The organism is Pseudomonas sp. DWP3-1-3b3 (genome assembly GCF_049896305.1).
Taxonomy (GTDB): Bacteria; Pseudomonadota; Gammaproteobacteria; order Pseudomonadales; family Pseudomonadaceae; genus Aquipseudomonas; species Aquipseudomonas azotoformans_A.
In genome coordinates this window covers 169,960-226,118 of record NZ_JAFCUA010000003.1, presented here as the reverse complement: position 1 = coordinate 226,118, position 56,159 = coordinate 169,960, and the positions used below count along the sequence as shown (strand labels likewise).

The following is a 56,159-nucleotide window of genomic DNA, read 5'->3' as shown; positions in this document are numbered from 1 at the left end:
CCATGGCCAGGGCGATCCCGGTGTTACCCGAGGTGGCTTCGATCAGGGTGTCGCCGGGCTTGATCTGCCCGCGCAGCTCGGCGCGGGTGATCATCGACAACGCCGGGCGGTCCTTCACGGAGCCGGCCGGATTGTTCCCTTCGAGCTTGAGCAACAGGGTATTGCTGGTTTCACCCGCCATGCGTTGCAAGCGGACCAGGGGCGTGTTGCCGACGCAATCGGCGATTGTAGGGTACTGCAAGGTCATGGCGTATTCGCAATCCAGACTGCGGGGGCGAACATCATACCGGGAAAGGCCGGCGGGCCATATCACGCAAAGTGCGGTGCTTATGGCTTAAAGGAATAAGACGCCGAATGTTTACCGTTCGCCATGGTTGCGGTTGAACACATCAAGCCCCATCGCCGCAATCTGGCCATCGATCAACGCATCGAAGGGTTTGAGCAAGGCTTCGAACGAAGCGGGCGACTCCAAGACCTCCAGCGCCTGCACAATCGCTTCCACTGTCGACAGCGCGCCGGGGCCAGGTGCCTTGCGCAGCCGATAGCGGGACACTGCGCCTTCGGCCAATGCCACCCTGGGTAGCGCTGCCAACAACGGATTGAGGTGCAAGAGTTTGCGCGCCTTGCGCCAAGTGCCGTCAGGGACCACCAGCAACAGCGGTTGATCTTCTGGCGCATAGGCTTTAAGTGGCTGGGTGTCGTCAGCCGGAAACAGCAGCCGTGCCTGGTAACCGGGCACGTTCAACAACGTCGGCAAGTCTTCAAACACCTCCCCTACTACCAACTGCGCATTGTTCAACCCCAACGCCGCCAACCGTGCGGTATTCAGCGCATGGTTGACCTCGCTCGGGTGCTGCAACAGCAACACGCGGGTCCGGCTGTCGAGGTTGGGGATCAGCGCGCACAGGCAGTGGGCGACAGGCCTGAGGCAACGGGAACATTGGGGTCTGGACATGATTTATCAGGCCTGGTTGAGCTGGGCTTTGAGCAAGTCGCGGAAGGTCTGGATCAGCGGTTCGCGGCTGCGACCTCGACGCATGATCATCGAGAAGGGTGCCTGGTAGCCGAAGGTCGCCGGCAGCAAGACGCGCAAATCGCCCTTGTCGGCCCAGGCCTGGGCGTAGTGTTCGGGCAAATAACCGATGTAGGCGCCGGACAGTACCAAGATCAACTGCGCCTCCATACTCTCCACGGTGGCTGCGCTGTGTTTGAAGCCGTGCCTTGCCAATTCGGCCTGGCTCCAGTAGCCGCGACCGACCATGCGTTGCTGCGTGATCACCTGCTCGGGAATGCGCCGTTCATTGAACAAAGGATGCCGCGTGCTGCAATACAACCAGTGCTGCTCGCGGTACAGCGGCATGTAGATCAGCCCGCTCATGCGGTTGGAAAACGCGCCGATGGCCAAGTCCAGGCGGTTGTCCTGCACGCCCAGTTGCAGTTCATAAGGGCTCATCACCGACAGATGCAAGTGCACCGCCGGGTGTTCCAGGCTGTAGGCGCCGATCACTTCGGCGAAGGGTAACGCTTTGTCGCTGACCGTGGAGTCCAGTACACCCAGCTTCAGCGTGCCGCGCAATTCGCCCTTCAACGCGGCGGCGTATTGCTCGAAGCCTTCCAGCTCGCCCAGCAGACGCAAGGTCTCTTGATGAAACAATTCGCCTTTGCTGGTGAGGCTGAAACCACCCCGCCCGCGATGACACAGCACCAGGCCCAACGCCGCTTCCAGCTGGCTCATGTACGTACTGATGGCCGAGGTGGACAGGTTGAGTTCGTGCTGGGCGTTGGCGAACCCCTGGTGCCGCACGACGCTGACGAAGATGCGCAGGAGTTTCAGGTCGGGCAAGGCGTTGGCCATGGTCGGCTCCGGGTGTGGGTCGTTGCAGTCTACCTGTGCGCATTAGTTTAGAAAAATCTGAACTAAGTATTTGCCCCTGCCGATTCTTTCGTTTCCACGTATTTCGCAGAATCGGCCCTTAACAAACAAAACAACGATGAGGCACTCCCGTGGACAAGATTTTCCACCAACCACTGGGCGGCAACGAAATGCCGCGCTTTGCCGGCATCGCCACCATGATGCGTCTTCCCCACCTGCAAACGGCCAAGGGCCTGGATGCCGCCTTTGTCGGCGTGCCGCTGGACATCGGCACATCGCTGCGCGCCGGCACCCGCTTCGGGCCGCGTGAAATCCGCGCCGAATCCGTGATGATCCGCCCGTACAACATGGCCACCGGCGCCGCACCGTTCGATTCGCTGTCGGTGGCCGACATCGGCGACGTGGCGATCAACACCTTCAACCTGCTCGACGCCGTGCGCATCATCGAAGAAGCCTACGACGAGATCCTCGAACACGACGTGATCCCGATGACCCTGGGCGGTGACCACACCATCACCCTGCCGATCCTGCGGGCGATCCATAAGAAACACGGCAAGGTCGGGCTGGTGCACATCGATGCCCACGCTGACGTCAACGACCATATGTTCGGCGAGAAAATCGCCCACGGCACCACCTTCCGCCGCGCGGTAGAAGAGGGTTTGCTCGATTGCGACCGCGTGGTGCAGATCGGCCTGCGCGCCCAGGGCTACACCGCCGAAGACTTCAACTGGAGCCGCAAACAGGGCTTCCGCGTGGTCCAGGCCGAAGAATGCTGGCACCACTCCCTCGCGCCCTTGATGGCCGAAGTGCGTGAAAAAGTCGGCGGCGGTCCGGTGTACCTGAGCTTTGACATCGACGGCATCGACCCGGCCTGGGCGCCGGGCACTGGCACCCCGGAAATCGGCGGGCTGACCACCATCCAGGCCATCGAGATCATCCGTGGCTGCCAGGGTCTCGACCTGATTGGTTGCGACCTGGTAGAAGTTTCGCCGCCCTACGACACTACCGGCAACACTTCGCTGCTGGGTGCCAACCTGCTGTACGAGATGCTCTGCGTACTGCCTGGCGTGGCACATCGCTGATGAGCGCCCAAAAAGTACAGCAAGCCGCCGCCGACCTGGTGGCGGCCTTCGCCCGCAATGACCGCGCCGCCTACTTCGGCGCGTTCACGGCGGACGCCAGCTTCGTGTTCTACACCCTGCCCCAGCCACTGCTCAGTCGCGATGCCTACCAGGCGTTGTGGGACAGCTGGCGCCGGGACGAGGGGTTCGAGGTGCTGTCCTGCGCCTCGAGCAACGCCTTTGTCAGCCTGCAAGGTGACGTGGCGATTTTCATGCATGACGTGGCCACCGAGCTGCGCATGAACGGGGAGCAATTTTTTAGCCAGGAACGCGAGACCATTGTCTTCAAACGGCAAGAATCTCGCACAGAACAAAAACAAGGCCTGTGGCTGGCCTGTCACGAACATTTGTCCGCTATGCCGGAAGGGCTGCCGCCCCCTTAGCCAATGTGATCGGAGCAGATCATGAATAATAAAAACAACGATAAAAGTATTCGCAAGATAGAAACCAGCGGGGTCGAGCAGATCCCGGACCACGAACGTACCGCTGGCCCCAAGGATCTGTTCCGACTGATCTTCGGCGGCGCCAATACCTTTGCCACCGCCGTGCTGGGTTCTTTTCCCGTGCTGTTCGGCCTGTCGTTCCAGGCCGGTGTCTGGGCGATTCTGCTGGGCGTGCTGGTGGGTGCGCTGATCCTGGCGCCCATGGGCCTGTTCGGGCCGATCAATGGCACCAACAACGCCGTGTCTTCCGGTGCGCACTTTGGCGTGCACGGGCGGATTGTCGGCTCGTTTCTATCGCTGCTGACGGCGATTGCCTTCTTCTCATTGTCGGTGTGGAGTTCAGGTGATGCGCTGGTGGGTGGTGCGAAACGTCTGATTGGCTTGCCGGAAACCGACCTGAGCCTGGGCCTGGCCTACGGCGTGTTCGCGATTCTGGTACTGACCGTGTGCATCTACGGCTTTCGCTTCATGCTGTGGGTCAATCGCATTGCGGTATGGGCGGCGAGCCTGCTGTTCCTGCTGGGGATCTTCGCGTTTGCGCCGGCCTTCGACAGCCACTTCGCCGGCACCGTGGCCCTGGGCCAGACCGGCTTCTGGGCGGCCTTTATCGGCGCCGCGCTGGTGGCCATGAGCAATCCGATTTCGTTCGGCGCGTTCCTGGGTGACTGGTCGCGTTACATCCCGCGTGAGACGCCGAAAATACGCATCATGCTGGCAGTGGTCGTGGCGCAAATCGCCACCTTGATCCCCTTCCTGTTCGGCCTGGCCACCGCGACCATCGTGGCGATCAAGGCACCGGACTATATTGCGGCCAACAACTATGTCGGCGGTTTGCTGGCCGTGGCGCCGAGCTGGTTCTTCCTGCCGGTGTGCCTGATCGCGGTGATCGGCGGCATGTCCACCGGCACGACGTCGCTGTACGGCACCGGGTTGGACATGTCCAGCGTATTCCCGCGCCTGCTGTCGCGGGTCAAGGCCACGTTGCTGATTGGGGTGATGTCGATTGCCTTCATCTTTATCGGACGTTTCGCCGCCAACCTGGTGCAAAGCGTGTCGACCTTCGCCGTGCTGATCATCACCTGCACCACGCCGTGGATGGTGATGATGATCATCGGCCTGATCGTGCGTCGCGGCTTCTATTGCCCGGATGACCTGCAGGTGTTCACGCGTGGTGAAACCGGCGGCCGCTACTGGTTCAGCCATGGCTGGAACTGGCGCGGGCTGGGGGCCTGGATCCCGAGTGCGCTGGTGGGCCTGTGCTTCGTCAACCTGCCGGGGCAGTTTGTCGGGCCGCTGGGCAATCTGGCGGATGGCATTGATATCAGCCTGCCGGTGACGCTGGGGCTGGCCTCGGTGGTGTACCTGACCTTGCTTCGTGTGTTCCCGGAACCGGCGGCTGTTTATGGGCCGGCCGTTGTGGCGAGGGAGCTTGCTCCCGCTGGGCTGCGTAGCGGCCCCAAAAAAGCCGGCTCCAGCTTCGCTGTCGAACGGGAGCAAGCTCCCTCGCCACAACAAGCGTCCTCACCACAGCAAGCCTCTTCATCACAATAAAAAGATAATCGGAGAATCGCCGTCATGGCTTTGGATTTATTCGTCGTACTCATCTACGCCGCCGGCATGCTCGTGCTCGGCTACTACGGCATGCGCCGCGCCAAGACCCACGAAGACTACCTGGTGGCCGGGCGCAACCTGGGCCCGTCGTTGTACATGGGCACCATGGCCGCCACGGTGTTGGGCGGGGCGTCCACCGTCGGCACCGTGCGCCTGGGCTACGTACACGGCATCTCCGGCTTCTGGCTGTGTGCCGCGCTGGGCATGGGCATCATTGCGCTGAACCTGTTCCTGGCCAAGCCGCTGTTGAAGCTGAAGATCTTCACCGTGACCCAGGTGCTGGAAAAACGCTACAACCCCATGGCCCGCCAGGCCAGCGCCGTGATCATGCTGGCCTACGCACTGATGATCGGCGTGACCTCGATCCTGGCCATCGGCACCGTGCTGCAAGTGCTGTTCGGCCTGCCGTTCTGGATCTCGGTGCTGCTTGGCGGTGGCGTGGTAGTGGTGTACTCGACCATCGGCGGCATGTGGTCGCTGACACTCACTGACATCGTGCAGTTCGTGATCAAGACCGTCGGCCTGATGTTCATCCTGCTGCCGATCTGCCTGTACCGCGTCGGCGGCTGGGACGAACTGGTGGCCAAGCTGCCCGCGTCGAGTTTCAGCTTCACCGCGATCGGTTGGGACACGATCATCACCTACTTCATGATCTACTTCTTCGGCATCCTGATCGGCCAGGACATCTGGCAGCGGGTGTTCACTGCCCGCGACGAAAAGGTCGCCAAGTACGCAGGCACGTTCGCCGGGTTCTACTGCATCCTCTATGGCCTGGCCTGTGCATTGATCGGCATGGCCGCGCATGTGCTGATCCCGGACCTGGATAACGTCAACAACGCCTTTGCCGCTATCGTGAAAGTGTCGCTGCCGGACGGCATCCGTGGCCTGGTGATTGCCGCAGCACTGGCGGCAATGATGTCCACCGCCAGCGCCGGCCTGCTCGCCGCCTCCACCGTCCTGACCGAAGACCTGCTGCCGCGCCTGCGTGGCGGCAAACAGTCGAGCCTGGCCATCAACCGCCTGTTCACGATGCTGACCGGCATTGCCGTGCTGGGTATCGCCCTGGTGGTGAGCGATGTGATCAGCGCACTGACCTTGGCCTACAACCTGTTGGTGGGCGGCATGTTGATCCCGCTGATCGGCGCGATCTTCTGGAAACGCGCCACCACCTCAGGCGCCATCACCTCCATGACCCTGGGCTTCGTGACGGCACTGGTGTTCATGATCAAGGACGGGTTGGATGCAAACACGCCGATCTACTACAGCCTGGCGATCGGGCTGGTGAGTTTTGTAGTGGTGAGTTTGCTGTCGCGCCGGCCAGCGGGTGTGGCGGCCAACGCGGTTTGAGATACAACTGGATTTAGAGCGGTTTCTTCAGCGGGCGCGACGTCGGATGTCGTGCCCGTTTTTTTCATTCAACAGCAAGATCTTGATTTGCCTGGATGATTTCCTGGACCAGGGAGGCCCATAGCAATCCCTGTGTGGTGCCGCCGGCGTAGGTTCCTCCTGCTGCAATTCGGTGGTAGGCGGACCAATGCACTATCGACAGCCCATCCGAGGTGCCGGGTCTGGCGCATTCGATAACTTGCAGTTCGCCACTTTCGATTGCCTTGCGATAGGACCTCGGAAAGTGCCGAGAGACAGCAGCCAGGCATGCCGCCAATATCTGCTCCTTGCGCTCTGCTGTCGAATCGGGCGGAACCTGTCCACCTGAAATGAGAATGCAGTCCCCGTCCAAACGGCAATTCATGACACCGATTGGCAAATCGTACTGCAACTTGAGTCCGCGCATTCCAGCACCTTCATTATCAGCAGCGCGCAGCTTGAAAAACCAACCAATGATCGAAACGACTTCAAACTCCTCTACTCCCATGGCAGTCACGACAAAGTGTTGTCTGCTTAACTCAGCAATTTGGTCCGGATTCAGATGCCCAGGCATGAACTGAACCCCGGCGTTCAGTAAAAGCGCCTCTATCTCATCCTTCAAATGGACAAACTCCAGATCGTAGCCCGACACTTCAATAGCCCGACCAATGCCTGGAACTCCATACCGCTCAAAAAACTGTCGTTGACTGATCTCTGTGAGTTCGCATCCCAATTTGCCACTCGGCCAAGGCCTGTTTTCGATATCGGACTGCTCTCTTATCGCTGCCTCTACTCCAAGGGCGCCGTCCCTGTAAGCACGTACGATCCGAGCCCGAGCGAATCGCGCCAACGCTGGATTATCAGCCAGTAGTTTTTCAAACAACTCAATGCCAGCACGATTGCATTCAACGGCCAAATGCTGATTGGCGGGAAGCAGATAATCGTTATGCAGTGGCTTTGCGCTCGTCTCCGTGGCAGACAGGTGGCGCATGTTCACAGGCTTGTGACTGGCGCCATCGCTCCTCTGGTTGCCTCCATATATCGTCACTTGATAATTCGCCAGGCGGAGCATTACCGCCTGGAACAGGCCATTGATCCCTCGACCAATGATCGACACACGCGCTGCACCAGCGCCTGCGGGCCGAGGAGGAATCGCCAAGGAGTGTGAAAGTTTGCGCCTGACCAGGCCGCGCACAGCCATCAGGCTCAACTGAACTGAAACAGCGTAGTCAAGGTCGCAGTGGCAGGACTCGCTGGTTGATGCTTGCGTTGTCAGCGTGGCAGGTCTGTACCAGGTGGAGACATCACAGCCGAGTGTTTGTGTACGTAGGCGGAACGCCTCCAATGTCGCAGGCCCATAGTCCACTACAAGCTGGATATCTTCAGCCGCTGCCAGGGCATGCAAAGCATCGTCACTCAACACATCCGGCTTGGCGACGCAGACCAGCCGAGCGTGTGTGTGCAGGGATCGGATGAGGGATGAATCAATGCGATGAGTGGACTCATCGTTCAGGGATAAGCACAGGGCGACAGCAGAAGCGCCGTCCAATATCTCGGACCAGTCCACGACAAATGACACTCGACTATCGGGAGATGCATGCCCGAAAGTGTCCAGTGCTCGATCCTGGCGGACTAATACCTTGATCCGAACATCGGGATCTCGATCAAGTAACAAATTGATCAGTTCCTTTCCCACATTGCCGTATCCCAGTACACGCACATCATGAGGGATGGAACCATCCGCCAGTGTCAGCCAACGTAGGAGATAGGCAGCCACATGCGGCGCGTTCACCCCGGACGTGTTGAATACTTGAATACCATTAGATTCACATAGGTCCAGTCGTATCTTATCCAGACTTGTACCTCTGCGGATCAAACAGAGTTCTCCAAAGGGGTGAGAGGCACGCCATTGATGGATGAGGTCCGCATCGATGGCTTGGTCGCCGACGATGATCGTAGTTGGCCGTAAGAGCCCGAGCTGTATGAGCAGAGCCTGCTTGGTCAATGCAGGGGGAAGAAACACGACGTTTCTGGGGGCGTCGGCCTTCCAGCTTTTCGACACTGGTGCAATATGTAGAACACTTTCGATTGTGGTGATGAGTGACGCGGCGACCGGAGGAACTGAAGAGAGCAACATAGCTTTGTCTCCAACAATTCTGGTTTATTGACCCCTTGAGAAGAGGAGCCCAACAACGTTGGGGCGCCACGAATGGGCGCTTGGGTTTCAACCTATGCGCCTCTTAAGAATTAAATAAGCCGGCCGTTTCTGACTGACTAGTAATCCAATTCTGACAATTGAACGCCAAAGCCTGACTGACAAGCTCCCTGCGTTTGCTTACTCAGAAAAGGACGAACCGGGAAAAGGTTACGGATGACAAAATAAGAAGAAGGCTCTGAGAATGAGGCATGCCTCGTCAGACAGTTGCGGACACTACGAAATGTACGGCGAATACAGCCTGATTACAGGGAACCGAACACGCCCTGAAGAACGACCCGAGGTGTCAGCGCCCGCGCGATTGGATCGCGTGAGCGCTTCCAGGACTTACCTGCGACGTGGGCGACGCTGCTCGTCATCGGTGCGAATCGGCACGGGTTGCAGCGGAGGCTCGATCAAGCCCAGTGCAACACCCAGATCATGGAGCCAGTTTTGAATTTTCTCTTTCATGGTTGCCCCCTTTGAGGGTAATGCTGGTAGGCGCAAGTTCTGTCGCCTTTTCCTACAGTGATAGTAGCCCTAAGTCCTACGTAATGCTTGAACGAAACCACAACGAACTATTACTGAATTCATCAAAATCCTGACGGATCGCTCAAGCAATGGCGCGCGTGTCGTGCAGGACCGCAGTCTTGCTGGCTTGCTGCAGATCGATCCATGCGTTGAGGTTAGCGCCGAGCATACCCTTTCGCCACATCAGCCAGGTGGTCGCAGTGGCAGAAGGCCCTTTCAACGGATGAACGGACACGCTGTCTTTGCCTGGCAGGCTCTCCAGCATGGATTCGGACATCAACGCCACCCCGGACCCGGCGATCACGCACGCCAGCATGCCCTGATAAGACTCAATCTCAATCGCCCGGCCCATGGCCACCCGCTCATGGGAAAACCAGGTTTCCAGGCGGGTGCGATAGGCGCAGCTGCGACGGAAGGTGAACACCGAACGCCCCGCCACATCCTGCGGCCCCTGTACCGGCGGATGGTCGGCCTCGCAGATCAGCACCAGGCGTTCTTCGCACAGAGGCACACCGTCCAGGGAAGCGATGGTGATGGGGCCGTCCACAAATGCCGCATCCAGCCGGCCGGTGATCAACCCTTCGAGCAGCTCTCCGCTGGGTGCCGATTGCACCTGAAGGTTCACCATCGGGTAGGCCTTGTGATAGCCCGCCAGCAGTTTCGGCAAGTGCACCGCCGCTGTGCTGTACATGCTGCCCACCACAAAATCGCCGGCCGGTTGCCCGCCTTGCACCGCGCCGTGGGCTTCGTCGTGCAGGGCCAGCAGTCGGGTGCTGTAGTCCAGCAACACCTTGCCGGCCGGTGACAGCTGCAAGCGCTGGCGCTCACGCACGAACAGCTCTACGCCGAGCTGCTCCTCCATTTGCTTGAGGCGCGTCGACAGGTTCGACGGCACCCGATGCAAGCGGTCCGCCGCGCGCGTGATGGAGCCCTCTTCCGCCACCGCCTGGAAAATGCGCAATTGACTGAACTCCATACCTTTCTCCAAAACTGAACAAGTTACTCACTATTATTCATTTTTGCAGAAAGTCAATCCACTTTAGCCTGAGGGTATTCGTTTACTCGCAGGAATACTGATCATGTCTCCTTTAGTCCGCTTACTCGCCAGCTTTGTCGCCCTGATGATGGCGATGGGGATTGGCCGTTTCGCCCTCACCCCACAAATGCCCCATCTGCTCAGTGAAGGGCAGATCGACCTGACCGGCGCCGGCCTGATTGCCGCCGCCAACTACCTGGGCTACTTCGTCGGCGCGGTGGACTCGATCTTCGCGCGCAGCCACCATCATGTCCGTGGGCGTTTACATGGCGGGTTGTGGCTGTGCGTGCTGTTGACCTTGGCGTCGTACTGGGCCCATGGGTTCTGGCCGCACCTGTTGCTGCGCTTTGGCACCGGTGTCGCGAGTGCCTGGGCCCTGGTGATGATCACCAGCCTGAGCCAGCCGCTGGCGATTGCCGCCGGGCGTCCGCGCCTGGGTGCCTTGGTTTTTGCCGGGCCGGGGCTGGGGATCTTGTTGACCGGTTTGTTGGCGCTGGGCTCCAACCTGATGGGGCAAAACTCGGGCACTTTGTGGCTGGTGTATGGCGTGGTGGCCCTGGTGATGTTGCTGGCCATCTTGCCTTTCCTGCCCAAGCCCTCCGCCAGCGGCGCGCCCGTCTCCGGGCACGTCGAAGCCGGCAGCAACGGCAGCATCGTGCATTTGTGCTGGATCTACGTGTTGTATGGCCTTGGCTACATCATCCCGGCAACGTTTTTGTCGCAGATGGCCAGCGCGCAATTCAAGGGCGCGTGGCAAGCCGATCTGTTCTGGCCATGCTTCGGCCTGGCCGCCGCCATTGGCGTAGTGGTGGCGACCCTGCGCCGCAAGGACCCAGACACCACTCGCCGCTGGCTGATGACCACATTGTGGCTGCAAGCGGCCGGGGTGTTTGCCTGCTTGCTGGGCAATGGCTGGGGCCTGGCACTGGGGGTGTTGCTGTGCGGCGGGCCATTCCTGGCTTGCATGCAGTTGGTGATGGCCCGCCTGCGGGACGTCGCGCCCCACGGCTACCAGCGCAGCACCGGACTGCTCACCGCCAGTTTCGCCATCGGCCAATTGAGCGGGCCGTTGCTGGCCTCGGTCAGCAGCCACCTGAGTGGTGGGCTGCAACCGGCATTGGTGGTGGCCGGCGCTGGCTTGCTGTTGGCAGGCTCGATCCTGGTCAACCGGCAACCAGCGGCGCAGGCACACGCCCCTGTTCACGCCGCGCCAACACCAGGAAAAACAGCCCACCCAGGAAGCAGCCGGTAAACCAGGCAAAGTTGGCCATGCCCTGCAACGCCGGGGTAAAGGTGATCGCGACGCCCACCAGCGTCGCGGGCACCAGCGCCTTGACTGCCGTCCAGTTCACACCGCCGTCGAAGTAGTAGCGCCCGCTCGGGCTGTCATCGAACAACGCGTCCACGTCGATCTGCTGTTTTTTGATCAGGTAGAAATCCACCAGCAGGATGCCAAACAGTGGCCCGATAAAGGCCGCGAGAATATCCAGGGTGTAGTGGATCATCAGCGGGTTATTGAACAGGTTCCACGGTGTGATGAAGATCGACGCCACGGCGGCGATCATCCCACCCGCGCGCCAGCTGATCTTGCTCGGCGCAACGTTGGCGAAGTCAAAGGCTGGGGACACGAAGTTGGCGACGATATTGATGCCGATGGTCGCGGTGACAAAAGCAAACGCCCCCAGCAACACCGCCATGCTGTTATCGATGCGCGAAACCGTGGCGATCGGGTCATGCAACATTTCGCCAAACACCGGCAAGGTACTCGAGACGATCACCACGGTGACCAGGGAAAACGCCAGGAAATTCACCGGCAGGCCCCAGAAGTTACCGCGTCGCACGTCCTGCATGCTGCGGCAGTAGCGGCTGAAATCACCGAAGTTCAGGGTCGGCCCGGAAAAGTACGACACCACCAACGCCGTCGCCACGATCACCTGGCCGAAGGCCTGCCAGCCCGACAGCGATTTTTCCGCCAGGGTGAAGCTAATGTTCGACCAGCCCGCCTTCCACACGATCCAACCCGCCAGGGCGAACATCACCGCGTAGACCACCGGCCCGGCCCAATCGATAAAACGCCGGATGGATTCCATGCCGGCCCAGAACACCGCCGCTTGCAACAGCCACAGACTGAGGAAACCAAACCAACCAAGGTAGGACAAGCCCGCAAAATGCGGCTCCGCGTACACCGCCATCTGTGGGAAGAAGCGCAGCACCACGATGATCAAGGCGCTCGACGCCAGGTATGTCTGAATCCCATACCAGGCCACCGCGATCAAGCCGCGAATCACCGCAGGAATGTTCGCGCCAAACACGCCAAATGCCAGGCGACAGATCACGGGGTAAGGCACCGCAGCCTGCTGGCTCGGTTTGGCTACCAGGTTGGCGATTACTTGCACGATGCAGATACCGGCGAGCAAGGCGATCAGCACCTGCCAACTGGCGAGGCCCAGGGCGAAGAGGCTGGCAGCGAACACATAACCGCCGACGCTGTGCACGTCGCTCATCCAGAAGGCAAAAATGTTGTACCAGTTCCACTTTTGCGGCAGCGGGCCCAGGTCCTGGTTATACAGGCGTGGGCTGTAGCCTTTGGGCAATTGTTCGGTCATCGCGGGGCTCCTCGAAATACCGGCCTGCACTTCCGTCACGGGGATGCATACGGGAGGCGGCATGGTTTGTATACGAGGCATTCAGCAGAATGCGTGCCAATTGAACCCAATCCCTCTGGAACGGCGTTCCAAAGGGAGGGGACCAGGCTTGGATGCAGGGCATGCGCTCAGCAACGGTGCACAAAAATCCTGTACACAATCAGCGCTGCACTCGATGTGCACACAGATAACCTGCCGTGCAGCAGACTGCAGTCAGGAAGGTGCCCCACGCCATGTCCATGACCGCCAACTGCGCAGACCAACCTTGCAGCGTGGCCCAATTGCTCAGGTCATAGGTGCCGTAGGCGACCAGGCCCAGCAAGGCACCCAGCCGTGCAGCGCGCTGCCAGCTTGCGCTGGGCAAGACCACGAACACCACGCAACCGAGCGCGTAAAGGAGATAGAAGAGTGTGGCGGGCAACAGGCGAGGTTGGTCCAGCATCAGTGGACCCAGCAGGGATTTGTAGGTGGGGCCCATGAGGACACCGAGCCAGAGGCCGTCCAGGATCAGGAAGGCGAGCAACGTGCCGAAGTAGGCGAACAGCGATTTCTTGCTCATTGATGCAACCTCTGTAGACGCCGACGGGCGTCTACAGAAGAGCAAAGCGGGGTCAGCTTAGTTCAATGCGATCCGCGTGGATCACGATCTGACCCTGCTTGTACAACGCACCAATGGCCTTCTTGAAGTTGCCCTTGCTCACACCGAACAAGTTGCTGATCACGGCCGGATCGCTCTTGTCGCTGACCGGCAAGCTGCCGTTGTTTTCACGCAACTTGGCGAGGATCTTCGAGTTGAGGCTGGAGGCCGCTTCCTGGCCAACCGGCTGCAGGCTCAGGCTGATGTTGCCATCGGCGCGGATCTCTTTGATAAAGCCTTTTTCTTCTTTACCGGGGCGCAGGAACTTGAACACTTCGTTCTTGTGGATCAGGCCCCAGTGTTTGTTGTTGATGATCGCCTTGAAGCCCATGTCAGTGGCTTCGGCCACCAGCAGGTCGACTTCCTGGCCCACCTGGTAGTTGGCCGGCGTCTTATCCAGGTAGCGATCCAGGCGCGCAGTGGCGGTGATGCGCTTGGTGTGCTTGTCGAGGTAGACGTGCACCACGCAATATTCGCCTGCGGTCATCTGGCGTTTTTCTTCCGAATACGGCAGCAACAGGTCCTTGGGCAGGCCCCAGTCGAGGAACACGCCAATGCTGTTGACTTCTACCACTTTCAAACTGGCGAACTCACCCACTTGAACTTTGGGCTTTTCAGTGGTGGCGATAAGTTTGTCATCGCTGTCCAGGTAAATGAAAACGTTAAGCCAGTCTTCATCTTCACTGGGAATATCTTTGGGGATATACCGATTAGGCAAGAGGATTTCGCCATCTTGCGCACCGTCCAGGTACAAACCAAAGTTAGTGTGTTTAACCACTTGCAAGCTGTTGTAGCGCCCGACCAAAGCCATTTTCAATACCCTCATTACGTGGGCGGCATTCTACCCGAGTTGCGCTCGCCACGCGCGCGTGCCTGAAAAATCGCGGGTTGCCGTGGCGCTGCCCCGCTCGTCTGATCAATCGGCCCATTTTTTCCAGGCAGCCGGTCGCGGACAGCTGCATGGTTTCGAGTTAAAACAGTAAGTTAGGGGATTATTTCAGCGATCAACTTCGGCTATTTCCCACCGCCCCACTTATTCCCGGGGGATATTTGCCAAGCAATTGTCAAGTATTTCCTGTACGATGCCTGGCCAAGTTAATTTTCTACAGGTTAGTGGCCGCCATGCGCGTAAAAGCATCCAACAGCAAAGCAAAGCCAGCTCCCGCCGTTGAAACCAGCGAATCGATCAACAGCCAGATTGCTGCCTTCCTCAAGTCCGGCGGCGAAATCCAGCAGATTGCCAAGGGCGTGAGCGGCCAGACTTTCGGCCCGTCCAAGCAGATCAGCCTGGGTAAGAAGTAATACCGCGCAACACACCTGGTCCCTAAGCGTCTTGCCATCAAGGCGCTAGGACTAGAGCCCGAAAGACCCTCTGCAATACCTTCAATAACACGCTAATCGACGAACGGGTCTCACCGCCTGGCATTCGCCGGTATGCTTGCACACGTCTAGCACGGGCATCTGCCCGATTTTCTCCGTCACTGCTCCTCGCTTTTCATGGAGTGAAGCATGTTCAAACCCTGCATATTCCTGGTCGGTGCCCTGATTGCCAGCCCTCTCGCCGAAGCCCAGATCTTCCAGCGTGAACTGGGTGACTTCGACTTGAAATTGGGCACGACGCCCAGTCGCAGCATGGCCCAGGGCCTGGTCAAGCCGACGTCTCCCGGCAGCGATTCGTTCCATGGCGGGCTGGACCTGAGCCACGACAGCGGCCTGTACTTCGGCCAGTTTTCCCCGAACATGGGCCTGTCCTCGTCCAGCACCCTCGAAGTCGATTCCTACATGGGCTTCAAGCATCCCTTCGACCAGACCCTGGGCTACGAAGTGGGCCTGATCCACTACAGCTACCCCAAGCTCAGCCCCCTCGACAGCCAGGAGTTCTACGGAGGCCTGAACCTATTGGGCAATCGCTTTGGCGCCTCTTTCAGCAACGACCCGGATCGCCAGGACAGCACCCTGTTTGCTGACCTCGGCGGCACCCAGCCGTTCGGCATTGGCGTCAGCATGAAGTACACCACTCATCAGTTGGGCACGCCGGTTTCAGTGGAGGGCGGCTCCATCCGTACCTTCAGCGACTGGTCGGTGCAATTCTCCCGGCAGTGGATGGGCGTGGACTTGAACCTGATCTACAGCGACTCCAGCCTCAGCGGCGGGGATTGCTCGGCCTATTCCGGACACAACTCGCAATGCGATGGGCTGTTGACGCTGAAGGCCGCACGGTCGTTTTATTGAGGGGCTGAACTGTCGCACCCGGCGCGGGTTCACATGTGATAACCCACTCTGCGAAGGACCCGCCCATGCTGCGTCGGCTCAAACTACTGGTGGTACTGCTGACCCTGAGCCTAGTGCTCGCCGGTTGCAATCGCGTGGGCCTGGCCTATCGCAACCTCGACGTGATCATCCCCTGGACCCTCAACGACTACCTGGACATGAATGCCGGGCAGAAGAGTTGGTTCAACGACAAGCTCAAGGAACACCTGGCCTGGCACTGCACCACCCAACTGCCGGGTTACCTAGATTGGCTGGACCGCCTGCAACGGATGGCCGACGACAACCAGGTCACCGACGCCGCGCTCCAGGCCCGGACCACCGAGGCCAAACAAGCCATCGACGACGTCGCCCGTGAGATCACGCCCTCCGCCATCGAACTGCTCCAAGGCCTGGACGATCAGCAGGTCAAGGAAATGAGCGACGCCCTGGCCAAGGACCTGCGCAAACGCCAGGACGAGTACCTCAAACCGCCCCTGGCCCAGCAGATCAAGGAGCGCGCCGAGCGCATGAACAAGCGCCTGGACGCCTGGATCGGCCCGCTCAGTGCCAGCCAGCAGAACCGCGTGACCGCCTGGTCCATTGCACTGGGCGAGCAGAACCAGGAATGGATCGGCAACCGCGCCCGCTGGCAGGCGCAGTTTATCGACGCCGTGCAACAGCGCAAAAACGCCGACTTCCCACAAAAAATGCAGCAGTTGCTAGTGGACCGCGAAAGCCTGTGGACCCCGCAATACCGCAGCGCCTACGCACAGACGGAAGCTGCGGCCCGCAGCCTGATTGTCGACGTAATGGCCGAAAGCACCGTGCAGCAACGGCAGAAGCTCACCCAGAAGATCGACAAGGTGCGTAGCGATTTCCAGGCGCTCAAATGCTTGAAAAGTGCGCAGTCCTAGCGGGGGGCCAAGGTTCCCAACCAGGCCACCAGCGCCAGGATCAGCACCACCGCCCCAAACTCCAGGGTGATGCTGCGACGCAAGGCTTTACGCGCTGCTCGGTGGTCACCTGCCGCCAGGGAGCGCTGCAACAACGGCGTCAGGTGTGAGCGATTAATCGCCGCCAGCCCCAACATCAATCCAAACAAGCCCAACTTCAAGCACAACAGGATCGCGTAGACGCCGCCCGTAATGCCATTCAGGTTCGGCCCGACCACAAACAGATAATTCGCCACGCCCGTGCCAATCAGCACCGCAACGAAGACCGCGCCGACACGCTCGAAGCCTGCCAAGGCATGTGCCAACACTGGCACCGCCTGCTCAGATGTACTCCTCAACATCAGCCCGAACGCCGCCAATGCCCCGACCCAGCCCGCCGCCGCCAGCAGATGCGCACTGTCGCTGAGAAGATGCCACAGCCCCAAAGAGCCTTCATGCATCACCCCATGCCCGGTCCAGGCCAGCGTCACCAACGCGATACCGCCGAACCAGGTGGCCAACCGGGTATTGAGTGCAACCAGAACCAGTGCCGCAATCCGCAGCCACCACGTACAGCCCAATTCGGTGTGCCAGAGCATCATCTGCAGGTGCGTCCACAGCGTTGGCCAATCCTCGGCACCGCTCATGGACTGAGTCATGGACAGCAACGACGCCACCGACAGCAGCAAACCCAGTGCCGCCAATGCCCGTAGCTGAGGCTTCAGATTCAGCAACCGACTATCTGCATACAGGCCGAACAGCCCCAGTCCAAACAGCAGCATCAAGTCCAGATACAGGGCGAAGCGCAGTAACACCGGGACCAGTTCACTCATGGCTGGACGATGAACACCACATTGCCAAGGATCGGGTGGGTATCGGAAGACACCGCACGCCAATCCACCCGATAGGTGCCCGCCGTCAGCGTGGAGGCCGGCTTGATCAGCATCACTTTGGGATCAGCACTGGCGGCGACACTGGCCTTTACCGGCATTGGCGAATTGGGCATGCCGGGCATATCGGTCATGGTCAGCTTGGCGCCGGAAAACTGCGTCAGCAGGTTTTCCGAGAAGCGCAGTTCAATCACTGCGGGTGCAGCACCCTGGGCACCGGATGCCGGGCTGGAAGACAGCAGCGTGGGATGGGCTGAAGCCGCCACGCTGGTGCACAACACAACGCCCGCCAGGGCGGTTTTCAACATCGACATGCAAGGCTCCAAGCCGCTCATGGCGGCGAGTTATAGGAAGAGTAAAAACATCAGAACCACAAGCGCAAACCCACGACCCAGCGCAGTTGCCGCGTGTCTTCGCCTTCATCCCTGGCGTATTGCGCGGTCTGGCCGTAGCTGCGATTCCAGGTCACGCCCACATAGGGCGCAAATTCGCGGCGCACTTCGTAACGCAGCCTCAGGCCCAACTCGCTGTCCGACAGGCCCGAACCGACGCCGCGCTGCGGATCGTTGCGCCCATAGAAGTTGAGTTCGGCGGTGGGCTGCAGGATCAGCCGGTTGGTCAGCAGGATGTCGTAGTCGCCCTCCAGCCGCGCAGCAGTGCGCCCGGCTTGACCGACAAACAACGTGGCTTCGGCTTCAAAGTTGTACAGCGCCATGCCCTGCGCGCCGAAGGCTGCCCAGGTCTGGCCGTTACCGGGTTTGAAGTCCTGGCGCACACCGCCGACAAAGTCCCACCAAGGACTGATGGCATGCCCCCACAACGCCTGGACTTCAGCGCTTTCGGTGCGACCGGCACTGCGCTCGCCTTCGCTGCGCAACCACAGGCGATCGATATCACCACCGACCCAGCCCTTGATATCCCAGTTCAACGCGCCGTCGCCCTCGCCGTCTTGCCATTCCAACTGGTTAATCAGCAGCAGGGAATGGATGCCACTGTCGTGAACCACATGCCCGCCGGGCGCGTTGTAGACCGCAGCGCGATCGGCGTCCGTCAATACGGGGATCGGTGTGCGGCTCTCAGTGAGCGCCGGTATCGCCGGGCTCATGCCCTGGAATTCATCGGCCTGTGCCAGCGGAACAAACGCCAACGCGATTAAGCCGGATAAGACACGACGGCTCATGCTCGTTTCCTTATTCATGCACGCGTACCTCACGGAACATGCCCATTTCCATGTGGTACAGCAGGTGGCAGTGATAGGCCCAACGCCCCAGCGCGTCGGCAGTCACCCGGTAGCTGCGCCGTGAGCCCGGCGGCATGTCGATGGTGTGCTTGCGCACCTGGAACTGGCCGTTTTCGTCCTCCAGGTCACTCCACAGGCCGTGCAGGTGAATGGGGTGACTCATCATCGTGTCGTTCACCAATACCAGCCGGACGCGCTCGCCGTAGGTCAGTTGCAAGGGTTCGGCATCGGAGAACTTCACGCCATTGAATGACCAGGCGAATTTCTCCATATGCCCAGTGAGGTGCAGTTCGATGGTGCGACTGGGATCGCGTCCGTCAGGGTCTTCGAAGGCGCTGCGCAGGTCGGCGTAAGTCAGGACACGCCGGCCGTTGTTGCGCAGGCCGATGCCGGGATCGGCGAGCTTGGGCATCGGGCTCATGGCTTGCATATCCACCAGCGGGTTGTTTTGCTCGCTGGCAGGATGGGCCTGCATCGACATGGCACTGTGATCCATGCCGGCCATGTCCGGCATGTCCTCCATGACGCCGTGGCCCATGCCACCCATGCCCATATCCTCCATGGTGATCCAGGGGCGCGGGTCCAGTGCCGGTACGGTGGCCATCGCCCCGGTGTGTCGGGCAAGCGTGCCGCGGGCATAACCACTGCGGTCCATCGACTGGGCAAACAGTGTGTAAGCCTCGGCCGTCGGCTCGACCAGCACATCGAAGGTCTCTGCCACGGCGATACGGAACTCGTCGACACTCACCGGCTGCACTGGCTGGCCATCGGCGGCAATCACGGTCATCTTCAGCCCCGGAATGCGCACATCGAAGTAGCTCATTGCCGAGCCGTTGATAAAGCGCAACCGGATCGTCTCGCCCGCCTTGAATACGCCGGTCCAGTTGCGCTCCGGCGGTTGGCCGTTGAGCAGGTAGGTGTAGGTTTCGCCGCTGACGTCGGCCAGGTCCGTGGGGTTCATCTTCATTCGCGCCCACATCAGGCGGTCGGCCACCGTGGCCGACCCGCCTTGCTTGCCCACATCCCGCACGAAGTCACCCACGGTCGGCTTGTGCAGGTTGTAGTAGTCGGACTGTTTCTTGAGGGTTTTCATCAAGGCGACAGGGTCTTCGTCGGTCCAGTCCGACAGCATCACCACGTAGTCGCGCTGATAGGTGTACGGCTCGGGCTCCCTCGGGTCGATCACCAGCGGGCCATACACGCCCTGCTGCTCCTGGAATCCGGAATGGCTGTGGTACCAGTACGTGCCGTGCTGCTTGACCGTGAATTGGTAGACAAACACGCCACCCGCCTCGATGCCCTTGAAGCTCAAGCCCGGAACGCCGTCCATGTTGGACGGCAGGAGAATGCCGTGCCAATGGATCGACGTCGGTTCGGCCAGGCGGTTGTTCACGCGCAAGGTCACGGTGTCGCCTTCACGCCAGCGCAGCAGCGGGCCGGGTAGGCTGCCATTGATGGCCAACGCCGTGCGTATACGGCCAGTGAGGTTGACCGGGCTCTGGTCGATGAACAGATCAAATTCGGTGCCGGCCAGCACCGTGGGCTGGCCGGGACTGGTCAAGGCCCAGACCGGGCTGCGCCAGAGACCGAGCCCGCCCAGCAAGCCGCCGGCAGCCAGGCCTTTGACGAAGGTACGTCGGGTAGTGTTGGAGTGCATGCCGATTCAAATCCATGAGTTGAATGGCAGCAGAGTAGGCAGGGCCGGCTGTCAGCCAGCTTAGCGACAGATTACCGATCTGACAGTTTCGCCCCGGCGTTGCGACAGCGCCGGGGCGTGAGAGGGATCAGGCGATCTGGGCCTTGGAGGCCACCTCGGCGAAGGTCGCCGGGTCCAGAGCGTCGGGCTGCTCATCCAGCACCTGACGCGGGTGATCATTGCCAGGGATCGAACTGTCGATCAGCGCCAGCAATTGCGCGCCCAACGGGGTCAGGATGAAATTCTCGCCATTGCCGCCCTCGTCTTCGGGGCGCGACTCGATAAAACCGCGCTTGAACAGCAGCGCTTCGTAGTCCGCGGCGGTCTTTTTGAGCGCGTCCAGATTGCCGGTGGACTCGCCCGCCGTGGCCTTCTCGGCCGCTTCCTGCTCGGCGTATTTGCGCGGGGCGAAGCTGCCCTCGCCGTTCTGCACTTCATGCAGCAGACGTTCGATCAGATCCCAGTTGTAAGTCGTCATCCTGATTCCTCCTGCGGGCGGGTGGAAAGTAGCCCGTTAAAGGTGTGACCGGCCACGTCACTGGCCGTTCAGCCCAGCAGACGAGCGTCATTGGCGTGAACTTTCCAGGTGCCCGCGACCTCCACTGAGTATCCCTGCCAAGGAGGTCCACCCATGAAAACCCTGATGAACCTGGCCATCGCCGCCACCTTGTTGACCGCCCTGCCCGCCTGGGCCTGTACCCCCGACGAGGCCACGGCCAAGCGCGAGCAACTGGCCCAGGAAGTGGCCAAGCTGACCGAGCAGAACCCGACCAAGGCCAAGGAGATGAACGACGAGCTGCAGAAGATGGACCTGGACACCGAAAGCGCGGAGTTCCCTGACAAGTGCCAGCTGATCGATGCTCGTCTGAAGGAACTCAAGGAAGCCTCCGCCAAGGCCAAAAATTGATGGCATAAAAAAACCGGACAATCGTCCGGTTTTTTTACATCACCCGCGCCTTATTCGGCAGCCGGGGCTTCAGGCTTGCGGCGTTTGAGCGGCGCCATACCGTCCTTGCTGACGAGCGACAGGTTGTCGGTCTTCGGCCGGTTGGCGATCTTGCGCTTGGTCGGCGACTTGGCACCGGTTTTCTTCTTGTCGCCCTTGGCGTCGGTCTTTTTCTTCTTCACGCCAACGGCCTTGCCCGACGCCTTGACCTTCTTCGGCCCGGTGTAGGTGCCTTTGACTTCCTTGATAGTGCGGCGCTCGAACGACTGCTTGAGGTAGCGCTCGATGCTCGACATCAGGTTCCAGTCGCCGTGGCAGATCAGCGAGATGGCCAGGCCGTCATTGCCGGCACGCCCGGTACGGCCGATACGGTGCACGTATTCGTCGCCACTGCGGGGCATGTCGAAGTTGATCACCAGGTCCAGGCCGTCCACGTCCAAGCCACGGGCGGCGACGTCGGTGGCGACCAGGATCTTCACGCCACCGGCCTTGAGGCGATCGATGGCCAGCTTGCGGTCCTTTTGGTCTTTCTCGCCGTGCAGCACGAACGCCTTGTATTCCTGGGCTACCAGGCGGCCGTAGATGCGGTCGGCGGCGGCGCGGGTATTGGTGAACACGATGGCTTTCTGATAGGTCTCGTTGGCCAACAGCCAGTTGAGGATCTGCTCTTTGTGCACATTGTGGTCGGCGGTGACGATCTGCTGGCGCGTGGTCGCATTCAGGTCGCTGACGTTGTTGACCTGCAGGTGTTCAGGGTTGTTCAGCACCTTGGCGACCATGTCGCGCAGGGTCGAACCACCGGTGGTGGCGGAGAACAGCATGGTCTGCTGGCGGTTGACGCACTCGGCTACCAGGCGCTGCACGTCGTCGGCAAAGCCCATGTCGAGCATGCGGTCCGCTTCGTCCAATACCAGCACTTCGACTTCCTTGAGGTCGAGGTTGCCAGCATTGAGCTGCTCGATCATGCGGCCTGGGGTGCCGATCAGGATGTCCGGCACCTTGCGCAGCATCGCCGCCTGGACCTTGAAGTCTTCACCTCCGGTGATGATGCCGGACTTGATGAAGGTGAACTGCGAGAAGCGTTCGACTTCTTTCAGAGTCTGCTGGGCCAACTCGCGGGTCGGCAGCAGGATCAGGGTCTTGATGCTGACGCGAACCTTGGCCGGGCCGATCAGGCGGTTCAGCACAGGCAGGACGAAAGCGGCGGTCTTGCCGCTACCGGTTTGAGCTGTCACCCGCAGGTCACGCCCTTCGAGCGCGAGCGGGATGGCCGCTGCTTGCACAGGCGTAGGCTCGACAAATTTAAGCTCGGCCACGGCTTTGAGCAGGCGTTCGTGCAGGGCGAATTGGGAAAACACGGGTGCTACCTCGAAGAAATACAAAAAATCAGCTGCATAGGTTACCGGTTTCGCGCGTCCAAACCGAGTTTCTTTACGCGAACGGTGCTAATCGGCTGCTTTTTTGTCAGTGCATTTGTCCATGACATCAACTTTGTTGCACTTAAATGCTCTAATCGCCCCGTGTTGTCTTATAGAAGAATCGGTCTCATCCATGGATATCAAACAGCTCTGGCTCAACGTCCAAGACCTCTGGGGCGCCCTCGAGGAACATCCGCTGCTGCATGCCAGCCTCGGCTTGCTGGTGTTGCTGGTGGTGGCGCTGTTGCTCGGACGAGTGGCACGTTACCTCATCCTCCACGCCGTCAAGCTGCTCGGCCGGCAACCGGCCCTGCACTGGCTCAACGACCTGCGGCACAACAAGGTCTTCCATCGCCTGGCACAGATGACGCCGTCCTTGGTGATCCAGTTCGGCCTGTACCTGGTGCCGGACCTGAGCAAGACCGCCATCCTGTTCATCGGCAATGTGGCCCTGGCGATTACCATCCTGTTCCTGGTGCTGGCCGTCAGCGCCCTGCTCAACGCCCTGCTGGACATCTACGCCCGCACCGAACACGCACGCACCCGCTCGATCAAGGGCTACGTGCAGTTGGCGAAGATGGTGCTGTTCGTGTTTGGCGCGATCATCATCGTCGCCACCCTGATCGATCGTTCGCCGCTTTTGCTGCTGTCAGGGCTGGGCGCCATGTCGGCGGTTATCCTGTTGGTGTACAAGGACACGCTGCTGTCGTTCGTCGCCAGCGTGCAGTTGACCAGCAACGACATGCTGCGGGTCGGTGACTGGATCGAGATGCCCCAGGTCGGCGCCGATGGCGACGTGGTGGACATCACTCTGCACACGGTCAAGGTGCAGAACTTCGACAAGACCATCGTCTCCATCCCCACTTGGCGCCTGATGTCCGAATCGTTCAAGAACTGGCGCGGCATGCAGGCCTCCGGCGGGCGCCGTATCAAGCGCAGCCTGTTCATCGACGCCAGCGGCGTGCGCTTCCTGCGTGACGACGAAGAACTGCGCATGACCCAGGTGCACCTGCTCACCGACTACATCGGACGCAAACAGGCCGAACTCAAGGCCTGGAACGAAGCCCAGGGCCACAGCGCGCAACTCTCGGCCAACCGCCGTCGCATGACCAACCTCGGCACCTTCCGCGCCTATGCCCTGGCCTACCTGAAAAGCCACCCGGACATCCAGCCGAACATGACCTGCATGGTGCGCCAGATGCAAACCACCGCCCAAGGCGTGCCGCTGGAGATCTACTGCTTTACCCGCACCACGGCGTGGGCGGACTACGAGCGGATCCAGGGGGATATTTTTGATTACCTGCTGGCGGTGCTGCCGGAGTTTGGCTTGAGCCTGTATCAGCAGCCGAGTGGGAATGACTTGCGTGCGGGGGTGTTGCCGGCCTTGCTCGGCGCCAGTCATTTACCCACGCTGGAAAACAAATCTGCCTGACGCCACCACAACCCACTGTGGGAGCGGGCTTGCTCGCGAATGCGGTGTTTCAGCTAGCAAATCGGGAGCTGATACACCGCTTTCGCGAGCAAGCCCGCTCCCACAGGTGGATCAACGCAGGATCGGCTGCTGGCGCACACCCAACCGACTGATCCACACCGCCCCCAGAATCACCAACCCACCCAACGCCAACCGCCCCAGCGGCTCATGCTGGTTCCAGATCAGCAAGTTCAACAGCAACCCCACCGGCACATGCAGGTTGTTCATCACCGCCAACGTGCCGCCATGCACCAGGCAGGCGCCCTTGTTCCACCAGTACATGCCCAGCGCCGTACTGACCAACCCGAGGAACACCAGCACACCCCATTGCAGCGGTGCATCGGGCAGGTAGTTGGCCTTGCCAAACATCAGGAACGCCGGTAACACCACCAGCAATGCGCCCACGTAGAAGAAACCAAAGCGGCGGTAATGCGGCTGGTCGCTTGGGTAGCGTTTGACCAGGTGCTTGTACATCACCTGCCCGGCGGCGTAGGTGAAGTTGGCCAGTTGCAGCAGCAGAAAGCCTCCCAGAAAGTGCGCAGTGATCTGGTCGAAACGGATCACCGCCGCGCCCGCCACCGCCACCAGCGCGGCAATCAACGCCCAGGGGTTGAAGCGCCGGTTAAGCGCATCCTCGATAAGCGTCACGTGCAACGGCGTGAGGATGGTGAACAACAACACTTCCGGCACCGTGAGCACGCGAAAGCTCAGGTACAGGCACACGTACGTCACACCGAACTGTAACGCGCCGATCACCAGCAGGCCGCGCATGAAGCCCGGTTCAACCGAGCGCCAGCGCGTCAGCGGGATGAATACCAAGCCGGCCAGCAGCACGCGCACTAGGACGGCGAAGTAGCTGTCGACGTGTCCGGCGAGGTATTCGCCGATCAAGCTGAAGGAAAATGCCTGAATCAGGGTGACAACCAGTAAGTAGCCCATGCGCGCCTCGTTTCGAATGGGCGGGACATTAAAGGTTTTCGGCGGTTGACGAAACTCGGGGCAAAAAAAACCCGACCTCGCTAAAGCGGCAGTCGGGCAGGAGCACTCAGGAGCAAAAGTGCAAAGGGAGGTCTGTTACGCGTACTTGAAGGGCTTGCGTGGAGCTAGATAACCATCGTGGGATTATCTGGCGATTAACGGATCAGGCGACCTGGGCCAACAGCGCCTTGGCGTGGTTGATGCCCTTCTCTTGGAAGTCACCGCTCAAGTTCACTCCTTCGGCGTGAATGAAGGTGACGTCATGAATCCCGATAAAGGCCATGACCTGGCGCAGATAGGGTTCCTGGTGATCGGAGCTCGCGCCGGTATGGATGCCGCCGCGCGCAGTGAGCACGATGGCGCGTTTGCCGGTCAGCAGCCCCTGTGGCCCGGTGGCGGTGTACTTGAAGGTCACACCGGCGCGCAACACGTGGTCCAGCCAGGCTTTGAGGGTGCTGGGAATGGCGAAGTTGTACATCGGCGCGGCCATCACCAGCACGTCTGCCGCAAGCAATTCGTTGGTCAATTCGTCGGAGCGATCCAGGGACGCCTGCTCGCTGTCGTTGCGTTGATCCGCTGGCTTCATCCAGCCGCCGAGCAGGTTGGCGTCCAGGTGTGGAACCGGGTTAAGCGCCACATCGCGCATGGTGATCTGGTCCGCCGGGTGGGCGGCCTGCCATTGGCTGACGAATTGCTGGGTCAGTTGGCGAGAAATCGAATCCTGCTGGCGGGCGCTGCTTTCGATGATCAGAACATTGGACATGGCTTTGTAGGCTCCATCGGAAATTGCTGTAAGGCGATGGAGTGGAGATTAAACAGAGCCAATTCGATAAAAAAGCGCAAAAAACTGCTATAACCCATCTATAAATTTGTTTATAAGCGGAGCATGCTCCGCTGCTGGGTTACTTCGGTGCGCAAGCCAGGGCGATGCGCATCTTGATAATGGCGCGGTTGAACTTGACCGTGGTGTTGGTGCTTTTGCCCGCCGGCACCGTGACCGTTCTGCGGCGCGGCGATTCCGGGCCGTTGGTGAAGGTTACCGAGCAGACCGCGTCTTGAGTGCCGTAGTTATTGAGTTGAATCGAGCTGATATCGCCGTCCACGTCGGAGGCGGTGTAGTCGATGCTGACGCCGTCGATCTTTTTCGTCACATCGATGGGATAGGCAAACGCACTCAACGGCAGCAGCACCAGCAACACACAACAGAATTTTCTCATTCGGCAGTCTCCAATAAGGACTGTCAGCTTAGGACAAGAGGAACCCATCTTGAAAGCGCCCCGCGTTACCCTCGATCAATGGCGCACGCTGCAAGCCGTGGTCGACCATGGCGGCTTCGCCCAGGCGGCCGAAGCGCTGCACCGTTCGCAGTCCTCGGTGAGCTACACCGTGGCCCGCATGCAAGACCAGCTTGGCGTGCCGCTGCTGCGCATCGACGGGCGCAAAGCCGTGCTCACTGACGCGGGTGAAGTGCTGTTGCGCCGCTCCCGACAGTTGGTGAAAAACGCCAGCCAGTTGGAAGACCTCGCTCACCACATGGAACAAGGCTGGGAAGCGGAGGTGCGCCTGGTAGTGGACGCGGCCTATCCGAACGCACGCCTGGTACGCGCGCTCACCGCATTTATGCCGCAGAGCCGGGGTTGTCGTGTGCGACTGCGTGAGGAAGTGCTGTCGGGCGTCGAGGAGCTGTTGCTCGATGGCATGGCCGACCTGGCCATCAGCGGCTTCATCATCCCCGGCTACCTGGGCACGGAAATGAGCGATGTGGAATTCATTGCCGTGGCCCATCCGGACCACTCATTGCACCGCCTGAACCGCGAGCTGAGCTTCCAGGACCTGGAAAGCCAGATGCAGGTGGTGATTCGCGACTCCGGCCGCCAGCAACCACGGGATGTGGGTTGGCTTGGCGCCGAACAGCGCTGGACCGTCGGCAGCCTGGCTACCGCTGCGACGTTTGTCAGCAGCGGCCTGGGCTTTGCCTGGTTACCCCGCCACCTGATCGAACGCGAAATGAAGGAAGGCCTGCTCAAGCAGCTACCCTTGGAAAAGGGTGGAAGCCGCAACCCGACCTTCTACCTGTATTCGAACAAGGACAAACCCTTGGGGCCGGCGACGCAGATCCTCGTGGAACTGCTGCGCACCTTTGACACAGCCCCCTTGGACGCGCCTTTCGCCGCCCCGCAGCAAGCCTGAAACGGAGTTCACGCATGGCCTGGTTCGACCACGAAGGATGCAGCCTGCACTACGAGGAATACGGCCACGGCACGCCGTTGATCCTGATCCACGGCCTGGGCTCCAGCAGCCAGGATTGGGAACTGCAGATTCCGGTGCTGGCCAGGCATTACCGCCTGATCGTGGTCGATGTGCGCGGCCACGGCCGCTCGGACAAACCGCGCGAGCGCTACAGCATCCAGGGCTTCACCTTTGATTTGCTGGCGCTGATCGACCACTTGGACCTGCCACCCGCCCATGTGGTCGGCCTGTCCATGGGCGGCATGATTGCCTTCCAGTTGGCGGTGGACGAACCCGCGCAGGTCAAGAGCCTGTGCATCGTCAACAGCGCACCGCAGGTGAAGGTGCGCAGTGCCGATGATTACTGGCAATGGGCCAAACGCTGGAGCCTGGCGCGTGTGCTCAGCCTGGCCACCATCGGCAAGGCATTGGGCGACCGTCTGTTCCCAAAACCGCATCAGGCCGACCTGCGCCGCAAGATGGCCGAACGCTGGGCAAAAAACGACAAACGTGCTTATCTCGCCAGCTTCGATGCCATTGTGGGCTGGGGCGTGCAGGAACGACTTTCCAGAATCACCTGTCCAACCCTGGTCATCAGCGCCGACCACGACTACACCCCCGTGGCGCAAAAAGAAAACTATGTAAAACTGCTGCCCGATGCGCGACTGGTGGTGATCGAGGATTCCCGCCATGCCACGCCCTTGGACCAACCCGAAGTCTTTAACGCAACCTTGCTCGATTTTCTAAAGACAGTCGAAACCACTACCCAGGATCACTGACCCATGTTGAAAAAAATCGCCTTCTTCGCCGGTTCTGTTCTGTTTGCCGCCAACCTGATGGCCGCCGAGCCCGTCAAGGCGCCCCACGTATTGATCACTACCACCAATGGCGACATCGAGATCGAACTGGATCCGGTCAAGGCGCCAATCAGCACCAAGAACTTCCTGGCCTATGTCGACAAGGGCTTCTACACCAACACGATTTTCCACCGCGTGATCCCAGGCTTCATGGTCCAGGGCGGCGGGTTTACTCAGTCGATGTCGCAAAAGCCAACTGAAGCGCCGATCAAGAACGAAGCCAACAATGGCCTGCATAACGTACGTGGCACCCTGTCCATGGCACGCACCAGTGACCCGGATTCGGCCACCAGCCAGTTCTTCATCAACGTGGCCGACAATGCCTTCCTCGACCCAGGCCGTGATCGCGGTTACGCCGTATTCGCCAAAGTGGTCAAGGGCATGGACGTGGTTGATGTGATCGTCAACTCGCAGACCACCACCAAGCAGGGCATGCAGAACGTGCCAATCGATCCTGTGTACATCAAGTCGGCCAAGCGCATCGACTGAGGTCACAGGTAGCTCCGCGCGCCGCCCAAAAGGCCGCGCGCGCATTTGAAAGGAGAGCCCGCCCTGCGGGCGTCAACCCTAATGCTCTATCGTCGTTTTGAACAACTGATCGATATTTTCCGCGACGCCCCCAGCGAAGCCCCGCCCGACAAAGTCTTGCCCTTCTACCTCTACTACCTGCGCCAGGTGTGGCCGCATTTCGCCGCCTTGCTGGTGGTGGGCCTGATCGGTGCGTTGATCGAAGTCGCACTGTTCAGCTACCTGAGCCGCATCATCGACCTGGCCCAGGGCACGCCGCCGGCCAACTTCTTCCAACTGCACAGCACCGAGCTGATCTGGATGGCCGTGGTCGCCCTGCTGTTGCGCCCGATCTTCGGCGCCCTGCATGACCTGCTGGTGCACCAGACCATCAGCCCCGGCATGACCAGCCTGATCCGCTGGCAGAACCACAGTTACGTGCTCAAGCAGAGCCTGAATTTCTTCCAGAACGACTTCGCCGGGCGTATTGCCCAGCGCATCATGCAGACTGGCAACTCCCTGCGCGACTCTGCGGTGGCGGCAGTGGATGCGATCTGGCACGTGGCGATCTACGCCATCAGCTCCCTGGTGCTGTTTGCCGAAGCTGATTGGCGCCTGATGATTCCGCTGGTGAGCTGGATTCTTTGCTACAGCCTGGCGCTACGCTACTTCGTGCCACGGGTGAAGGAGCGCTCGGTGATTTCCTCCGAAGCGCGTTCCAAATTGATGGGCCGCATCGTCGACGGCTACACCAACATCACCACCTTGAAGCTGTTCGCCCATACCCGCTATGAGCAGGAATACGCCAAGGAAGCGATCATCGAGCAAACCGAAAAAACCCAGCTGGCCAGCCGCGTCGTGACCAGCATGGACATCGTGATCACCACTATGAACGGCCTGCTGATCGTCACCACCACCGGCCTGGCCCTGTGGTTGTGGACGCAGTCGCTGATCTCGGTGGGCGCGATTGCCCTGGCCACCGGTTTGGTGATCCGTATCGTCAACATGTCCGGCTGGATCATGTGGGTGGTCAACGGCATTTTCGAGAACATCGGCCAAGTACAGGACGGCCTGAAAACCATCGCCCAGCCACTCGCCGTGATCGACCGCGAGAATGCCCCACGCCTCAGCGTGCCACGGGGCGAAGTGCGCTTCGAACAGGTGGATTTCCACTACGGCAAGAAGAGCGGGATCATTGGCGGCCTGAACCTTGAGATCAAGGCTGGCGAAAAGATCGGGTTGATCGGCCCATCGGGTGCCGGCAAGTCGACCTTGGTCAACCTGCTTCTGCGCCTGTACGACCTGCAAGGCGGACGCATCCTGATCGATGGCCAGAACATTGCCGAGGTCGCCCAGGAATCCCTGCGCGAACAGATCGGCATGATCACCCAGGACACGTCGCTGCTGCACCGTTCGATCCGCGACAACCTGCTGTACGGCAAGCCCGACGCCACCGACGAAGAACTCTGGGCCGCCGTGCACAAGGCGCGCGCCGATGAGTTCATTCCGTTGCTGTCGGACTCCGAAGGCCGTACCGGGCTGGATGCGCATGTCGGTGAGCGCGGAGTGAAGCTTTCCGGCGGGCAGCGCCAGCGTATCGCCATTGCCCGCGTGCTGCTCAAGGACGCGCCGATCCTGATCATGGACGAAGCCACCTCCGCGTTGGATTCGGAAGTGGAAGCGGCGATCCAGGAGAGCCTGGAAACCCTGATGCAGGGCAAGACGGTGATTGCGATCGCGCACCGGTTGTCGACCATTGCACGGATGGATCGCCTGGTGGTGCTGGAGAAAGGCCAGATCGCCGAAAGTGGCAGTCACGCCGAGCTGCTTGCCCATGGCGGGCTGTATGCGCGGTTGTGGCAGCACCAGACGGGCGGGTTCGTCGGTATCGATTGAACCCTCGCGCCTACACTTTTGCCGTGATCCTGCTGTAATCAGTGCAGTGCCCAGAAGGGCGCTGAAGTAAATCTGCAGGGAGCATCACTGATTTACGGATCCGGTAGAGCGATCTATCAAGGACGGGTTACATGTCTTTGTTCAAGCGTTCAATCACAGAGGGGTTAGGCACGTTTTGGTTGGTGTTGGGCGGTTGCGGGAGTGCGGTGCTGGCCGCAGCGTTCCCCGCAGTCGGGATCGGATTGTTGGGCGTGTCCCTGGCATTCGGGCTCACGGTGCTGACCATGGCGTTCGCCATCGGGCATATCAGCGGTTGTCACCTCAACCCGGCCGTGTCGGTGGGGCTGGTGGTAGGCGGACGGTTCCCGGCCCGGGAACTGCCGGCGTACATCGTGGCGCAGGTGGTCGGCGGTACGATCGCCGCTGCGCTGCTGTATTTCATTGCCAGCGGCAAACCGGGATTCGAACTGGCGTCGGGCCTGGCGGCCAACGGCTATGGCGAGCATTCGCCCGGCGGGTATTCGATGGCGGCAGGGTTTGTCAGTGAGCTGGTGATGACCGCCATGTTCGTGGTAATCATCCTCGGCGCCACCGACCGCCGCGCCCCGCCGGGCCTCGCGCCCATCGCCATCGGCCTGGCGCTGACACTCATCCACCTGATCTCCATTCCCGTGACCAACACCTCGGTCAACCCGGCCCGCAGTACCGGCCCGGCCCTGATCGTCGGCGGGTGGGCGATCCAGCAGTTGTGGATGTTCTGGCTCGCGCCGATTCTTGGTGCGGTGATGGGTGGGGTTACCTATCGATGGCTTGGCAAGGAGGCGCCGGGCTGAGGCAAGCTGGGTTCAGCCCTGCCGATAAGGCAGGGCTGCCCTCGCCTCCTGCGCATACGCCATAATCCCCACCCGCTCGCGCTCCAGAAAATCCTCCACCGCACTCTTCAAGCCCGGATGGCGCAGGTAGTGCCATGACCGGGTAATCACCGGCTCAAACCCACGGATCAACTTGTGCTCGCCCTGTGCCCCCGCATCGAAACGTTGCAGGCCATGAGCGATGGCGTAATCCATACCCTGGTAAAAACAGGTCTCGAAATGCAGGCGGTCGAACTCTGCCAGGCAACCCCAGTAGCGGCCGTAGAAGCTGTCGCCGCCGATCAGGCTGAAGGCCATGGCCACCGGGCGTGTGCCTTGTTTGGCCAGGACCACGCGAATCGCCTCGGGCATGCGCTCGGCCAACAGGCTGAAGAACGCGCGGGTCAGGTAGGGTGATTGGCGGCGGATCGCGTAGGTGTTGGCGTAGCAGGCGTAGACAAAATCCCACTGGGCTTCGCTCAGTTCATGGCCTTGCAGCCACTCGAAGTCGATGCCCTGCCCTGCCACTTGCTCGCGCTCTTTGCGCATCTGTTTGCGCTTGCGTGAACTCAAGGCATCAAGAAAATCCTGGAAATCGCGGTAACCCCGGTTCTGCCAGTGAAACTGACAGCCCAGGCGCTGCAGCCAGCCCGGCTGCCCGGCCAGCGCCTCGTCGGCCAATTCGTCGGTGAAGTTTATGTGGGCACTCGAGAGCCCTTCAATTTCCAAATAACCCGGCAGGCTTTTCAGCAGTTCGAAACCCTCCTCCGCACTCGCCGCCAACAGGCGCGGCCCGCTGACCGGGCTGAACGGCACGGCGGTCAGCAACTTAGGGTAATACTCAATGCCTGCCCGCTCGCAGGCGTCCGCCCAACCGTGATCAAACACGTACTCGCCGTAGGAATGCCACTTGCGGTAACTGGGCAGTGCCGCCACCAGCCGATCACCTTCCCAATGCAGCAAATGCTCCGGTTGCCAGCCCGATTGCGGGCCCAGGCTGGCGCTGTCTTCCAATGCGCTCAGGAAGGCGTGCCGCACGAACGGCTGGGCCTGTGGCACCAGCGCATCCCAGGCTTGCGGGGCTATCTCGGACAGGCTGTCCAGGCGTTGCAACGGCATCGGCATCCTCACTACTTCAGGGCGTGAAAGCCTGGCGAGTATCGCTGATTGCCGGCCTCGGCACACCCCCGTTTCGCGTGACAAGGCTCTAAACCAATAGTTCCGAACATGAAAAATTTGTCATCTAGATGACATCACTTCGCCACTGCTCCGTCATAAACGATCGTGATACTGACGCCTGTTTTTAGAGCGCCTGGTTCTAGCAGGTGGTTATTTTTCCGTCCGTCATCGGTCGGTTGTGTCCTGGATGGTTTGCCATCCCTCCTCACTTTCGGAGATTGATATGCGTCTTGCTTCCACTAAAACTGCGGCGGTCCTGTGCGGCGGCCTGTTACTGGCCCTGAGCGTTCCGGCCAGCGCTGCAGTCGACGCTAAATTGCTCGACATGCTCAAGGCCAACGGCCAGATCACCAATGCTCAGTACAGCGAACTGCAAGCTGAACTGGCACGGGACCAGAAAGAGCAGCAGATCGCACGGCAAGCTCAACAAGAGACCAACGAACAGATCGCGGCCACCGCGAAGAAAACCAATGAGCTGAGCAGCTTCGACCAGAAGCTGGCCTGGGCGGCCAAGACTCAACTCAAGGGTGACGTGCGCTTCCGCCACGAAACCATCAAGATCGACGGCACCCCCAACAACGGCGGCAAAGACAAGGATCGTGAGCGCATCCGTGCTCGTCTGGGCGCCTACACCGAGATCAACTCACAGGTCGACACTGGCATCCGTATCGCCACCGGCAGCAGCGACGACGCCCGCTCCACCAACCAGGACCTGGACGGCTACTTCAACAAGAAGTCGATCTGGCTGGACCTTGGCTACATCGACTACCACCCGACTCAAATCAAGAACCTGCACGTGATCGGCGGCAAAATGCTGCAACCGTGGGTCAGCATGGGCGACGTGATCTGGGATAGCGATATCAACCCAGAAGGCCTGGCCGTCACCTACAAATACCCACTGGGCAGCAGCGCCGAGCTGTTCGGCAGCCTGGGTAACTACAACCTCAAGGACAACGTCAACGGCGACGGCGTGCAATTTCGCAACGACCTGCGCATGACGGCAGGCCAGTTGGGTTCGCGCTTCTCGCTGACCGATAACCTGAAACTGACCGTGGGCGGCAGCGTCTACGCGTTCCAGAACGATGAAGACAGCCGTTGCCCGACCGCTGGCTCCTTCCAATGCCTGACCCCGGCCGAAACCATCGCGAACACCACCGCCGGCAATGCCAGCGAGTACCGTTTGTATGAAGGCTTCAGCCAAATCGACATCGGTGGCCTGGCTGTTCCGCTGTCGTTCTATGGCCAGTACGTGCAAAACACCAAAGCCACAGACAAAGATCAGGACACTGCCTGGTTGCTCGGTGCCAAGTCCAAGGTCTTTGGCTTCAACCTGGACTACAACTACCGCGACGTACAACGTTACGCAGTGGTCGGCGCGCTCACCGACTCGGACTTCGCCGGCGGCTTCACCGGTGCACGCGGCCACAAGTTCAAGGTCGGTTACGACATCGACAAGAACTTCGCGGTCGGCGCCACTTACTTCCTGACCAAAGCGGACTACGCCAGCGCCCCAGGCTACCGCGATGCGAACGCCAATACCCTGCAGCTGGACGCAGAAGCCAAGTTCTAAATCTAAGTGTTATAAGCCTTGGGCCAGGACGGCCCGAGGTCGCTGCAACAGTCTTGCGTGGGTGGATCGGTCCCCATCATCCGTCCGATCCATCCACGCGAGCCTGCTTATTCCCCGCCTTTGTGATCCTTGAGTCGTTCTTCAGCCAACCGCTGCGCCAAGGCCTCCACACCCTCTACCGGCTCATCCGGCATTATCTTCAGCGTCGCCTGCATCAGGCGCATCTGGCGGATAAACCGGCGGCAGTTCGGGCAGAACATCAAGTGATGACGCACCAGCAGACGCTCGCGAAAGGTCAATTGCCCATCGAGATAGTCACTGGAACGTGCCACTTGTTCTTTACAGGTCAACATTCGCCCGTTTCCTCAAAATGCTCCACCGTGGCGAAGACTTTAAGCCGTGCTCGATGCAACAGCACACGGACATTGGAGAGCGACAGCGTCAGAAGATTACAGATCTCTTCCAACTCCAAGCCCTGGCGCTCACGCAGCACCAGCACGCTGCTCTGCAACTCAGACAAACTCAGCAACGTATGCTCCAGGCATTTACGCAGTTCATCCTCGGTCAGCAGGGCTTCCGGAGTGTCCTGGTGCCAGGCGTAGGGGGCGACGGCCCAGTGGCCATCGTCGGGGGAGAAACGGTCATCGCCAATCGTGCCATGGGGCGAAGGCAGGTCGTCGAGCAACACTTCGCGACGATTCTGCTTATAGCGCCCCTTGGCGGCGTTGGCGGTGATGGTCAGCAGCCAAGTCTTGAGGCTGGAACGCCCTTCGAACTTGGCCAGGTTGCGCACCACCGACAGCCAGGCGTCTTGCACGACTTCGTCGGCGTGACGCTGGCCGACAATGGCATAAGCCACCGCCCGCATGGCGCTCTGGTAGGTGGTGACCAATTCCTTGTAGGCCCGCTGCTCACCCTTGAGCAGGCGTTCAAGCAGGTGCGCGTCGTCCGCTGCTGCCATTCAAGACCTCGACTGTCTTAGCGTTTGCGCAGGATCACGCTGCCGATCGAATAGCCCGCGCCAAACGAGCTGAGTACCGCCACGGAGCCCTTGGTCAAATCATCCTGGTATTTGTGGAATGCAATGACAGAGCCCGCCGAGCTGGTATTGGCGTAAGTATCGAGGATCACCGGCGCTTCTTCCACCGAGGCTTCGCGGCCCAGCAGTTTCTTCACGATCAGGTGGTTCATGCTCAGGTTGGCCTGATGCAGCCAGAAGCGCTTCACATCGGCCACGTTCAGCTGGTTTTCTTGCAAATGCACGCCGATCAGCTCGGCCACCATCGGGCACACATCGCGGAATACCTTGCGGCCTTCCTGCACGAACAGCTTGTCGGGCGCGCCGATGCCTTCTTCCGCCGTGCGGTTGAGAAAGCCGAAGTTGTTGCGGATGTTATTCGAGAACTTGGTCAGCAGCTTGGTGCTCACCACGTCGAACTGGTGCTCGGAGGTCGCCAGGTCGGCGCGCTCCAGGACCACGGCAGTGGCCGCGTCGCCAAAGATGAAGTGGCTGTCACGGTCGCGGAAATTCAGGTGGCCGGTGCAGACTTCCGGGTTGACCATCAGAATCGCCCGCGCCTGGCCCAGTTGGATGCTGTTGGCGGCGTTCTGGATGCCGAAGGTGGCCGAGGAACACGCCACGTTCATGTCAAAACCAAACCCCTCGATGCCCAGAGCTTCCTGGACTTCAATGGCGATGGCCGGGTAGGCGCGCTGCAGGTTCGAACAGGCGACAATGACACCGTCGATGTCAGCGGCGGTCTTACCGGCGCGTTGCAGGGCTTGTTCGGCAGCACCGATGGCCATCTGGCAGAGCACCGACCACTCGTCGTTGCTGCGCTCGGGCAGGCGTGGAGCCATGCGCTGCGGGTCGAGGATGCCGTCCTTGTCCATCACGAAACGGCTCTTGATACCCGAGGCTTTTTCGATGAAGGCTGCACTGGATTCAGTCAGCGCCTGCACTTCACCGCGCTCGATGGCGGCAGCGTTATCGCTGTTGAACTGTTGCACGTAAGCATTGAAAGACTGCACCAGCTCTTCGTTGGAGATGCTGTTGGCCGGGGTGTACAGGCCAGTGCCGCTGATGACGACGTTATGCACGGTCGTTCCTCTAAATCTGTCAGGCAGAAGATATTGGTACCGTCGTACCAAACTATAAGTAGTTCGATCCCGCCCAGCGGACATCAAACTGGCATCGCTTTATTCCTTCGCGTCGTGGCTGCAACTGTCAACCTGTAACGACGATTCCGGCATTTATAGGCGCGAAGTTTGCCACAACCCTCGGAATTTGGCGCTATCTGCGGACAACACCGTTTTCCCTTGGAATGCATTCGAATGTGGGAGCGGGCTTGCCCGCGAAAGCGGTGTATCAGCCAAAGCTGTATTGATTGATGTATCGCCTTCGCGGGCAAGCCCGCTCCCACAGGGGATTTGTGTTGGGTCTCAGGGCTCTACCTGGCTCCATTGCTTGCTCAAGCGCTTGTCGGAAATCGGTACTTTGGTGCCCAGTTGCTGGCCGAACAACGACACGCGATATTCCTCCAGCCACCAGCGATAGAGCTCCAGCTGAGGGTCGCGCTTGCCTTCCTGGGCATGTTTTTTCAGACGGTTTTCGTACTGCGCCCACAAACCGGCCAGTTCGCCGCTCCACACCCGATCCTTTTGCACCTGGCTTGGCAGTTTCTCCAGGCGCAACTCGATGGCCTTGAGGTAACGCGGCAATTCCTTGAACCACTGCGCCGGGGTTTCCCGCACAAAACCCGGGTACACCAAGTTGCTCAGCTGCTGCTTGACGTCGTTCAGGGCCACGGCCTGGGCCAGGTCGATCTTGCCTTTGAAACGTTTCTGCAGGCCGTGCCACAGTTTCAGCACATCGAGGGTCAAGCACGCCAGGCGCTCGGCGTGTTCGGTCCAACTGCCGCGCTTGCGCTCGGCCAAGGCGGCAAGGGCAGCACCATCGCGCGGCAGGCTGGCTTCGCCTTCGAGTACGCAGGTGTCGAGGCTGGCCAGCAGGATGTCTTCCACCAGCGCATCGATGCGCCCCAACTCGCGGTACATCAGGCCCAGCTCGGTGAGGCCCGGCAATTTGCCACGCAGGAATTTCGCCGGTTCCGCCAGTTGTTGCATCAGCAGGCGCTGCAAGGCGCGGCGATGCTGGAACTCCGCCTCGGCAGCCGTGGAGAAGCGTCCTTCCTTGACCGTACCGTTTTCTTCCACCAACGCCGGATACACCGTCATCGACAGCCCGGCGATCTTCTGTTGGGTCTTTTCCGCCACCGCGGCAAACACCTTGGCTTCCACCGGCTGTTGGCTTTTCGCGGTTTGCGGCACGGCCAGCGCGGCCTGGCTGGCCTCGGCAAAACGTGCCGTCAGTTCGGCCAGGTCGCGGCCTTCGCCGAGGAACTTGCCTTGGCCATCGACCACCTCCAGGTTCATCTTCAGGTGGCTTTCCACCTGCTGCGCGGCTTCGGCCCAGGCTTCATCGCTGACCCGCGCCCCGGTCATACGCAATAACTCACGGCCCAGCGCCTGAGGCAACGAGCCCTGGCCGAACTCGATGCGTTGCAGCGCGGCCTTGACGAAGTCCGGCACCGGCACGAAGTTCTTGCGCAGCGCCTTGGGCAGGTTGCGCACCAGGGCGATGCACTTGGCTTCGATCACCCCCGGCACCAGCCACTCCAGGCGCTCCGGCGGCAAGGCCGGTAGCAGCGGTGCCGGCACGCGCAGGGTCACACCGTCACGCGGGTGATTGGGTTCGAAGTGGTAACTCAGCGCCAGTTCCAGGTCGCCCAGGTGCAGGGTGTCCGGATAATGCGCGGCGGTGACTTCACTGGCTTCGCGGGCCAGCACGTCTTCTTCGCGCATGATCAGCAGTTGCGGGTCTTTCTGGCTGTTGATTTTGTACCAGCTGTCGAAGGTCGCGGTTTGGTGGATCTCCGCCGGCAGCCGCGCGTCGTAGAAGGCGAACAGGGTTTCTTCGTCCGCCAGGATGTCGCGACGGCGCGCCTTGGCTTCCAGCTCATCGAGTTGCTCCAGCAGTTGCTGGTTGGCCGTGAGGCACTTGGCCCGCGACTGGATCTCGCCACGCACCAGGCCTTCGCGGATAAACAACTCGCGGGACACCACCGGGTCAATCGGCCCGTAATGCACCGGGCGACGCCCGACCACAATCAACCCGAACAGGGTGATCTGCTCAAAGGCCACCACCTGGCCGCGCTTCTTCTCCCAATGGGGTTCGAAGTGATTTTTCTTGATCAAATGCCCGGCCAGCGGTTCGATCCAGTCGGCGTCGATCTTGGCGACCATGCGCGCATACAGCTTGGTGGTTTCCACCAGCTCGGCGGTCATCAGCCATTGCGGGCGCTTCTTGCCGATGCCCGACGACGGGTGGATCCAGAAGCGCCGCTGACGCGCGCCGAGGTAATCGCCGTCTTCGGTTTTCTGGCCGATCTGGCTGAGCAGGCCGGACAGCACCGCCTTGTGCAGTTTCGGGAAATCCGCCGGCTCTTTATTGACGGTCAACTGCATGTCGCGGCAGATCAGGCTCAACTGGCGATGGGAGTCGCGCCACTCGCGCAAGCGCAGGTAGTTGAGGAAGTTCTTGCGGCACCAGTTGCGCAGCGGGCTGGCGGTCAGTTCCTGGCGCTGCTCTTCAAAGCCGCGCCATAGATTGACGAGCCCGGCGAAATCCGAATCCGGATCCTTCCATTGCGCATGCGCCTGGTCGGCAGCCTGCTGACGCTCCGGCGGGCGCTCGCGCGGGTCCTGGATCGACATGGCGCTGGCGACGATCAGTACTTCCTGCAAGCTGCCGAGCTTGGCGGCTTCCAGCAGCATGCGGCCCATGCGCGGGTCCACCGGCAGGCGCGCCAACTGACGGCCCAATGGCGTGAGCTGGCTGTTGCGGTCCACCGCCGAGAGTTCTTGCAGCAAGTTGAAACCGTCGCTGATGGCCTTGCCGTCCGGCGGCTCGATAAACGGGAAATCGGTGATCTCGCCGAGGCGCAGGTGCAGCATCTGCAGGATCACAGCCGCGAGGTTGGTGCGCAGGATCTCCGGGTCGGTAAATTCCGGACGCCCGATGAAATCCTCTTCGCTGTACAAACGGATGCAGATGCCCGGCTCGACCCGGCCGCAACGGCCTTTACGCTGGTTGGCGCTGGCCTGGGAGATCGCCTCGATCGGCAGGCGCTGCACCTTGGCGCGGTAGCTGTAGCGGCTGATACGCGCGGTGCCGCTGTCGATCACATAACGAATGCCCGGCACCGTCAGCGAGGTTTCCGCGACGTTGGTCGCCAGCACCACGCGCCGGCCGGGATGGGACTGGAAGATCCGCTGCTGTTCGGCCGGCGACAGGCGCGCATACAGCGGCAGGATCTCGGTGTGCTTGAGCTGGGCCTTGCGCAGCATGTCGGCGGCGTCGCGAATCTCGCGCTCGCCGGGCAGGAACACCAGCACATCGCCAGGGCTGCGCCTTTCGCTGCGCTCATAGGCGGCGATTTCATCAAGGGTGGCAAGGATCGCCTGGTCAACGGTCAAGTCGTCCTCGACGCGGTTGCCCTCCTCGTCCTGTTCCAGGGTCAGCGGGCGATACCAGGTGTCCACCGGGAACGTACGTCCCGACACTTCGACAATCGGCGCGTCATCGAAATGCTTGGAAAACCGTTCCAGGTCGATGGTTGCCGAGGTGATGATGACTTTCAGGTCCGGACGACGCGGCAGCAGGGTCTTCAGGTAGCCCAGCAGGAAGTCGATGTTCAGGCTGCGTTCGTGGGCTTCGTCGACGATGATCGTGTCGTAGCGTTCCAGGTAGCGATCGTTCTGGGTTTCCGCCAGCAGGATGCCGTCGGTCATCAGCTTGATCAGGGTATTGGAATCGCTCTGGTCTTCAAAACGCACCTGATAGCCGACCAACGCGCCCAACGGCGTGGCCAACTCCTCGGCCACCCGGCTGGCAACGCTGCGCGCCGCAATCCGGCGTGGCTGGGTGTGACCGATCAGGCCGAACTGGCCGCGACCGATTTCCAGGCAGATCTTCGGCAACTGGGTGGTCTTACCCGAGCCGGTCTCACCGGCGATGATCAGCACCTGGTGCTTGTTCAGCGCCTCTTTGATCTCATCACGCTTGGCCGCAATCGGCAGGCTGTCGTCGTAGCGGATCACCGGCAGGCTGGCACGTCGCGCCGTGACCTGGGCGCAGGACGCCTGCATGCGCGCGACCCACTGCGCCAGCTTTTCCTCGTCGGGCTTCTTGCGTAGCTCAAGCAATTGCCGCCGCAAGCGGTGGCGGTCGGCGAGCATGGCGTGATCGAGGGTCTTGAGCAGTTGGTCGATGGTGGGCGCTTGGTCGGTCATCAGGGTGGCAAAGGTCTTCTGGGTGAGGCAGGGCGCGCCTGCATAACGGTGGACGGAAAAACGAGGGGCGATTGTCGCAGATTTCTACATTTCTGGAGATGTTCAGTCAGTGACGGGACGCGTCGCACCTGCGAGTGAGCACCTTTCTTACAGAAGAAAGTCGCTCACCCGACCACTTTTACAGTGCAAATCCGATGGATTGAGTGGCGTATCCAAGGCCAAATCAATCTGCCAGAAACCCTGGCAGATCGCTGTATCGTTCATGAAACCGGAGCTTTTATGCCTATCGATTCGACAAACAGCCAACCTTATCTACCCAGCTACTCTGCATCCATGCAGGCCCAACCGCGCTCGGCAGCGTCGGAACCACCGCCCAACTATGAGTTCCCGCCCGCCTACACAGAAAAGCCGTCATCCAACGCAGCCCCGCAGAGCGCGTCGACACCGCCCACCAATTTGACGGCCAACCGAATCTCGAATTTCCACACGACCAGCCAGGCAGTACGCGGCATGAATTTCATGAGCGGCCTGTGACGCAATAAGTAGTGGAACCACTCGGCACATTAGAAACAACAGCCCCCCCCAAGCTCATCGCACGAGGTATGTATGCCCATCAACTCCAACAACCACGCGTACAGCGGCAATACCCACAGTTATGCCGACAAATATCAGTCCATCGCACCTGAGAACAACGCATCCCAAGGCTCCTGGCTTAAACCCTCCGGGAGCCAGTCATCCGCGCCACTGCTCGATCAACAACCCACTTCAGCACTGAGCCCAAACAGACAAAAGAAACTCGAAACGCTCAAAAAAAACAAAGACAAGCTGGAAAACCTGCCCGCCACGTTCCCGACACCCGCGCTTCCCGCGTCAAGCTTTCAACCTGCGATCAATTTGACTCAAAAACGCATTGATCAACTTTCGAACCCGCCAAAAACCAGCAACCCGATCGCAAAGTTCAATAACGCCCGCGAAGTCAAACAAACCGATAACGCGCTTAACAAAGAAATGGCATCCCTATACAAACAAGCTCGCGACGTGCAAACCAACGGTACCAATCCCACCGACAAGAACCGAGCGTCCAACGTGACGGATGAACTGACAGTGATGGGCCGAGACCAATCCTGGCTGAAGGATGTCCGCAAGGAAAACCGTAAAGGAAACAGCTGACGCTACCAAGGCTGCCTGGCCTGAGCGGCGCTTTAAGGTTTAGTTAAAAGCGTTTACTGGTTCTCCTCCCACCGACGCCGGTAAGGAAACACATCGATGACCTTGCCGGCGCGAATCGCCTCCTGCAGCCCTTTCCAGTAATCGGCGTTGTACAACTCGCCATGCAGCTCATCGAACAACTTGCGCTGGCCAGCATCCGCAAACAGGAACGGCGGGAACTCCTCGGGGAATACATCCAGCGGTCCAATCGAGTACCAGGGCTCGGAAGCCATTTCATCTTCGGGGGTACGCGGCGCGGGGATGTGGCGAAAGTTGGCCTCGGTGAGAAAGCAGATCTCATCGTAGTCGTAGAACACCACGCGGCCGTGGCGGGTGACGCCGAAGTTCTTCAGCAGCATGTCGCCGGGGAAGATATTCGCGGCCGCCAGTTGCTTGATCGCCAGGCCGTAGTCTTCCAGGGCTTCGCGCACTTGGGCGGGGTTGGCGTTGTCGAGGTAGAGGTTGAGCGGGGTCATGCGTCGCTCGGTCCAGCAGTGGCGGATCAGCACGCTGTCGCCTTCGACTTCGACGGTGCCGGCGGCGACTTCCAGCAGTTCGGCCAGGCATTCGGGCTCGAATTTGCTCAGGGGAAAACGGAAGTCGGCGAACTCCTGGGTGTCAGCCATGCGCCCGACCCGGTCGACGCTTTTGACCAGCCGGTACTTCTCGATCACGGTGGCGCGGTTGACGTTTTTCGACGGTGAAAAGCGGTCCTTGATGATCTTGAACACCGTGTTGAAACCCGGCAGCGTGAACACGCTCATGACCATGCCACGCACGCCGGGAGCCATGATGAATTGATCGTCGGTGGTCGCCAGGTGGTTGATCAAGGCGCGGTAGAACTCTGACTTGCCGTGCTTGTAGAAACCGATCGAGGTATACAGCTCAGCGATGTGTTTGCCCGGCAGGATGCGCTTGAGAAAACCGATGAATTCCGCTGGCACCGGCACATCCACCATGAAGTAGGAGCGGGTGAACGAGAAGATGATCGACACATCGGCTTCGTCGGTGATCAGTGCGTCGATCTGGATGCCTTGCCCTTCACGGTGCAGCAGTGGGATCACCAGTGGCCATTGTTCGTCACGGGTGTAGATACGCCCTACAAGGTAGGCGCCTTTATTGCGGTAGAGCACCGAGGAAAACAGCTCGACCTTGAGGTCCGGGTCCTTGCACACCCAGTCCGGCAGGTTTTCCCGCAGTTGGGTCTCGAGGCGGCGCAGGTCGCCGGCCAGGTCGGCGTAAGGCTCGTTGAAACGGTAGTCGGCAAAGATCGGCGCGAGCATTTCCGGGATTTTCCCGGCAGGCGTGTAGGTACGCGTCTGCGCGGCCCGTGCCCGGCGCAGGCTGGGCCGGGTGGTGTGGATGAACATGCAGCCGTCGCTGATCAGGTCGTGGCTGAACAGACCGCAGAAGATCGAGTTGTACCAGGTCTCGGACAGCTCATCGTCGAAACGCAGGTCGATCAGGCCGATGTAGGCGCTTTTCACCACGGGCCACTGGTCGACATCGAGTAATGCGCCGTCATCAAAGCTGCTGCGCAAACGCGCAATCACTTCGCCGACCTTTTCTTCATAGAGGTTGATGCGCGCCGCCGACGCTGCCTGCCCCTGCTGCCACTGGGCCTTTTCAAAACGCTCGCGGGCGCCATCGGTGATCTGGCGGAAGTGCTCACGGTAATCGTCGAAGCCATCGAGGATCATCCGGGCGACAGCGAGGGCGGATTGCGACATGCGGGAAACCTCTACGGGCATCTGGAAGCCCTGAGCTTAGCCAGTGTACGAGAACAGGAGAAGGGTCATTTCTTGCACTTCCTTGTACAACTTCGTTCATTTCGTACATTTATTTTCAATTTTTTTAATTCGACCATCCGGTCAATAAACGCACCCAAAAGTCGCACTGCGCTTTTCCTGCACGCCTGCAAAGGCGGGGCTTGGCAGGTCGATGCCGAAAAACGTCGCGTAACGCCGGACGCGATCTCCGCTCGGCGCTTGGATCCAACTAAGGGAAACCCTGATTACCACACTGATGGCACTTTGATATATAGCGCGCCCTCTCCCACCCTAACAAGGTCCAAAGACCGATCCGGGAACAGGTTCTAATCGCCCAAGGAGCATTGAGATGTCATTGAGGAACATGAGGATCGGTCTGCGTGCCAGTCTGAGTTTTGGGGTTTTGGCCAGCTTGCTGGTGATCGTCGGGATGTTTGGGCTGGGCCAGATGGCCAAGTTGCGGCAGAGTGCACTGATCATCGAAGAATCGTGGATGCCGAGCATCGAGAACATCCACGACAGCGCGGCCTTCGTGGCCAGTATCCGCCTGGAGGCGTTGCGCCTGGCAACCACCGACGAATCGCGGATCCGCGACAACAGCAAAGCCCTGATCACCCGCCAGCGCACCGAGCTGCAAACCTTGCTTGACCATCACAAAACCCTGCTCAGCGGCGATGAAGAGCGCGAAATGCTCAAGCAGCTCGAAGGTAACGTGAATGCCTACCTGACCCTCGTCGCACAGATCGTTGCCCTGGTGGACAAAGACCAGCAACAGGACGCCATCGATCTGCTCAACAGCCGCCTGGCGCCACAGGGCGTGATCCTCAACAAAAGCCTGGAGGACATGATCACCTTCAACCAGAGCGGTGTGGAGACCGCCGTGGACTCCGCCGCGCAGACTTATTCCAGCGCGCAGTGGATCGTCGGTTCGATCATCGTGTTCGCGCTGATCGCCACCTTGCTGCTGGCCTGGCTGCTGACCCGCAGCATCACCGCTCCCCTCGGCCAGGCCCTGATCGTGGCACGCACCATTGCCGGCGGCGACTTGAGCCAGCCGATCGCCGTCAGCGGCAAGGACGAACCGGCGCAATTGCTCACGGCGTTGGCCACCATGCAGGCGCAGTTGCAAGGCACCATCCGGGGCATCAGCGAGTCGGCGCAGCAGCTGGCTTCTGCGGCCGAAGAGATGAGTTCGGTGATGGAACAAAGCACCCGAGGGCTGCAAGCGCAGAACGACGAGATCGAACAGGCCGCCACCGCCGTGACCGAAATGAGCGCGGCCGTGGACGAAGTGGCGGGCAATGCGGTGTCCAGCGCCGAGGCGTCCCAGGCCTCCGACGAGGACAGCAAGCACGGCCACTACCAGATCAGCGAAACCATCAGCTCGATCCAGAACCTGGTGGACGAAGTACTCGGTGCTTCAAACAAAGCCGAAGGCCTGGCGGTACAGGCCCAGGACATCAGCAAGGTGCTGGAAGTGATCCGTGGCATTGCCGGGCAGACCAACCTGCTGGCGCTCAACGCCGCCATTGAAGCCGCCCGTGCGGGCGAAGCCGGCCGTGGTTTTGCCGTTGTCGCCGATGAAGTGCGCTCCCTGGCACAGCGCACCCAGGATTCCACTGAAGAAATCGAGCAGATGATCACCGGTATCCAGCAGGGCACCCAAGATACCGTCGAAGCCTTGAACAGCAGCGCCGAGCATGCCGGCCAGACCCTGCAACGGGCCAACAGTGCCGGCACTGCCCTGGAGAAAATCACCGCAGCCATCTCACAAATCAGTCAGCGCAACCTGGTGATCGCCAGCGCCGCCGAACAGCAGGCGCTGGTAGCGCGCGATGTGGACCGCAGCCTGGTGAACATCCGTGACCTGTCGACCCAAACGGCCGCCGGCGCCACCCAGACGTCGGCGGCCAGTCAGGAATTGTCGCGCCTGGCGGTGGACCTGAATGGGCTGGTGACGCGGTTTGTCCTGTAATCATTGGAAATGTCATGCAACACTCGCGGGCTTATTGAGGTAGGAGTGTTGCGTGAGACCTGTCGATAGCCTGTATTTGCTGGGGCTTGCTGCCATTTGGGGGGCGAGTTTCCTGTTCATGCGCATCATCGCGCCGGAGATCGGCACGGTGCCGACGGCGTTCTTCCGTGTGTCGATCGCCGCCGCCGGGTTGCTGGTGATTTTGGCGATGATGCGGGTGAACTGGGATTTCCAGGGCAAGTTCAAGACGGTGTTGCTATTGGGCGTGATCAACTCCGGGATCCCGGCGACCATGTACTCGGTGGCGGCCCAGGTGTTGCCGGCGGGTTACTCGGCGATCTTCAACGCCACCACACCGTTGATGGGCGTGTTGATTGGCGGGCTGTTCTTCAGCGAACGCCTGACGCCGTCAAAAATTGCCGGCGTGTGCCTAGGCTTGTTCGGTGTGGGTGTACTGACCCGCGCCGGGCCCGTGGCGTTTGACCTGGAATTGTTGATGGGCGCGCTGGCCTGCTTGCTGGCGACCACCTGCTATGGCTTCGCCGGATTCCTCGCGCGACGCTGGCTGGATCAGCGCGGCGGCTTGGACAGTCGCCTGTCGGCCCTGGGCAGCATGCTCGGTGCAACGCTGTTCCTGTTGCCGTTCTTCGCCTACAGCGCGATCAGCCAGCCGCCCGCGAGTTGGGGTGGGTGGCAGGTATGGTTGTCGTTGCTGGGCTTGGGGCTGGTATGTACGGCGTTTGCCTACATTCTTTATTTCCGCCTGCTGACGTCCATCGGGCCGGTGAAGTCGATGACCGTGACCTTCATGATCCCGCCGTTCGGCGTACTGTGGGGCGCGTTGTTGCTGGATGAGCCGTTGTCGATGGCGCACCTGTATGGCGGGGTGTTGATTGCCGGGGCGTTGTGGCTGGTGTTGCGGCCGAAAAAAACCCTGTAGGCGCCCGCTAGTGGACGCCTACAGGGGAGTTGTATCAGGCTTTACGGAAAACGAAGGCCAAGCCGATGATGATCAACCCCATCCCCAGCAGGCTCAACATCGCGAGCCGGTTACCGAAGATCAGGTAATCCATCACCGCCGTCACCGCTGGCACCAGGTAAAACAGACTGGTGACATTCACCAGGTTACCCCGGGCGATCAGGCGGTACAGCAACAAGGTGGCCAGCAACGACACCACCACCCCCATCCACAGCACCGGCAGGTAGAAACCGCTGGCGTGCTCGAAGTGGAACGGTTGGAACGGCACGAACACCGAACACAGCAGCAAGCCTGCCAGGTACTGCACCGGCAACGTGCCCAGGGGGTTGTCCGTGATGCGCTTCTGCATGATCGAGCCGAAGGTCATGCTGGCCAGCGCCAATAACCCGAACAGCATCCCCGCCAACGACATGCCGGACAAACCGATACCCTGGTAGACCACCATGATCAGCCCCGCCAACCCCAGCGCCAGGCCAAACAGCCGACTCAGCGAACGCTGGCGCTCCATCAACACTACGGTGAGGATCGGCTGCACACCCATGAGGGTCGCCATCACGCCGGGGGTGACGTTGAGGTCCAGGGCCAGCAGATAGAAAATCTGATAAGCCCCCAGCAGCACCCACCCGGTTGCCGCCGCGTACAACATGGGCTTGCCGGGACGCGGCAGTTTCAACTTGAGGATCGGTATCAGGATCACCAAGCCCACAAGGGCGATGGCAAAGCGGATCAACAGAAACGCAAAGGGTGACGCATGGGCCAGGCCCCATTTGGAGAAGATCGCCCCGCTGCTCCACAGCAATACAAACAGGCTCGTCGAGGCCGCCGCGGCCACGGATTGTTTCGAAAGAACAGACATGGATACCACCTGTCATCAGGCAAAAAAGCCAATTCAGCAGACGCTGAAACTCAGTAGGTTTTTTCAGGCGGGCAGACGGGAACAGCCATCAGCTGGTCAGCCCGAAATGCCAACACCCGGCGGTGATACGACTGCGTACACCGGCGTGCTACGGACAGGTGGGGGGTAGTGACTGATCTGCGCAGGCTGCTTGTCCCCGCACGGTACGACCGCAGCGTTGACCGCTGAATCGACTACCGCTGTGCGCTGGCGAGCTGGCATGGGCTGATCTTGTGTGAAGGGATAAAGAGGCTCGGACTATAACCAGCCGGTGACAGGTTTTGCAATCACCCTGAATGGAGGAGTTTTCATGTGGGCCCTGTAGGACGGGTCGCTATAATGCCGCCCAGATTTTTCCAAGGATTCCCCATGATCGCATTGCCCTGGCTGTACCTGGCGCTTCTTTCCATCGGCTATCTGCTGGCCTTGATCTACGGACAACTGGGGGTGCTGGCGGGGGTGTCCGTCGCCCTGTTGCTGATCGCCGGTTACGCCGTACGCCAGCAGCGCACGCCCTGGGCGCGCTACCTGGGTCACGGGTTGTTTATCGTCTTGGCCCTGAGCCTGGCGATGCACTGGTTGCCCGGTTTCTACAATGGGCGTGGCATTGCTCCGCAACGGCTCACCGACGATGCCGTGCCTTTCTCGATGTACCTGAACCAGGACAAACCGCTGATCGGCTTCTGGCTGTTGCTGGCCTGCCCGTGGATCGTGGCGCGGCGTTCGCTGCGCCTGTCGATCTGCGTGACCGCCCTGGCCTTGACGCTCACCGCCATCGCGGCCTTGGGCGGTGCCGCCTTGCTGGGGATGATCACCTGGGCGCCGAAATGGCCGGAACAGGCCTGGCTGTGGGTGCTGAATAACCTGCTGCTGGTGACCCTGGTGGAAGAAGCGCTGTTCCGGGGTTATGTCCAGGGCGGCTTGAGCCGGCGCTTCAAACACTTGCCCTATGGCGAAAACCTCGCACTGCTGCTGGCCTCGCTATTGTTCGGCCTGGTGCACCTCGGCGCGGGCTGGCACTGGGTGTTGCTGGCGAGCATCGCCGGAGTGGGGTATGGCCTGGCGTATCGCTTTGGGGGCCTGGGTGCGGCAGTGGCCACGCACTTTGGTTTGAATCTGCTTCACTTCGGCTTGTTTACCTACCCGATGCTCGCCGGTTGATTGTTGCAAAAATAAGTTAAATAAACCGCCGTTCTTGCCGATACCCCTGAAAGCCTTGCGGATTGAACAATCATGCGTAATAACCAACCCGTTACCCAGCGCGAACGTACCTTCCCCGCTCAGCAACGGTTGATCTCCACCACAGATGCCAAAGGCGTGATCACCTACTGCAACGACGCCTTCGTCGAAATCAGTGGGTTCTCCCGTGACGAACTGGTGCGTGCCCCGCACAATCTGGTCCGTCACCCGGACGTTCCGGCGGCGGTGTTCGCGCACATGTGGTCCACGCTCAAACAAGGCTTGCCATGGATGGGCATCGTCAAGAACCGCTGCAAGACTGGAGATCATTACTGGGTCAACGCCTATGTAACGCCGGTTTTCGAAGGCAACCAGGTGGTCGGCTACGAATCGGTGCGCATCAAGCCCACCGCCGAGCAGATCCGCCGGGCCGAAGCGCTTTACCACCGCATCAACCAAGGCAAGTCAGCGATCCCTCAGCGGGACAAGTGGCTGCCGGTGCTGCAGGACTGGCTGCCGTTTATCCTGGTGAGCCAGTTGAGCTTCATGATCGGCGCGTCCCTCAACTCCCACTGGGGCTTTGCCCTGGCGGCGGGGCTGTCGGTGCCGCTGGGCCTGCTGGGCCTGAGCTGGCAACAGCGCGGCCTCAAGCGCTTGCTGCGCCTGGCCGAACAGACCACCTCCGACCCGCTGATCGCGCAGATGTACACCGACAGCCGTGGCGCCCAGGCGCGTCTGGAAATGTCGATCCTCAGCCAGGAAGCCCGTCTGAAGACCTGTCTTACTCGCTTGCAGGACACCGCCGAACACCTGAACGACCAGGCCGCACAATCCAACACCCTGGCGCATAACAGCTCCAGCGGTTTGGAGCGCCAGCGCGTCGAAACTGAGCAGGTGGCGACCGCCGTCAACCAGATGGCAGCCACCACCCAGGAAGTCGCCAGCCACGTGCAGCGCACCGCCGATGCGACCCAGGAGGCTAACCGCCTGACCGGTCGCGGCCGCGATATCGCCGGGGAAACCCGCGAGGCGATTCAGCGCCTGTCCGTAGCAGTGGGTGAGACCGGCGTGACCGTGACCCAACTGGCCAAGGACAGTGATGAGATCGGCGGCGTGGTCGACGTGATCAAAGGCATTGCCGACCAGACCAACCTGCTGGCACTGAACGCGGCCATTGAAGCGGCACGTGCCGGCGAGATGGGTCGTGGTTTTGCGGTGGTCGCGGACGAAGTCCGTCAATTGGCGCAACGCACGGCTGAATCCACCGGGCAGATCCACGCCCTGATCGCCAAGCTGCAACAGACTGCCGCCGCCGCCGTGCAAACCATGGATGCCGGGCACCGCCAGGCTGAAGAAGGTGTGGCGCGGGTGATGGAAGCGGATCAGGCGTTGGTGGGGATCAGTGAAGCGGTGGCGCACATCACCGACATGACCACGCAGATCGCGGCGGCAACTGAAGAGCAAAGCTCGGTGGCCGAAGAGATCAGCCGTAACATCAGCACCATTGCATTGCTGGCGGATCAGACGTCGGAGCAGGCGTTGAATTCGGCGCAGTTGAGTGAAGAATTGACTCACACAGCCAATACCCAGTACTCCCTGGTCGAGCGTTTTAACCGGTAGACCACTGTGGCGAGGGAGCTTGCTCCCGCTGGGCTGCGCAGCGGCCCCAAAATTTTGGGAGCGCTTCGCACTGGAGCGCCAGCCCGGTCCAGCGGGAGCAAGCTCCCTCGCCACAGGTTTCACTCAAGGCTCATAAGAAAACTGGAAACTTTCACCGCCGCAGCCTCTAGATGCTGCTCATGACTAAAGCCCGACGCCTTCAACGGCTTCAAGTCATGATCCCCCGCCACCAGCCACATCACCTCGATGCTGGGCGACAACGCATACCCCTCAACCGCAGCCCGATTGCCCAAAGCATCCCGCTCTCCCTGCACGATCAACGTCGGCGTCTTCAACCCAGCCAAATGCTCCGTCCGCGGTTTCTCCGGTTTACCCACCGCATAGAACGGATAACCCAGGCACACCAACCCGTCCGCGCCCAGTTCATCCGCCAACAAACTGGCCATGCGCCCGCCCATGGACTTGCCGCCAATCGCCAGCTTCCCAGCGACATGACGTCGCACCTCGGCCACCACTTCGCGCCAGGTTTCCAGCAGTTTCGGCGCCGGGTTCGGTGGGCGCTTGCCGCCGTCGACACGGCGCTGGGCCATGTAGGGAAACTCGAAGCGCAACACGTTGACGCCATGCCCGGCAAGGCGTGCAGCCATGTCGTTCATGAAGGATGAGTCCATCGGTGCACCGGCGCCGTGGGCCAGGATCAGCGTCACAGGTGTACCACCTGCAACGTCCGCCGCGACATCCCACATCCAGCCGCGTTCCCGCACACACTGCGCCCATTGATCCCCGTCAATACTGGCCTTGTGCTCTTTGCCCATGCTTGCCTCGCTTTTTAGTCTGCCTATAACTCCAGCCCAAGTGCCGCATTGGCTTGGGTTGAACCGTGGATGGGGAACCATGAACACTACATTAAGTACCGCCTATAACTACAAGGTGGTCCGCCAATTCGCCATTATGACGGTGGTGTGGGGCATCGTCGGCATGGGGCTCGGGGTTTTTCTCGCCGCCCAATTGGTCTGGCCTGCACTCAACTTCGACTTGCCGTGGACCAGCTTCGGCCGCCTGCGCCCGTTGCACACCAACGCGGTGATCTTCGCCTTTGGCGGCTGCGCGCTGTTCGCCAGCTCCTTCTATTCGGTGCAACGCACCTGCCAGACCCAGCTGTTCGCGCCGAAGATCGCCGCGTTCTGCTTCTGGGGCTGGCAGTTGGTCATCCTGTTGGCTGCCATCTCCTTGCCACTGGGCTACACCAGCTCCAAGGAATACGCCGAGCTGGAATGGCCGATCGACATCCTCATCACCATCGTCTGGGTGGCCTACGCCATCGTGTTCTTCGGCACGGTGATGAAGCGCAACACCAAGCACATCTACGTCGGTAACTGGTTCTTCGGTGCGTTCATCATCACCGTGGCCATCCTGCATATCGTCAACAACCTGGAAATCCCGGTCAGCCTGACCAAGTCCTACTCCCTCTACGGCGGTGCGACGGATGCCATGGTGCAGTGGTGGTATGGGCATAACGCGGTAGGCTTTTTCCTCACCGCCGGCTTCCTGGGGATGATGTACTACTTCGTGCCCAAGCAAGCCGAACGTCCGGTGTATTCCTATCGCTTGTCCATCGTGCACTTCTGGGCGCTGATCACCCTGTACATCTGGGCCGGCCCCCACCACTTGCACTACACCGCGCTGCCGGACTGGGCACAGTCCCTGGGCATGGTGATGTCGCTGGTGCTGCTGGCGCCGAGCTGGGGCGGCATGATCAACGGCATGATGACCTTGTCGGGCGCCTGGCATAAGTTGCGCAGCGACCCGATCCTGCGCTTCCTCGTCGTCTCCCTGGCCTTCTACGGCATGTCGACGTTCGAAGGCCCGATGATGGCGATCAAGACCGTCAACGCCCTCTCCCACTACACCGACTGGACCATCGGCCACGTACACGCCGGGGCGCTGGGTTGGGTGGCGATGATCTCCATCGGCGCGCTGTACCACATGATCCCGAAAGTCTTCGGTCGCGAGCAGATGTACAGCCTCGGCCTGATCAACGCGCACTTCTGGCTGGCCACCATCGGCACCGTGCTCTACATCGCCTCGATGTGGGTCAACGGCATCGCCCAGGGCCTGATGTGGCGTGCGGTCAACGAAGACGGCACCTTGACCTACTCCTTCGTCGAAACCCTGGTGGCCAGCCACCCTGGCTTCATCGTGCGGCTGGTGGGCGGTGCAGTGTTCCTCTGCGGCATGTTCCTGATGGCTTACAACACCTGGCGCACCGTGCGTTCGGCGCAGCCCGTCGAAGCCGCCACCACTGCGCAGCTGGCCTGAGGAGTCTGTGATGAAACACGAAACGATTGAAAAGAACGTCGGCCTGCTGATGCTGCTCATGGTACTGGCCGTGAGCATCGGCGGCCTGACCCAGATCGTCCCGCTGTTCTTCCAGGACGTCACCAACAAGCCGGTGGAGGGCATGAAGCCCTACACCGCACTGCAACTGGAAGGCCGTGACATCTACATCCGCGAAGGCTGCGTACAGTGCCACTCGCAGATGATCCGCCCGTTCCGCGCCGAGACCGAACGCTACGGCCACTACTCGGTCGCCGGCGAAAGCGTCTGGGATCACCCGTTCCTGTGGGGCTCCAAGCGTACCGGGCCGGACCTGGCACGCGTCGGCGCGCGCTACTCGGACGACTGGCATCGCGCGCACTTGTACAACCCGCGCAACGTAGTGCCCGAGTCGAAAATGCCGGCCTACCCGTGGCTGGTCACCGCCGCCGTCGACAGCAGCCACACCGAGACCAAGTTGAAGGTGATGCGCACCCTCGGCGTGCCGTACACCGACGACGACATCAGTGGCGCCGTCGCCAGCCTCAAAGGCAAGACCGAGATGGACGCGCTGGTTGCGTACCTGCAAGTGCTCGGCACTGCCATCAAGAGCAAGAGGTGAGCCATGGGATTTGAATTCGATGCGGGCACCATCCGCGGCCTCGGCACGCTGGTGGTCGCCATCGCCTTTATCGGCCTGTCGCTGTGGGTGTTCAACAACCGGCGCAATGCGGAATTCGAGCAGGCACGCCTGCTGCCCTTCGCCGATGAACCTTCTCCATCCGACGCTCAAGAAGAGCCTGCAATAAGGAGCACTCGGCCATGACCCTATTCTGGAGTACATGGATCTGCGTACTGACCCTGGGCAGCCTGATCGGCCTGACCTGGCTGTTGATCGGCACCCGCAAGGGCGAGACCAAGGGCAGCGTCGACCAGACCATGGGCCACGCCTTCGACGGGATCGAGGAATACGACAACCCGCTGCCCCAGTGGTGGTTCATGCTGTTCGCCGGCACCCTGGTGTTTGCGGTCGGCTACCTGATCCTCTATCCGGGCCTGGGCAACTGGAAAGGCGTGTTGCCGGGCTATGAAGACGGCTGGACCCAGACCAAGGAATGGGACAAGGAAATGGCCAAGGCCGACGCCAAGTTCGGGCCGATCTTCGCCAAATTCTCGGCCATGCCCGTGGAAGAAGTGGCCAAGGACCCGCAAGCGCTGAAAATGGGCGGCCGCCTGTTCGCCTCCAACTGCGCGGTGTGCCACGGCTCGGATGCCAAGGGCGCGTTTGGTTTCCCGAACCTGGCGGACAATATCTGGCGTTGGGGCGGCTCGGCCGAAGCGATCAAGACCACCATCCTGAATGGCCGCCACGCGGCGATGCCGGCCTGGGGTGACATGCTTGGCGATGAAGGGGTGAAAAACGTCGCGGCCTATGTTCGTCACGACGTGGCCAAGCTGCCTCTGCCGGCCGACAACAGCGCCGACCTGGCCGCCGGCAAAGCGGCGTTCAACACCACTTGTGTCGCCTGCCACGGTCCGGAAGGCCACGGCATGGAAGCCATGGGTGCGCCTGACCTGACCAAGCCGGCCGGCTACATCTACGGCACCAGCCTCGCGCAGTTGCAGCAGACCATCCGCCACGGCCGCCAAGGCCAGATGCCGGCGCAGGAAGTGCTGCAAGGCAACGACAAGGTGCACCTGTTGGCCGCTTATGTTTACAGCCTGTCCCACAACGCTGATGGCGCAACGCCAGAAAGCCAGCCTGAGTAACCGCTGAGCGCTGCCCCAATCTGGGGCAGCCGCTCTACCTGGCTAGCGACCAAGTGTCGCACCCTTCCAAAGCACAACTTTCCCCTCCTCACTTTCGGGTCTACGCTTGTTCCCACAGCGGACCAATCCTGGCGTACGCGACGGCATTCGTTGCGACCCCAAAATTTTCCTGTCCACTCGATCAGCTTTCGATTTCGGATTTTGTCCTTACGCCAAACATGGAAAGGGCGCAGAATCTGGCGTGGAACGCATTGATACAGGTCAGCCATTGCGTTGCAATGGCCCCTCGCTTTCTACATACTTGCGGCCGATTTTACCTATAAAAAAACCTAAACCGTGGAACCTTAGAATGAGCACAGCAATCAGTCCGACTGCTTATAACTATAAGGTAGTCCGCCAGTTCGCCATCATGACGGTGGTCTGGGGGATCCTTGGCATGGGGCTCGGGGTGTTCATCGCCTCGCAACTGGTTTGGCCGGAATTGAATTTCGGTTTGCCATGGACGACCTTTGGCCGCCTGCGCCCGCTGCACACCAACCTGGTGATCTTCGCCTTCGGTGGCTGTGCATTGTTTGCCACCTCCTACTATGTCGTGCAGCGAACCTGCCAGACGCGACTGATCTCCGACAGCCTCGCGGCCTTCACCTTCTGGGGTTGGCAAGCCGTCATCGTGAGCGCCATCGTCACCCTGCCGCTGGGTTACACCACCACCAAGGAATACGCCGAGCTGGAATGGCCGATCGCCATTTTGCTCGCCATCGTGTGGGTGACCTACGCCGTGGTGTTCTTCGGCACCATCGTCAAGCGCAGGACCAAGCACATCTACGTGGGCAACTGGTTCTACGGCGCCTTCATCCTGGTGACGGCGATGCTGCACATCGTCAACCACGCCTCGTTGCCGGTGAGCCTGTTCAAGTCCTACTCGGCCTACGCCGGGGCCACGGATGCAATGATCCAGTGGTGGTACGGCCACAACGCCGTGGGTTTCTTCCTGACCACCGGTTTCCTGGGGATGATGTACTACTTCGTGCCCAAACAGGCCGAACGTCCTATTTACTCGTACCGTTTGTCCATCGTGCACTTCTGGGCGCTGATCACCCTGTACATCTGGGCCGGTCCGCACCACTTGCACTACACCGCGCTGCCGGATTGGGCGCAGTCGCTGGGCATGGCGATGTCGATCATCCTGCTGGCCCCGAGCTGGGGCGGCATGATCAACGGCATGATGACCCTGTCGGGCGCGTGGCATAAATTGCGCACTGACCCGATCCTGCGCTTTCTGGTGGTGTCGCTGGCGTTCTACGGCATGTCGACCTTCGAAGGGCCGATGATGGCGATCAAGACCGTCAACTCGCTGTCCCACTACACCGACTGGACCATCGGCCACGTACACGCCGGCGCCCTCGGTTGGGTGGCGATGATCTCCATCGGCGCGCTGTACCACATGATCCCCAAACTGTTCGGCCGTGCGCAGATGCACAGCGTCGCGCTGATCAACACCCACTTCTGGCTGGCCACTATTGGCACCGTGCTCTACATCGCCTCGATGTGGGTCAACGGCATCACCCAGGGCCTGATGTGGCGGGCGATCAACGATGACGGCACCCTCACCTACTCCTTCGTCGAAGCGCTGCAAGCCAGCCACCCGGGCTACATCGTCCGCGCCCTGGGCGGTGCGTTCTTTGCCGCCGGCATGCTGTTCATGGCCTACAACGTCTGGCGCACCG

Annotated in this window: 52 protein-coding genes (2 of these 52 only partly in view); 26 read left to right on the top strand and 26 right to left on the bottom strand. The window is 60.6% G+C overall.

Translation table 11 applies throughout. The features are described 5' to 3' along the window. The 3 genes from cysM to ACP7BX_RS11020 all read right to left on the bottom strand — a co-directional run. Positions 1-247: the 5' portion of a cysteine synthase CysM gene (gene cysM, locus ACP7BX_RS11030; RefSeq protein ID WP_038847688.1), read on the bottom strand. It extends 656 nt beyond the left edge of the window; only the first 247 of its 903 coding nucleotides appear in the window; it begins with the start codon at positions 245-247; the stop codon falls past the left edge of the window. 111 nt (positions 248-358) lie between these two features. After that, positions 359-955 carry a tRNA-uridine aminocarboxypropyltransferase gene (locus tag ACP7BX_RS11025; RefSeq protein ID WP_426126443.1) on the bottom strand — a complete coding sequence of 199 codons (597 nt, stop codon included), beginning with the start codon at positions 953-955 and terminating at the stop codon, positions 359-361. Positions 956-961: 6 nt separating this feature from the next. Beyond that, positions 962-1,855: a LysR family transcriptional regulator gene (locus tag ACP7BX_RS11020; protein ID WP_028617381.1), complete on the bottom strand. Its 894-nt coding sequence runs from the start codon at positions 1,853-1,855 to the stop codon at positions 962-964. 149 nt (positions 1,856-2,004) lie between these two features. Here ACP7BX_RS11020 and speB point away from each other — a divergent pair, with 149 nt between their 5' ends. Genes speB through ACP7BX_RS11000 form a run of 4 tightly spaced genes read left to right on the top strand, consistent with a single transcriptional unit; the run spans position 2,005 to position 6,395 of the window. Continuing rightward, complete coding sequence (speB, locus tag ACP7BX_RS11015) at positions 2,005-2,955, top strand: agmatinase (protein ID WP_016976505.1); 951 nt, start codon at positions 2,005-2,007, stop codon at positions 2,953-2,955. Next, positions 2,955-3,377, top strand: coding sequence for a YybH family protein (locus ACP7BX_RS11010; RefSeq protein ID WP_426126441.1), 423 nt, complete (start codon positions 2,955-2,957; stop codon positions 3,375-3,377). The genes speB and ACP7BX_RS11010 overlap by 1 nt, the downstream gene beginning before the upstream one ends. A gap of 21 nt (positions 3,378-3,398) precedes the next feature. Then, positions 3,399-4,988: a purine-cytosine permease family protein gene (locus tag ACP7BX_RS11005; protein WP_426126439.1), complete on the top strand. Its 1,590-nt coding sequence runs from the start codon at positions 3,399-3,401 to the stop codon at positions 4,986-4,988. Positions 4,989-5,012: 24 nt separating this feature from the next. Further along, complete coding sequence (locus tag ACP7BX_RS11000; protein ID WP_426126437.1) at positions 5,013-6,395, top strand: sodium:solute symporter; 1,383 nt, start codon at positions 5,013-5,015, stop codon at positions 6,393-6,395. A gap of 64 nt (positions 6,396-6,459) precedes the next feature. On the opposite strand, the gene ACP7BX_RS10995 is transcribed toward ACP7BX_RS11000, so the two are convergent. The 3 genes from ACP7BX_RS10995 to ptrR form a co-directional block, all read right to left on the bottom strand. After that, positions 6,460-8,550: an NAD(P)-dependent oxidoreductase gene (locus tag ACP7BX_RS10995; protein ID WP_426126435.1), complete on the bottom strand. Its 2,091-nt coding sequence runs from the start codon at positions 8,548-8,550 to the stop codon at positions 6,460-6,462. Positions 8,551-8,955: 405 nt separating this feature from the next. Beyond that, positions 8,956-9,078: a PA1414 family protein gene (locus ACP7BX_RS10990; protein ID WP_003193089.1), complete on the bottom strand. Its 123-nt coding sequence runs from the start codon at positions 9,076-9,078 to the stop codon at positions 8,956-8,958. A 142-nt stretch (positions 9,079-9,220) separates the two neighbouring features. Beyond that, complete coding sequence (gene ptrR / locus ACP7BX_RS10985; protein WP_426126433.1) at positions 9,221-10,114, bottom strand: putrescine utilization regulator PtrR; 894 nt, start codon at positions 10,112-10,114, stop codon at positions 9,221-9,223. Positions 10,115-10,217: 103 nt separating this feature from the next. Here ptrR and ACP7BX_RS10980 point away from each other — a divergent pair, with 103 nt between their 5' ends. After that, complete coding sequence (locus ACP7BX_RS10980; protein ID WP_426126431.1) at positions 10,218-11,426, top strand: MFS transporter; 1,209 nt, start codon at positions 10,218-10,220, stop codon at positions 11,424-11,426. Here ACP7BX_RS10980 and ACP7BX_RS10975 read toward each other — a convergent pair. From ACP7BX_RS10975 to ACP7BX_RS10965, 3 genes are all read right to left on the bottom strand, one after another. Further along, positions 11,338-12,780, bottom strand: a complete 1,443-nt coding sequence (locus ACP7BX_RS10975) for an NCS1 family nucleobase:cation symporter-1 (protein ID WP_426126429.1) — start codon at positions 12,778-12,780, stop codon at positions 11,338-11,340. The genes ACP7BX_RS10980 and ACP7BX_RS10975 overlap by 89 nt on opposite strands. Positions 12,781-12,979: 199 nt before the next feature. After that, positions 12,980-13,378 (bottom strand): DUF2177 family protein, encoded by a 399-nt coding sequence (locus tag ACP7BX_RS10970; protein WP_426126427.1) that lies wholly within the window; start codon positions 13,376-13,378, stop codon positions 12,980-12,982. 52 nt (positions 13,379-13,430) lie between these two features. After that, entirely contained in the window at positions 13,431-14,267 is an 837-nt protein-coding gene (locus tag ACP7BX_RS10965; protein ID WP_017845295.1) for a CvfB family protein, read from the bottom strand. A gap of 311 nt (positions 14,268-14,578) precedes the next feature. On the opposite strand from ACP7BX_RS10965, the gene ACP7BX_RS10960 reads away from it, so the two are divergent. The 3 genes from ACP7BX_RS10960 (at position 14,579) to ACP7BX_RS10950 (ending at position 16,620) form a co-directional block, all read left to right on the top strand. Further along, positions 14,579-14,758, top strand: a complete 180-nt coding sequence (locus ACP7BX_RS10960) for a hypothetical protein (RefSeq protein WP_003193095.1) — start codon at positions 14,579-14,581, stop codon at positions 14,756-14,758. Positions 14,759-14,965: 207 nt separating this feature from the next. Next, positions 14,966-15,688 (top strand): TorF family putative porin, encoded by a 723-nt coding sequence (locus ACP7BX_RS10955; protein ID WP_426126425.1) that lies wholly within the window; start codon positions 14,966-14,968, stop codon positions 15,686-15,688. Between the two features lie 65 nt (positions 15,689-15,753). Continuing rightward, entirely contained in the window at positions 15,754-16,620 is an 867-nt protein-coding gene (locus ACP7BX_RS10950; RefSeq protein WP_426126423.1) for a DUF6279 family lipoprotein, read from the top strand. Here the strand turns inward: ACP7BX_RS10950 and copD are convergent. From copD to ACP7BX_RS10925, 5 genes are all read right to left on the bottom strand, one after another. After that, positions 16,617-17,471, bottom strand: a complete 855-nt coding sequence (gene copD / locus ACP7BX_RS10945) for a copper homeostasis membrane protein CopD (protein WP_426126421.1) — start codon at positions 17,469-17,471, stop codon at positions 16,617-16,619. The genes ACP7BX_RS10950 and copD overlap by 4 nt on opposite strands. Continuing rightward, the gene (copC, locus tag ACP7BX_RS10940; protein WP_426126419.1) at positions 17,468-17,842 is read right to left on the bottom strand and encodes a copper homeostasis periplasmic binding protein CopC; all 375 of its coding nucleotides are present in this window, start codon (positions 17,840-17,842) and stop codon (positions 17,468-17,470) included. Before copC ends, copD begins: the two co-directional genes overlap by 4 nt. 50 nt (positions 17,843-17,892) lie before the next feature. After that, a complete protein-coding gene (locus tag ACP7BX_RS10935) occupies positions 17,893-18,708 on the bottom strand; it encodes a copper resistance protein B (RefSeq protein ID WP_426126417.1) in 816 nt (271 codons plus the stop codon). 10 nt (positions 18,709-18,718) lie between these two features. Further along, positions 18,719-20,425 (bottom strand): copper resistance system multicopper oxidase, encoded by a 1,707-nt coding sequence (locus tag ACP7BX_RS10930; RefSeq protein WP_426126415.1) that lies wholly within the window; start codon positions 20,423-20,425, stop codon positions 18,719-18,721. Between the two features lie 127 nt (positions 20,426-20,552). Next, the gene (locus ACP7BX_RS10925) at positions 20,553-20,942 is read right to left on the bottom strand and encodes a hypothetical protein (RefSeq protein WP_010208626.1); all 390 of its coding nucleotides are present in this window, start codon (positions 20,940-20,942) and stop codon (positions 20,553-20,555) included. 153 nt (positions 20,943-21,095) lie between these two features. Here ACP7BX_RS10925 and ACP7BX_RS10920 point away from each other — a divergent pair, with 153 nt between their 5' ends. Next, on the top strand, positions 21,096-21,371 hold the full coding sequence (locus ACP7BX_RS10920) for a hypothetical protein (RefSeq protein ID WP_038847276.1): 276 nt from the start codon (positions 21,096-21,098) through the stop codon (positions 21,369-21,371). Positions 21,372-21,421: 50 nt separating this feature from the next. On the opposite strand, the gene ACP7BX_RS10915 is transcribed toward ACP7BX_RS10920, so the two are convergent. Next, positions 21,422-22,768, bottom strand: coding sequence for a DEAD/DEAH box helicase (locus ACP7BX_RS10915; RefSeq protein WP_033900634.1), 1,347 nt, complete (start codon positions 22,766-22,768; stop codon positions 21,422-21,424). 193 nt (positions 22,769-22,961) lie between these two features. Between ACP7BX_RS10915 and ACP7BX_RS10910 the strand changes: the two genes are divergently transcribed. Then, positions 22,962-24,260, top strand: coding sequence for a mechanosensitive ion channel family protein (locus ACP7BX_RS10910; RefSeq protein WP_426126412.1), 1,299 nt, complete (start codon positions 22,962-22,964; stop codon positions 24,258-24,260). Between the two features lie 111 nt (positions 24,261-24,371). Here ACP7BX_RS10910 and ACP7BX_RS10905 read toward each other — a convergent pair whose 3' ends face one another. The 3 genes from ACP7BX_RS10905 to ACP7BX_RS10895 form a co-directional block, all read right to left on the bottom strand. Continuing rightward, complete coding sequence (locus ACP7BX_RS10905; RefSeq protein WP_426126410.1) at positions 24,372-25,238, bottom strand: carboxylate/amino acid/amine transporter; 867 nt, start codon at positions 25,236-25,238, stop codon at positions 24,372-24,374. A gap of 202 nt (positions 25,239-25,440) precedes the next feature. Then, the gene (locus ACP7BX_RS10900) at positions 25,441-26,040 is read right to left on the bottom strand and encodes an FMN-dependent NADH-azoreductase (protein ID WP_314529151.1); all 600 of its coding nucleotides are present in this window, start codon (positions 26,038-26,040) and stop codon (positions 25,441-25,443) included. Between the two features lie 139 nt (positions 26,041-26,179). After that, positions 26,180-26,494, bottom strand: coding sequence for a 3-phosphoglycerate kinase (locus ACP7BX_RS10895; RefSeq protein WP_314529154.1), 315 nt, complete (start codon positions 26,492-26,494; stop codon positions 26,180-26,182). Between the two features lie 49 nt (positions 26,495-26,543). Here ACP7BX_RS10895 and ACP7BX_RS10890 point away from each other — a divergent pair, with 49 nt between their 5' ends. The 5 genes from ACP7BX_RS10890 to aqpZ all read left to right on the top strand — a co-directional run bounded on the left by ACP7BX_RS10890 (position 26,544) and on the right by aqpZ (position 31,599). Further along, on the top strand, positions 26,544-27,467 hold the full coding sequence (locus ACP7BX_RS10890) for a LysR family transcriptional regulator (protein WP_016979354.1): 924 nt from the start codon (positions 26,544-26,546) through the stop codon (positions 27,465-27,467). A gap of 14 nt (positions 27,468-27,481) precedes the next feature. Beyond that, entirely contained in the window at positions 27,482-28,285 is an 804-nt protein-coding gene (locus tag ACP7BX_RS10885; RefSeq protein ID WP_314529160.1) for an alpha/beta fold hydrolase, read from the top strand. A gap of 3 nt (positions 28,286-28,288) precedes the next feature. After that, the gene (locus tag ACP7BX_RS10880) at positions 28,289-28,852 is read left to right on the top strand and encodes a peptidylprolyl isomerase (RefSeq protein WP_314529162.1); all 564 of its coding nucleotides are present in this window, start codon (positions 28,289-28,291) and stop codon (positions 28,850-28,852) included. A gap of 81 nt (positions 28,853-28,933) precedes the next feature. Beyond that, on the top strand, positions 28,934-30,766 hold the full coding sequence (locus ACP7BX_RS10875; RefSeq protein ID WP_314529164.1) for an ABC transporter ATP-binding protein: 1,833 nt from the start codon (positions 28,934-28,936) through the stop codon (positions 30,764-30,766). A gap of 131 nt (positions 30,767-30,897) precedes the next feature. Beyond that, entirely contained in the window at positions 30,898-31,599 is a 702-nt protein-coding gene (aqpZ, locus tag ACP7BX_RS10870) for an aquaporin Z (protein ID WP_033900610.1), read from the top strand. A 12-nt stretch (positions 31,600-31,611) separates the two neighbouring features. Here aqpZ and ACP7BX_RS10865 read toward each other — a convergent pair whose 3' ends face one another. Next, positions 31,612-32,736 (bottom strand): GNAT family N-acetyltransferase, encoded by a 1,125-nt coding sequence (locus ACP7BX_RS10865; protein ID WP_426126833.1) that lies wholly within the window; start codon positions 32,734-32,736, stop codon positions 31,612-31,614. A 283-nt stretch (positions 32,737-33,019) separates the two neighbouring features. Here ACP7BX_RS10865 and ACP7BX_RS10860 point away from each other — a divergent pair, with 283 nt between their 5' ends. Beyond that, complete coding sequence (locus ACP7BX_RS10860; protein ID WP_033900606.1) at positions 33,020-34,366, top strand: putative porin; 1,347 nt, start codon at positions 33,020-33,022, stop codon at positions 34,364-34,366. A 107-nt stretch (positions 34,367-34,473) separates the two neighbouring features. Here ACP7BX_RS10860 and ACP7BX_RS10855 read toward each other — a convergent pair whose 3' ends face one another. From ACP7BX_RS10855 to hrpA, 4 genes are all read right to left on the bottom strand, one after another. Then, positions 34,474-34,719, bottom strand: coding sequence for an anti-sigma factor family protein (locus tag ACP7BX_RS10855; protein ID WP_177074120.1), 246 nt, complete (start codon positions 34,717-34,719; stop codon positions 34,474-34,476). Further along, positions 34,713-35,327, bottom strand: coding sequence for an RNA polymerase sigma factor (locus tag ACP7BX_RS10850; protein ID WP_016979344.1), 615 nt, complete (start codon positions 35,325-35,327; stop codon positions 34,713-34,715). The genes ACP7BX_RS10855 and ACP7BX_RS10850 overlap by 7 nt, the downstream gene beginning before the upstream one ends. Positions 35,328-35,344: 17 nt before the next feature. Next, entirely contained in the window at positions 35,345-36,466 is a 1,122-nt protein-coding gene (locus ACP7BX_RS10845) for a beta-ketoacyl-ACP synthase III (protein WP_426126405.1), read from the bottom strand. Positions 36,467-36,808: 342 nt separating this feature from the next. Continuing rightward, positions 36,809-40,720, bottom strand: a complete 3,912-nt coding sequence (gene hrpA / locus ACP7BX_RS10840; protein ID WP_426126403.1) for an ATP-dependent RNA helicase HrpA — start codon at positions 40,718-40,720, stop codon at positions 36,809-36,811. A gap of 606 nt (positions 40,721-41,326) precedes the next feature. Here hrpA and ACP7BX_RS10835 point away from each other — a divergent pair. Next, the gene (locus ACP7BX_RS10835; protein WP_426126401.1) at positions 41,327-41,890 is read left to right on the top strand and encodes a hypothetical protein; all 564 of its coding nucleotides are present in this window, start codon (positions 41,327-41,329) and stop codon (positions 41,888-41,890) included. Positions 41,891-41,943: 53 nt separating this feature from the next. On the opposite strand, the gene aceK is transcribed toward ACP7BX_RS10835, so the two are convergent. Then, entirely contained in the window at positions 41,944-43,659 is a 1,716-nt protein-coding gene (gene aceK / locus ACP7BX_RS10830) for a bifunctional isocitrate dehydrogenase kinase/phosphatase (RefSeq protein ID WP_426126399.1), read from the bottom strand. 388 nt (positions 43,660-44,047) lie between these two features. Here aceK and ACP7BX_RS10825 point away from each other — a divergent pair, with 388 nt between their 5' ends. Together ACP7BX_RS10825 and ACP7BX_RS10820 are read left to right on the top strand one after the other, a co-directional pair. Next, on the top strand, positions 44,048-45,673 hold the full coding sequence (locus ACP7BX_RS10825; protein ID WP_426126397.1) for a methyl-accepting chemotaxis protein: 1,626 nt from the start codon (positions 44,048-44,050) through the stop codon (positions 45,671-45,673). Between the two features lie 52 nt (positions 45,674-45,725). After that, positions 45,726-46,613: a DMT family transporter gene (locus ACP7BX_RS10820; protein ID WP_314529190.1), complete on the top strand. Its 888-nt coding sequence runs from the start codon at positions 45,726-45,728 to the stop codon at positions 46,611-46,613. A 34-nt stretch (positions 46,614-46,647) separates the two neighbouring features. Here ACP7BX_RS10820 and ACP7BX_RS10815 read toward each other — a convergent pair whose 3' ends face one another. Continuing rightward, entirely contained in the window at positions 46,648-47,508 is an 861-nt protein-coding gene (locus tag ACP7BX_RS10815; RefSeq protein ID WP_426126395.1) for a DMT family transporter, read from the bottom strand. A 408-nt stretch (positions 47,509-47,916) separates the two neighbouring features. On the opposite strand from ACP7BX_RS10815, the gene ACP7BX_RS10810 reads away from it, so the two are divergent. Together ACP7BX_RS10810 and ACP7BX_RS10805 are read left to right on the top strand one after the other, a co-directional pair. Beyond that, positions 47,917-48,708: a CPBP family intramembrane glutamic endopeptidase gene (locus ACP7BX_RS10810; protein WP_061449223.1), complete on the top strand. Its 792-nt coding sequence runs from the start codon at positions 47,917-47,919 to the stop codon at positions 48,706-48,708. 72 nt (positions 48,709-48,780) lie between these two features. Beyond that, on the top strand, positions 48,781-50,346 hold the full coding sequence (locus tag ACP7BX_RS10805) for a methyl-accepting chemotaxis protein (RefSeq protein ID WP_033900592.1): 1,566 nt from the start codon (positions 48,781-48,783) through the stop codon (positions 50,344-50,346). A 119-nt stretch (positions 50,347-50,465) separates the two neighbouring features. Here ACP7BX_RS10805 and ACP7BX_RS10800 read toward each other — a convergent pair whose 3' ends face one another. Further along, complete coding sequence (locus ACP7BX_RS10800) at positions 50,466-51,161, bottom strand: alpha/beta family hydrolase (protein ID WP_426126392.1); 696 nt, start codon at positions 51,159-51,161, stop codon at positions 50,466-50,468. A gap of 79 nt (positions 51,162-51,240) precedes the next feature. Here ACP7BX_RS10800 and ccoN (ACP7BX_RS10795) point away from each other — a divergent pair, with 79 nt between their 5' ends. The 5 genes from ccoN (ACP7BX_RS10795) to ccoN (ACP7BX_RS10775) form a co-directional block, all read left to right on the top strand. After that, complete coding sequence (gene ccoN / locus ACP7BX_RS10795) at positions 51,241-52,665, top strand: cytochrome-c oxidase, cbb3-type subunit I (protein WP_033900587.1); 1,425 nt, start codon at positions 51,241-51,243, stop codon at positions 52,663-52,665. Between the two features lie 10 nt (positions 52,666-52,675). After that, the gene (gene ccoO, locus ACP7BX_RS10790; RefSeq protein WP_038847986.1) at positions 52,676-53,284 is read left to right on the top strand and encodes a cytochrome-c oxidase, cbb3-type subunit II; all 609 of its coding nucleotides are present in this window, start codon (positions 52,676-52,678) and stop codon (positions 53,282-53,284) included. Between the two features lie 3 nt (positions 53,285-53,287). Further along, positions 53,288-53,488, top strand: a complete 201-nt coding sequence (locus ACP7BX_RS10785; protein WP_010208563.1) for a cbb3-type cytochrome oxidase subunit 3 — start codon at positions 53,288-53,290, stop codon at positions 53,486-53,488. Next, complete coding sequence (ccoP, locus tag ACP7BX_RS10780; RefSeq protein WP_426126389.1) at positions 53,485-54,432, top strand: cytochrome-c oxidase, cbb3-type subunit III; 948 nt, start codon at positions 53,485-53,487, stop codon at positions 54,430-54,432. Before ACP7BX_RS10785 ends, ccoP begins: the two co-directional genes overlap by 4 nt. A gap of 349 nt (positions 54,433-54,781) precedes the next feature. Further along, positions 54,782-56,159, top strand: the 5' portion of a protein-coding gene (gene ccoN / locus ACP7BX_RS10775; protein WP_426126387.1) for a cytochrome-c oxidase, cbb3-type subunit I. 65 nt of this gene lie beyond the right edge of the window; only the first 1,378 of its 1,443 coding nucleotides appear in the window; it begins with the start codon at positions 54,782-54,784; its stop codon lies beyond the right edge, outside the window.

What these genes read in the sequence shown, in the direction of transcription:
- ACP7BX_RS11025 (WP_426126443.1), bottom strand. Translation starts at nt 955, where the DNA reads ATGTCCAGACCCCAATGTTCCCGTTGCCTCAGGCCTGTCGCCCACTGC.
- ACP7BX_RS11020 (WP_028617381.1), bottom strand. Translation starts at nt 1,855, where the DNA reads ATGGCCAACGCCTTGCCCGACCTGAAACTCCTGCGCATCTTCGTCAGC.
- ACP7BX_RS11010 (WP_426126441.1), top strand. Translation starts at nt 2,955, where the DNA reads ATGAGCGCCCAAAAAGTACAGCAAGCCGCCGCCGACCTGGTGGCGGCC.
- ACP7BX_RS11005 (WP_426126439.1), top strand. Translation starts at nt 3,399, where the DNA reads ATGAATAATAAAAACAACGATAAAAGTATTCGCAAGATAGAAACCAGC.
- ACP7BX_RS11000 (WP_426126437.1), top strand. Translation starts at nt 5,013, where the DNA reads ATGGCTTTGGATTTATTCGTCGTACTCATCTACGCCGCCGGCATGCTC.
- ACP7BX_RS10995 (WP_426126435.1), bottom strand. Translation starts at nt 8,550, where the DNA reads ATGTTGCTCTCTTCAGTTCCTCCGGTCGCCGCGTCACTCATCACCACA.
- ACP7BX_RS10990 (WP_003193089.1), bottom strand. Translation starts at nt 9,078, where the DNA reads ATGAAAGAGAAAATTCAAAACTGGCTCCATGATCTGGGTGTTGCACTG.
- ptrR (WP_426126433.1), bottom strand. Translation starts at nt 10,114, where the DNA reads ATGGAGTTCAGTCAATTGCGCATTTTCCAGGCGGTGGCGGAAGAGGGC.
- ACP7BX_RS10980 (WP_426126431.1), top strand. Translation starts at nt 10,218, where the DNA reads ATGTCTCCTTTAGTCCGCTTACTCGCCAGCTTTGTCGCCCTGATGATG.
- ACP7BX_RS10975 (WP_426126429.1), bottom strand. Translation starts at nt 12,780, where the DNA reads ATGACCGAACAATTGCCCAAAGGCTACAGCCCACGCCTGTATAACCAG.
- ACP7BX_RS10970 (WP_426126427.1), bottom strand. Translation starts at nt 13,378, where the DNA reads ATGAGCAAGAAATCGCTGTTCGCCTACTTCGGCACGTTGCTCGCCTTC.
- ACP7BX_RS10965 (WP_017845295.1), bottom strand. Translation starts at nt 14,267, where the DNA reads ATGGCTTTGGTCGGGCGCTACAACAGCTTGCAAGTGGTTAAACACACT.
- ACP7BX_RS10960 (WP_003193095.1), top strand. Translation starts at nt 14,579, where the DNA reads ATGCGCGTAAAAGCATCCAACAGCAAAGCAAAGCCAGCTCCCGCCGTT.
- ACP7BX_RS10955 (WP_426126425.1), top strand. Translation starts at nt 14,966, where the DNA reads ATGTTCAAACCCTGCATATTCCTGGTCGGTGCCCTGATTGCCAGCCCT.
- ACP7BX_RS10950 (WP_426126423.1), top strand. Translation starts at nt 15,754, where the DNA reads ATGCTGCGTCGGCTCAAACTACTGGTGGTACTGCTGACCCTGAGCCTA.
- copD (WP_426126421.1), bottom strand. Translation starts at nt 17,471, where the DNA reads ATGAGTGAACTGGTCCCGGTGTTACTGCGCTTCGCCCTGTATCTGGAC.
- copC (WP_426126419.1), bottom strand. Translation starts at nt 17,842, where the DNA reads ATGTCGATGTTGAAAACCGCCCTGGCGGGCGTTGTGTTGTGCACCAGC.
- ACP7BX_RS10935 (WP_426126417.1), bottom strand. Translation starts at nt 18,708, where the DNA reads ATGAGCCGTCGTGTCTTATCCGGCTTAATCGCGTTGGCGTTTGTTCCG.
- ACP7BX_RS10930 (WP_426126415.1), bottom strand. Translation starts at nt 20,425, where the DNA reads ATGCACTCCAACACTACCCGACGTACCTTCGTCAAAGGCCTGGCTGCC.
- ACP7BX_RS10925 (WP_010208626.1), bottom strand. Translation starts at nt 20,942, where the DNA reads ATGACGACTTACAACTGGGATCTGATCGAACGTCTGCTGCATGAAGTG.
- ACP7BX_RS10920 (WP_038847276.1), top strand. Translation starts at nt 21,096, where the DNA reads ATGAAAACCCTGATGAACCTGGCCATCGCCGCCACCTTGTTGACCGCC.
- ACP7BX_RS10910 (WP_426126412.1), top strand. Translation starts at nt 22,962, where the DNA reads ATGGATATCAAACAGCTCTGGCTCAACGTCCAAGACCTCTGGGGCGCC.
- ACP7BX_RS10905 (WP_426126410.1), bottom strand. Translation starts at nt 25,238, where the DNA reads ATGGGCTACTTACTGGTTGTCACCCTGATTCAGGCATTTTCCTTCAGC.
- ACP7BX_RS10900 (WP_314529151.1), bottom strand. Translation starts at nt 26,040, where the DNA reads ATGTCCAATGTTCTGATCATCGAAAGCAGCGCCCGCCAGCAGGATTCG.
- ACP7BX_RS10895 (WP_314529154.1), bottom strand. Translation starts at nt 26,494, where the DNA reads ATGAGAAAATTCTGTTGTGTGTTGCTGGTGCTGCTGCCGTTGAGTGCG.
- ACP7BX_RS10885 (WP_314529160.1), top strand. Translation starts at nt 27,482, where the DNA reads ATGGCCTGGTTCGACCACGAAGGATGCAGCCTGCACTACGAGGAATAC.
- ACP7BX_RS10880 (WP_314529162.1), top strand. Translation starts at nt 28,289, where the DNA reads ATGTTGAAAAAAATCGCCTTCTTCGCCGGTTCTGTTCTGTTTGCCGCC.
- ACP7BX_RS10875 (WP_314529164.1), top strand. Translation starts at nt 28,934, where the DNA reads ATGCTCTATCGTCGTTTTGAACAACTGATCGATATTTTCCGCGACGCC.
- aqpZ (WP_033900610.1), top strand. Translation starts at nt 30,898, where the DNA reads ATGTCTTTGTTCAAGCGTTCAATCACAGAGGGGTTAGGCACGTTTTGG.
- ACP7BX_RS10865 (WP_426126833.1), bottom strand. Translation starts at nt 32,736, where the DNA reads ATGCCGTTGCAACGCCTGGACAGCCTGTCCGAGATAGCCCCGCAAGCC.
- ACP7BX_RS10860 (WP_033900606.1), top strand. Translation starts at nt 33,020, where the DNA reads ATGCGTCTTGCTTCCACTAAAACTGCGGCGGTCCTGTGCGGCGGCCTG.
- ACP7BX_RS10855 (WP_177074120.1), bottom strand. Translation starts at nt 34,719, where the DNA reads ATGTTGACCTGTAAAGAACAAGTGGCACGTTCCAGTGACTATCTCGAT.
- ACP7BX_RS10850 (WP_016979344.1), bottom strand. Translation starts at nt 35,327, where the DNA reads ATGGCAGCAGCGGACGACGCGCACCTGCTTGAACGCCTGCTCAAGGGT.
- hrpA (WP_426126403.1), bottom strand. Translation starts at nt 40,720, where the DNA reads ATGACCGACCAAGCGCCCACCATCGACCAACTGCTCAAGACCCTCGAT.
- ACP7BX_RS10835 (WP_426126401.1), top strand. Translation starts at nt 41,327, where the DNA reads ATGCCCATCAACTCCAACAACCACGCGTACAGCGGCAATACCCACAGT.
- aceK (WP_426126399.1), bottom strand. Translation starts at nt 43,659, where the DNA reads ATGTCGCAATCCGCCCTCGCTGTCGCCCGGATGATCCTCGATGGCTTC.
- ACP7BX_RS10825 (WP_426126397.1), top strand. Translation starts at nt 44,048, where the DNA reads ATGTCATTGAGGAACATGAGGATCGGTCTGCGTGCCAGTCTGAGTTTT.
- ACP7BX_RS10815 (WP_426126395.1), bottom strand. Translation starts at nt 47,508, where the DNA reads ATGTCTGTTCTTTCGAAACAATCCGTGGCCGCGGCGGCCTCGACGAGC.
- ACP7BX_RS10810 (WP_061449223.1), top strand. Translation starts at nt 47,917, where the DNA reads ATGATCGCATTGCCCTGGCTGTACCTGGCGCTTCTTTCCATCGGCTAT.
- ACP7BX_RS10805 (WP_033900592.1), top strand. Translation starts at nt 48,781, where the DNA reads ATGCGTAATAACCAACCCGTTACCCAGCGCGAACGTACCTTCCCCGCT.
- ACP7BX_RS10800 (WP_426126392.1), bottom strand. Translation starts at nt 51,161, where the DNA reads ATGGGCAAAGAGCACAAGGCCAGTATTGACGGGGATCAATGGGCGCAG.
- ccoN (WP_033900587.1), top strand. Translation starts at nt 51,241, where the DNA reads ATGAACACTACATTAAGTACCGCCTATAACTACAAGGTGGTCCGCCAA.
- ccoO (WP_038847986.1), top strand. Translation starts at nt 52,676, where the DNA reads ATGAAACACGAAACGATTGAAAAGAACGTCGGCCTGCTGATGCTGCTC.
- ACP7BX_RS10785 (WP_010208563.1), top strand. Translation starts at nt 53,288, where the DNA reads ATGGGATTTGAATTCGATGCGGGCACCATCCGCGGCCTCGGCACGCTG.
- ccoP (WP_426126389.1), top strand. Translation starts at nt 53,485, where the DNA reads ATGACCCTATTCTGGAGTACATGGATCTGCGTACTGACCCTGGGCAGC.